60 protein-coding genes and 2 pseudogenes (1 of these 62 only partly in view) are annotated in these 55,095 nt (G+C 68.2%); 31 read left to right on the plus strand and 31 right to left on the minus strand.

The features are described 5' to 3' along the window. Positions 1–195 (plus strand): DUF305 domain-containing protein (locus ABZ863_RS29460; RefSeq protein ID WP_358542204.1); only part of this gene is annotated, 195 nt, incomplete at its 5' end. A 90-nt stretch (positions 196–285) separates the two neighbouring features. Here ABZ863_RS29460 and ABZ863_RS29465 read toward each other — a convergent pair. From ABZ863_RS29465 to ABZ863_RS29475, 3 genes and pseudogenes are all read right to left on the minus strand, one after another. Further along, positions 286–534 carry an SHOCT domain-containing protein gene (locus ABZ863_RS29465; RefSeq protein ID WP_358542207.1) on the minus strand — a complete coding sequence of 83 codons (249 nt, stop codon included), beginning with the start codon at positions 532–534 and terminating at the stop codon, positions 286–288. A 54-nt stretch (positions 535–588) separates the two neighbouring features. After that, positions 589–831: a hypothetical protein gene (locus ABZ863_RS29470; protein ID WP_358542210.1), complete on the minus strand. Its 243-nt coding sequence runs from the start codon at positions 829–831 to the stop codon at positions 589–591. A gap of 455 nt (positions 832–1,286) precedes the next feature. Then, positions 1,287–1,502 (minus strand): annotated as a pseudogene (locus ABZ863_RS29475) (hypothetical protein); the annotation flags it as partial. Between the two features lie 139 nt (positions 1,503–1,641). On the opposite strand from ABZ863_RS29475, the gene ABZ863_RS29480 reads away from it, so the two are divergent. Further along, the gene (locus ABZ863_RS29480) at positions 1,642–2,274 is read left to right on the plus strand and encodes a site-specific integrase (protein ID WP_358542213.1); all 633 of its coding nucleotides are present in this window, start codon (positions 1,642–1,644) and stop codon (positions 2,272–2,274) included. Positions 2,275–2,380: 106 nt separating this feature from the next. Here the strand turns inward: ABZ863_RS29480 and ABZ863_RS29485 are convergent, their stop codons facing one another. Further along, on the minus strand, positions 2,381–2,893 hold the full coding sequence (locus ABZ863_RS29485; RefSeq protein ID WP_358542216.1) for a hypothetical protein: 513 nt from the start codon (positions 2,891–2,893) through the stop codon (positions 2,381–2,383). A gap of 250 nt (positions 2,894–3,143) precedes the next feature. On the opposite strand from ABZ863_RS29485, the gene ABZ863_RS29490 reads away from it, so the two are divergent. The 6 genes from ABZ863_RS29490 (at position 3,144) to ABZ863_RS29515 (ending at position 7,312) form a co-directional block, all read left to right on the plus strand. Further along, on the plus strand, positions 3,144–3,611 hold the full coding sequence (locus ABZ863_RS29490) for a cupin domain-containing protein (protein ID WP_358542218.1): 468 nt from the start codon (positions 3,144–3,146) through the stop codon (positions 3,609–3,611). A gap of 69 nt (positions 3,612–3,680) precedes the next feature. Continuing rightward, positions 3,681–4,001 carry a DUF3870 domain-containing protein gene (locus ABZ863_RS29495; protein ID WP_358542221.1) on the plus strand — a complete coding sequence of 107 codons (321 nt, stop codon included), beginning with the start codon at positions 3,681–3,683 and terminating at the stop codon, positions 3,999–4,001. Between the two features lie 45 nt (positions 4,002–4,046). After that, positions 4,047–4,796, plus strand: a complete 750-nt coding sequence (locus ABZ863_RS29500) for an isocitrate lyase/phosphoenolpyruvate mutase family protein (protein ID WP_358542224.1) — start codon at positions 4,047–4,049, stop codon at positions 4,794–4,796. 38 nt (positions 4,797–4,834) lie between these two features. Further along, positions 4,835–6,166 carry an MFS transporter gene (locus tag ABZ863_RS29505; protein WP_358542227.1) on the plus strand — a complete coding sequence of 444 codons (1,332 nt, stop codon included), beginning with the start codon at positions 4,835–4,837 and terminating at the stop codon, positions 6,164–6,166. 172 nt (positions 6,167–6,338) lie between these two features. Next, the gene (locus tag ABZ863_RS29510; protein WP_358542230.1) at positions 6,339–6,554 is read left to right on the plus strand and encodes a hypothetical protein; all 216 of its coding nucleotides are present in this window, start codon (positions 6,339–6,341) and stop codon (positions 6,552–6,554) included. After that, a complete protein-coding gene (locus tag ABZ863_RS29515) occupies positions 6,551–7,312 on the plus strand; it encodes an SDR family NAD(P)-dependent oxidoreductase (RefSeq protein WP_358542233.1) in 762 nt (253 codons plus the stop codon). The genes ABZ863_RS29510 and ABZ863_RS29515 overlap by 4 nt, the downstream gene beginning before the upstream one ends. 210 nt (positions 7,313–7,522) lie before the next feature. Here ABZ863_RS29515 and ABZ863_RS29520 read toward each other — a convergent pair whose 3' ends face one another. The 8 genes from ABZ863_RS29520 to ABZ863_RS29555 all read right to left on the minus strand — a co-directional run bounded on the left by ABZ863_RS29520 (position 7,523) and on the right by ABZ863_RS29555 (position 15,920). Further along, a complete protein-coding gene (locus tag ABZ863_RS29520; RefSeq protein ID WP_358542236.1) occupies positions 7,523–7,810 on the minus strand; it encodes a hypothetical protein in 288 nt (95 codons plus the stop codon). A 246-nt stretch (positions 7,811–8,056) separates the two neighbouring features. Further along, a complete protein-coding gene (locus tag ABZ863_RS29525) occupies positions 8,057–8,737 on the minus strand; it encodes an ATP-binding cassette domain-containing protein (RefSeq protein ID WP_358542239.1) in 681 nt (226 codons plus the stop codon). Next, complete coding sequence (locus ABZ863_RS29530) at positions 8,737–9,678, minus strand: ABC transporter ATP-binding protein (protein ID WP_358542242.1); 942 nt, start codon at positions 9,676–9,678, stop codon at positions 8,737–8,739. Before ABZ863_RS29530 ends, ABZ863_RS29525 begins: the two co-directional genes overlap by 1 nt. After that, positions 9,675–10,610, minus strand: a complete 936-nt coding sequence (locus tag ABZ863_RS29535; protein WP_358542245.1) for an ABC transporter permease — start codon at positions 10,608–10,610, stop codon at positions 9,675–9,677. Before ABZ863_RS29535 ends, ABZ863_RS29530 begins: the two co-directional genes overlap by 4 nt. After that, on the minus strand, positions 10,603–11,535 hold the full coding sequence (locus ABZ863_RS29540; protein WP_358542247.1) for an ABC transporter permease: 933 nt from the start codon (positions 11,533–11,535) through the stop codon (positions 10,603–10,605). The genes ABZ863_RS29535 and ABZ863_RS29540 overlap by 8 nt, the downstream gene beginning before the upstream one ends. A 96-nt stretch (positions 11,536–11,631) precedes the next feature. Then, positions 11,632–13,257 (minus strand): ABC transporter substrate-binding protein, encoded by a 1,626-nt coding sequence (locus tag ABZ863_RS29545; RefSeq protein ID WP_358542250.1) that lies wholly within the window; start codon positions 13,255–13,257, stop codon positions 11,632–11,634. A 161-nt stretch (positions 13,258–13,418) separates the two neighbouring features. Further along, positions 13,419–14,051 carry a GAP family protein gene (locus ABZ863_RS29550; protein WP_358542252.1) on the minus strand — a complete coding sequence of 211 codons (633 nt, stop codon included), beginning with the start codon at positions 14,049–14,051 and terminating at the stop codon, positions 13,419–13,421. Positions 14,052–14,081: 30 nt separating this feature from the next. Continuing rightward, entirely contained in the window at positions 14,082–15,920 is a 1,839-nt protein-coding gene (locus ABZ863_RS29555; protein WP_358542254.1) for a glycoside hydrolase family 15 protein, read from the minus strand. Positions 15,921–16,052: 132 nt separating this feature from the next. On the opposite strand from ABZ863_RS29555, the gene ABZ863_RS29560 reads away from it, so the two are divergent. The 8 genes from ABZ863_RS29560 to ABZ863_RS29595 all read left to right on the plus strand — a co-directional run bounded on the left by ABZ863_RS29560 (position 16,053) and on the right by ABZ863_RS29595 (position 25,395). Further along, positions 16,053–16,775 (plus strand): DUF1269 domain-containing protein, encoded by a 723-nt coding sequence (locus ABZ863_RS29560; RefSeq protein WP_358542256.1) that lies wholly within the window; start codon positions 16,053–16,055, stop codon positions 16,773–16,775. A gap of 36 nt (positions 16,776–16,811) precedes the next feature. Next, a complete protein-coding gene (locus ABZ863_RS29565; RefSeq protein ID WP_358542258.1) occupies positions 16,812–18,158 on the plus strand; it encodes an NAD(P)/FAD-dependent oxidoreductase in 1,347 nt (448 codons plus the stop codon). A 200-nt stretch (positions 18,159–18,358) separates the two neighbouring features. Beyond that, the gene (locus ABZ863_RS29570; RefSeq protein ID WP_358542260.1) at positions 18,359–19,198 is read left to right on the plus strand and encodes an SDR family oxidoreductase; all 840 of its coding nucleotides are present in this window, start codon (positions 18,359–18,361) and stop codon (positions 19,196–19,198) included. Positions 19,199–19,235: 37 nt separating this feature from the next. After that, positions 19,236–20,720: a cytochrome ubiquinol oxidase subunit I gene (locus tag ABZ863_RS29575; protein WP_358542262.1), complete on the plus strand. Its 1,485-nt coding sequence runs from the start codon at positions 19,236–19,238 to the stop codon at positions 20,718–20,720. Continuing rightward, the gene (locus ABZ863_RS29580) at positions 20,717–21,769 is read left to right on the plus strand and encodes a cytochrome d ubiquinol oxidase subunit II (protein ID WP_358542265.1); all 1,053 of its coding nucleotides are present in this window, start codon (positions 20,717–20,719) and stop codon (positions 21,767–21,769) included. Before ABZ863_RS29575 ends, ABZ863_RS29580 begins: the two co-directional genes overlap by 4 nt. Continuing rightward, the gene (locus tag ABZ863_RS29585) at positions 21,766–22,692 is read left to right on the plus strand and encodes a cyclase family protein (protein ID WP_358542268.1); all 927 of its coding nucleotides are present in this window, start codon (positions 21,766–21,768) and stop codon (positions 22,690–22,692) included. Before ABZ863_RS29580 ends, ABZ863_RS29585 begins: the two co-directional genes overlap by 4 nt. 10 nt (positions 22,693–22,702) lie before the next feature. Next, complete coding sequence (locus ABZ863_RS29590; RefSeq protein ID WP_358542270.1) at positions 22,703–24,283, plus strand: GMC family oxidoreductase; 1,581 nt, start codon at positions 22,703–22,705, stop codon at positions 24,281–24,283. After that, positions 24,280–25,395, plus strand: a complete 1,116-nt coding sequence (locus ABZ863_RS29595) for an FUSC family protein (protein WP_358542273.1) — start codon at positions 24,280–24,282, stop codon at positions 25,393–25,395. Before ABZ863_RS29590 ends, ABZ863_RS29595 begins: the two co-directional genes overlap by 4 nt. Here the strand turns inward: ABZ863_RS29595 and ABZ863_RS29600 are convergent. Further along, a complete protein-coding gene (locus ABZ863_RS29600) occupies positions 25,385–26,407 on the minus strand; it encodes a hypothetical protein (protein WP_358542276.1) in 1,023 nt (340 codons plus the stop codon). The two genes, ABZ863_RS29595 and ABZ863_RS29600, sit on opposite strands and share 11 nt — an antisense overlap. A 267-nt stretch (positions 26,408–26,674) precedes the next feature. Here ABZ863_RS29600 and ABZ863_RS29605 point away from each other — a divergent pair. From ABZ863_RS29605 to ABZ863_RS29625, 5 genes and pseudogenes are all read left to right on the plus strand, one after another. Then, positions 26,675–26,973, plus strand: a pseudogene (locus ABZ863_RS29605) (RNA polymerase subunit sigma-70); the annotation flags it as partial. 32 nt (positions 26,974–27,005) lie between these two features. Continuing rightward, complete coding sequence (locus tag ABZ863_RS29610; protein ID WP_358542278.1) at positions 27,006–27,608, plus strand: CGNR zinc finger domain-containing protein; 603 nt, start codon at positions 27,006–27,008, stop codon at positions 27,606–27,608. Beyond that, positions 27,605–28,033 (plus strand): methyltransferase domain-containing protein, encoded by a 429-nt coding sequence (locus ABZ863_RS29615; RefSeq protein WP_358542280.1) that lies wholly within the window; start codon positions 27,605–27,607, stop codon positions 28,031–28,033. The genes ABZ863_RS29610 and ABZ863_RS29615 overlap by 4 nt, the downstream gene beginning before the upstream one ends. A gap of 33 nt (positions 28,034–28,066) precedes the next feature. Continuing rightward, positions 28,067–28,483, plus strand: coding sequence for a VOC family protein (locus ABZ863_RS29620; RefSeq protein WP_358542282.1), 417 nt, complete (start codon positions 28,067–28,069; stop codon positions 28,481–28,483). 2 nt (positions 28,484–28,485) lie between these two features. Beyond that, positions 28,486–29,598 (plus strand): DUF418 domain-containing protein, encoded by a 1,113-nt coding sequence (locus ABZ863_RS29625; protein WP_358542283.1) that lies wholly within the window; start codon positions 28,486–28,488, stop codon positions 29,596–29,598. Between the two features lie 10 nt (positions 29,599–29,608). On the opposite strand, the gene ABZ863_RS29630 is transcribed toward ABZ863_RS29625, so the two are convergent. From ABZ863_RS29630 to ABZ863_RS29700, 15 genes are read right to left on the minus strand one after another with little or no spacing between them, the layout of a single operon-like run. Beyond that, a complete protein-coding gene (locus ABZ863_RS29630) occupies positions 29,609–30,556 on the minus strand; it encodes a hypothetical protein (RefSeq protein WP_358542284.1) in 948 nt (315 codons plus the stop codon). After that, complete coding sequence (locus tag ABZ863_RS29635; protein WP_358542285.1) at positions 30,549–32,792, minus strand: xanthine dehydrogenase family protein molybdopterin-binding subunit; 2,244 nt, start codon at positions 32,790–32,792, stop codon at positions 30,549–30,551. The genes ABZ863_RS29630 and ABZ863_RS29635 overlap by 8 nt, the downstream gene beginning before the upstream one ends. Further along, positions 32,789–33,760, minus strand: a complete 972-nt coding sequence (locus tag ABZ863_RS29640) for a xanthine dehydrogenase family protein subunit M (protein ID WP_358542287.1) — start codon at positions 33,758–33,760, stop codon at positions 32,789–32,791. The genes ABZ863_RS29635 and ABZ863_RS29640 overlap by 4 nt, the downstream gene beginning before the upstream one ends. Further along, a complete protein-coding gene (locus tag ABZ863_RS29645; RefSeq protein ID WP_358542289.1) occupies positions 33,753–34,244 on the minus strand; it encodes a (2Fe-2S)-binding protein in 492 nt (163 codons plus the stop codon). Before ABZ863_RS29645 ends, ABZ863_RS29640 begins: the two co-directional genes overlap by 8 nt. After that, entirely contained in the window at positions 34,241–35,770 is a 1,530-nt protein-coding gene (locus ABZ863_RS29650) for an aldehyde dehydrogenase family protein (RefSeq protein WP_358542291.1), read from the minus strand. The genes ABZ863_RS29645 and ABZ863_RS29650 overlap by 4 nt, the downstream gene beginning before the upstream one ends. After that, positions 35,767–36,681, minus strand: coding sequence for an amidohydrolase family protein (locus tag ABZ863_RS29655; protein WP_358542293.1), 915 nt, complete (start codon positions 36,679–36,681; stop codon positions 35,767–35,769). The genes ABZ863_RS29650 and ABZ863_RS29655 overlap by 4 nt, the downstream gene beginning before the upstream one ends. After that, complete coding sequence (locus ABZ863_RS29660) at positions 36,678–37,457, minus strand: ABC transporter ATP-binding protein (RefSeq protein WP_358542296.1); 780 nt, start codon at positions 37,455–37,457, stop codon at positions 36,678–36,680. The genes ABZ863_RS29655 and ABZ863_RS29660 overlap by 4 nt, the downstream gene beginning before the upstream one ends. A 2-nt stretch (positions 37,458–37,459) precedes the next feature. Continuing rightward, the gene (locus ABZ863_RS29665; RefSeq protein ID WP_358542299.1) at positions 37,460–38,215 is read right to left on the minus strand and encodes an ABC transporter permease; all 756 of its coding nucleotides are present in this window, start codon (positions 38,213–38,215) and stop codon (positions 37,460–37,462) included. A gap of 10 nt (positions 38,216–38,225) precedes the next feature. Continuing rightward, on the minus strand, positions 38,226–38,990 hold the full coding sequence (locus ABZ863_RS29670) for an ABC transporter permease subunit (RefSeq protein WP_358542301.1): 765 nt from the start codon (positions 38,988–38,990) through the stop codon (positions 38,226–38,228). A gap of 4 nt (positions 38,991–38,994) precedes the next feature. Then, positions 38,995–40,041, minus strand: coding sequence for an ABC transporter substrate-binding protein (locus ABZ863_RS29675; RefSeq protein ID WP_358542304.1), 1,047 nt, complete (start codon positions 40,039–40,041; stop codon positions 38,995–38,997). Beyond that, positions 39,969–41,063, minus strand: a complete 1,095-nt coding sequence (locus ABZ863_RS29680; protein WP_358542306.1) for an amidohydrolase family protein — start codon at positions 41,061–41,063, stop codon at positions 39,969–39,971. The genes ABZ863_RS29675 and ABZ863_RS29680 overlap by 73 nt, the downstream gene beginning before the upstream one ends. Continuing rightward, positions 41,060–41,911, minus strand: coding sequence for an SMP-30/gluconolactonase/LRE family protein (locus tag ABZ863_RS29685; protein ID WP_358542308.1), 852 nt, complete (start codon positions 41,909–41,911; stop codon positions 41,060–41,062). Before ABZ863_RS29685 ends, ABZ863_RS29680 begins: the two co-directional genes overlap by 4 nt. Further along, positions 41,908–43,461 carry a bifunctional 3-(3-hydroxy-phenyl)propionate/3-hydroxycinnamic acid hydroxylase gene (locus ABZ863_RS29690; RefSeq protein WP_358542311.1) on the minus strand — a complete coding sequence of 518 codons (1,554 nt, stop codon included), beginning with the start codon at positions 43,459–43,461 and terminating at the stop codon, positions 41,908–41,910. Before ABZ863_RS29690 ends, ABZ863_RS29685 begins: the two co-directional genes overlap by 4 nt. Positions 43,462–43,499: 38 nt before the next feature. Further along, entirely contained in the window at positions 43,500–44,423 is a 924-nt protein-coding gene (locus tag ABZ863_RS29695) for a VOC family protein (RefSeq protein ID WP_358542314.1), read from the minus strand. Positions 44,424–44,425: 2 nt separating this feature from the next. Continuing rightward, positions 44,426–45,280, minus strand: coding sequence for a fumarylacetoacetate hydrolase family protein (locus ABZ863_RS29700; RefSeq protein WP_358542316.1), 855 nt, complete (start codon positions 45,278–45,280; stop codon positions 44,426–44,428). Positions 45,281–45,393: 113 nt separating this feature from the next. Here ABZ863_RS29700 and ABZ863_RS29705 point away from each other — a divergent pair, with 113 nt between their 5' ends. The 9 genes from ABZ863_RS29705 (at position 45,394) to ABZ863_RS29745 (ending at position 53,255) form a co-directional block, all read left to right on the plus strand. Then, positions 45,394–46,086 carry an FCD domain-containing protein gene (locus ABZ863_RS29705; protein ID WP_358542318.1) on the plus strand — a complete coding sequence of 231 codons (693 nt, stop codon included), beginning with the start codon at positions 45,394–45,396 and terminating at the stop codon, positions 46,084–46,086. Between the two features lie 153 nt (positions 46,087–46,239). Further along, the gene (locus tag ABZ863_RS29710; RefSeq protein WP_358542320.1) at positions 46,240–46,656 is read left to right on the plus strand and encodes a MarR family transcriptional regulator; all 417 of its coding nucleotides are present in this window, start codon (positions 46,240–46,242) and stop codon (positions 46,654–46,656) included. Positions 46,657–46,699: 43 nt separating this feature from the next. Then, complete coding sequence (locus tag ABZ863_RS29715) at positions 46,700–47,482, plus strand: IclR family transcriptional regulator (protein ID WP_358542323.1); 783 nt, start codon at positions 46,700–46,702, stop codon at positions 47,480–47,482. 222 nt (positions 47,483–47,704) lie between these two features. Next, complete coding sequence (locus ABZ863_RS29720; protein WP_358542326.1) at positions 47,705–48,577, plus strand: nitrate ABC transporter substrate-binding protein; 873 nt, start codon at positions 47,705–47,707, stop codon at positions 48,575–48,577. 28 nt (positions 48,578–48,605) lie between these two features. Beyond that, positions 48,606–49,619: an ABC transporter substrate-binding protein gene (locus ABZ863_RS29725; RefSeq protein WP_358542328.1), complete on the plus strand. Its 1,014-nt coding sequence runs from the start codon at positions 48,606–48,608 to the stop codon at positions 49,617–49,619. After that, complete coding sequence (locus tag ABZ863_RS29730; protein ID WP_358542331.1) at positions 49,616–50,449, plus strand: ABC transporter permease; 834 nt, start codon at positions 49,616–49,618, stop codon at positions 50,447–50,449. Before ABZ863_RS29725 ends, ABZ863_RS29730 begins: the two co-directional genes overlap by 4 nt. After that, the gene (locus tag ABZ863_RS29735; RefSeq protein WP_358542334.1) at positions 50,446–51,162 is read left to right on the plus strand and encodes an ABC transporter ATP-binding protein; all 717 of its coding nucleotides are present in this window, start codon (positions 50,446–50,448) and stop codon (positions 51,160–51,162) included. The genes ABZ863_RS29730 and ABZ863_RS29735 overlap by 4 nt, the downstream gene beginning before the upstream one ends. Positions 51,163–51,196: 34 nt before the next feature. Then, positions 51,197–52,087, plus strand: a complete 891-nt coding sequence (locus ABZ863_RS29740; protein ID WP_358542337.1) for an ABC transporter substrate-binding protein — start codon at positions 51,197–51,199, stop codon at positions 52,085–52,087. 4 nt (positions 52,088–52,091) lie between these two features. Continuing rightward, positions 52,092–53,255: an MFS transporter gene (locus tag ABZ863_RS29745; protein WP_358542339.1), complete on the plus strand. Its 1,164-nt coding sequence runs from the start codon at positions 52,092–52,094 to the stop codon at positions 53,253–53,255. A gap of 46 nt (positions 53,256–53,301) precedes the next feature. Here ABZ863_RS29745 and ABZ863_RS29750 read toward each other — a convergent pair whose 3' ends face one another. Both ABZ863_RS29750 and ABZ863_RS29755 read right to left on the minus strand, forming a co-directional pair. Next, positions 53,302–53,523 carry a ribbon-helix-helix protein, CopG family gene (locus ABZ863_RS29750; protein WP_358542342.1) on the minus strand — a complete coding sequence of 74 codons (222 nt, stop codon included), beginning with the start codon at positions 53,521–53,523 and terminating at the stop codon, positions 53,302–53,304. An 89-nt stretch (positions 53,524–53,612) separates the two neighbouring features. Beyond that, a complete protein-coding gene (locus ABZ863_RS29755) occupies positions 53,613–53,993 on the minus strand; it encodes a nuclear transport factor 2 family protein (protein ID WP_358542345.1) in 381 nt (126 codons plus the stop codon). 93 nt (positions 53,994–54,086) lie between these two features. Between ABZ863_RS29755 and ABZ863_RS29760 the strand changes: the two genes are divergently transcribed. After that, positions 54,087–54,425 carry a hypothetical protein gene (locus ABZ863_RS29760; RefSeq protein WP_358542348.1) on the plus strand — a complete coding sequence of 113 codons (339 nt, stop codon included), beginning with the start codon at positions 54,087–54,089 and terminating at the stop codon, positions 54,423–54,425. Between the two features lie 8 nt (positions 54,426–54,433). On the opposite strand, the gene ABZ863_RS29765 is transcribed toward ABZ863_RS29760, so the two are convergent. Then, positions 54,434–55,095: the 3' portion of a zinc-dependent alcohol dehydrogenase family protein gene (locus ABZ863_RS29765; RefSeq protein ID WP_358542351.1), read on the minus strand. The gene runs 331 nt beyond the window's last position; the window shows 662 of its 993 coding nt (coding positions 332–993); the start codon falls outside the window, past its right edge; it ends in the stop codon at positions 54,434–54,436.

The raw sequence follows: 55,095 nt of genomic DNA on the forward strand, positions 1-55,095 counted from the left end.
CTCGCACAGGCCACGGCCCGGGAGCTCGACGAGCTGTGGCTACGCGCGATGATCGAGCACCACCAAGGCGCCGTCGAGATGGCCGAGGCTCAACTCCGCAATGGGAGTTACTTCCTGGCCACGGCATCTGCCCAGGACATCATCGACCGGCAGGGCAAAGAGATCGACGAAATGACCACGCTGCTGGGACAGTAGAGAAAACGTGGGCAGCAGATCGCCCGCCGCCTAGCAGCGTCGTGGACGGCCTGGCCGTTGACACGGAATTGGGATCTCGCGGCGGGTCGTTCACGACGCTCTCGAATGCGTACTGCTGCGCAGCGTGGCCAGCCGGTTCTGGTATTCCTGCTCGTCGATCTCCCCGCGAGCGAATCGCTCGGCCAGTACCTGTTCAGGCGTTGGACGCGGCGTGTCCGCTCGTTCAGGGCCCTGCGCAGCGCGAGTCAGGTAGCGGATCAGGGCTACCACGCCAAGGATTACCAGGGCCCAGAACAGCACCAAACCCACGGTCATGAGCGCGTATCCCCATCCGCTCATCCCGTTGCCGTACCAAAACATCATCGTGGGGTTCCTCACCTGAAATATTGATTCTTACTGCCTATCGCCGTGGCCTATGCCGCGCATCATCAGCGCCATCATCACGGTGCACATCACGGCCGCGATCAAGAAGCCGCTGTTCACCACGCCAGTCGCGACCAACGTGATCGCGATGGCGAGCATCGGGATGCAGCAGGCGATCATCATCCAGCGGTGTCCGTTGTGTCCTTTGGGTTTGCCCGGTTGAGGCCGATGCTGGTTGTCGGCCCGGTTGCGCGGGTCGTGTGAGGTGGTCATCAGGACCTCCTCAGCGAGGCCGGCCGATTGCGTGCCCCACAAACGTGCATGTCGCACCTCGTGTGTGCGCAGGTCCTTGCACCAATCACGGTCGTCCTCACCACAGCTGCGAATAGGGACCTCCTGCCCCCTGTGGGGTGCCCGAGGTCCCTACCCGGGGTGGGTATGCGCGCGAACAGTTGATAGTCGAGAGAGGTGAGCACGGTGATGGCGACATTGGGCAGGTCATCACCGGCTGCTGGCGCTTGTTGATCCCTGAGCGTGGCGCCAAGGAGTTGCTTATGTCGACCGTTGACCTCGTCGTCGTGGTCGCCGTTGCAGCCATCGCCGCCGTGGGGCGGTACTTCTTCGCCCTGCGTCGCGCCCGCGCGGCCGCGGTGAGCGGCGGGGTGCAGCGGGTCCAGGTCACTGTCCGGGGCGGCTACAGCCCGAATGTCATGGAGGTCCGCCAGGGCGTGCCGGTGGAGATCGAGTTCGATGTTGCTGACCGTCCGCCGTTCGATGCCGAACCGGTCACCGAGTTCGTACACCGTCGCGCCGGACCGGTAGTCGGCGATCAGTTGCTCAACTTGCTCGGGGCCGAGTTGCCGGGCGCGGCCGGGGCGGTCGCGCTTGATCGACCGCGGCTCGGGCGCGTCGAGGCTGGGAAGCTTCTCACGGAGCTCTTCCAGGGCCCTGACCTGGTCTTTTGTGTTCGAGTAAGGTCCCCTAACCTCCACAAACACCGATCTACCTGCGGAAACGCAGACTCGAACCGTCTCGACCAGCTTGCACAGCGCTCGGTGACACCCTCATTGGAGTGTTTCGAGCATGGAGACGAACCACCGGTTCTACCCCCTCGTCCGCGAGTTCCGCAGAACCCTCCGCGCCCAGAACAAGGCGCACCGCACCATCGGCAACCACCTCGAGTCCGTCGAACTCTTCGTAGCGTGGCTCGATCAGCAGTCCGTCCCACCAGACGATTGGGACGAGGTCGACAGCACGCACGTCAAGATGTGGCTCGCAGAGCTTCTCGACAAGCACAAGCCGTCCACCGTCGCCACCCGCTACGCGCAACTGCGCCAGTGGTTCAACTTCCTGGTCGGCGAGGAGATCATTGACGTGCACCCGATGGCGGATATGAAACCGCCGCACGTCCCCGGGGTGTTACTCCTCGGCATCGGATTCGTCCTCGATCGGCCAGCCGTCATCACCCAGCTCGACCAGGTCGGCACCCTGCTGGCTGTCGACGCGTCCTGCCTGCAGGTTGGCCGCAACATCGTCCAGAAGCCATTTGCGTTCGCCGCAAAGCGACAGTACGGGTGCGGCTCGCTGCCCCACGTCGCGGGGTGGCCCCACCGGATCTTCGACTCGATGTCGGACAGGGGTTCCCACGCCCACTGGCCCTCGGCCTCGGTGGGGTTCCAGTGCTGCCCGGCGGAGCGCTCGAACATCCGAGTGTAGTCGGCATAGATGTCTACTGTGGACGGCATCGTGGCGACCTCCGATGTGTCGCCACGACCATCGAGTCAGCGTGTCACTCGCCCCATTGCCTTGCGCGGCAAGGAGATCAGCCGATCGGGACCATCATCGCCGTCACCCGCCCGAAGTAGAATGCAGGGTTGAGACCGTCGGTCGAGACCAGGCTCGACGCGTGCTCCGCGCGCACATGCACGGCGCCTGTCGGGGTTCCGGAGAACAGGTGGTGAGGCGACATCGACCAGCGCCGCCTGGACTGGCCCAGGTTGTTCGTGTTGCCGACCTGGTCACGGGATGGTTCTCCGTTGCTCCACGTGGTGCCCCCGTCGAGGGAGATCGAGACACGCATGCTGACGTAGGCGCCGGTGGCCGAGTCGTTGAGGCCAGTGCCCATTCCCCACCCGACGATCGCGGCGACACGCGCCCGAAGGTCGGCCAGCTGCGCCGACGCGGACCCCGTCGTCACGTTCGACCCGGTGCCCACGCCCGTGCCGAGCCGGTCGGCCAGCCGCTGATTGCCGATTCCCCCGACTGTGGTGCTGGTGCACGATGCACCTCTCGTCGGCTGCGGGGCAGGGTGTCCATTGTGGAGTGTCGTGGGCATCCAGAGCGCCCCGTCGCGTCACCCCGCGCCTGACGCACCAACAGCCTGATCCGAGCCTCCCACGATCGGCCTCTTGCGGCGTCCGGTGCGGCGTGCCTATCATGCCTTCCACCAATAGCGGAAGCCGACGATGTGGCGCTGGCGAGCAGGAGCTCGCTCCACACCCATCATGAGTGGCTTCCTCTCCCTTGGTCGCGTCGCAGCTCGCGCCGCGGTTGAGTTCGCGCTGACGCGACAAAGGGAGATTTTGGTGTCCATCTATGTTTCTGGTGATTCCGTTCCCGATGCCGTCGCGGCTGTCGGCGACTCGACGCTCCGTACGCGCGCCGTGTACGGGAACTCGTCGTCGCTGATGATCGCGACGCGTCCCGCCGGTTATCACTCCGAGCCACACACCCACGCCTGCGAGCAGCTGAACTGGCTCAAGGACGGGGAGCTCTGGATCTTCATCGGCGATCGCGCATTCCAGCTGAAGGCCGGAGACTTCCTGCGGATTCCCGCAGGAGAGGTGCACTGGGCCTGGAACAAGTCCGAACTGCCCTGCACCGTGGTCGAGGTGCACACGCCGGGCATGCAGCACGATCCGACCATCTCCGGTTTCGCTGTCGGCTTGCACGACAACGGGGAAACACCGGATTTCCTGGGCTCGCCCGTCAACGAGTTCCTTCCGCCGGACTCCGGCTTCGACCCGGGCATCGCGGAACAGAAAGCGGTGTGAGCCATGTCCATCACCGTCCTCACCGCGCCGCGGCTTGGAACAGGCCCAGTGCGATGCGAAACTACCGCAATGAACGCCTCCCGCAGTGTGATCGTCGTCGGCTACGCGAAGGCGCCGAAGGTCTCCGCTGTCAGGGCCATCAACGAATACGTCTCTGTCACCCTGCGGCTCGACAGCGACACCGGTGAGATCACCGAGGTGGACTCCAGCGCGGTCAGCCACCTCGTGCGCAACTGGCTCTCCGAGTTGCTGGTCGGCGTCGACTTCACCGGTGACATCTCAGCGGTGCTGGCTCAGATCGAGAGCAACTACCTCAGCAACGCCGCGGCCTCGGTCAAGCAGGCCGTCTGGGACGCGTGGTGCCGCTACGCGGCGTATCGGGCGAAGTAGCCCCGCCCTCAACGTCACGTCATCGACCCGGCGCACGGAGTCGCAATGCATGCTCACACTCGTTCTGTCCTGTCCGGCCCCAGCGCTCTGCGGGCCGCGCTGGAAACCGCCCCGGTCATCGTTCCTGGCTGTCACGATCCGCTCTCGGCGAGGCACGCCGCCAACGCCGGTGCACACGCCGTCTTCGTGTCCGGCGGGGCGGTGGGGCGCGGGCGGTTCAACGCGCCTGCGGTTCCGCGCGACGGTGCCGCCGTCTACACCGACTATGTGCGGCACATCTGTGCCAGCGTGTCGATACCGGTCATCGTGGACGGTGAAGACGGCTTCGGTGACCCGGTCGGCACGTGCTCCCGGCTGGCGGAGGCCGGAGCCGCCGCGGTGATCGTCGCCGACACGCCGGCGGACGGCGGCCCGCCCAGGGACATGACCGCCACGATCACCCGCGTCCGCGCCGAACTCGACGTGGCGCTCGTCGCTCGCGCCGACGGCCTCGAGCAGGACCCCGCCGGCTGCCGCGACCGGCTCCACCAGTACTGCGACGCGGGCGCCGATCTGGTCATGCCACTGCTGAACACGGTGCTGCGGCAACCACCGGAACAGCTGGCGGCCACGCTCACCGCACTCGCCGAGAACACCGCGCCGAAGCTGGTCCTGCACTCCCCACTCGGGCGCGAGCTGCCACCGCCGCACCAGCTTCCCAAAGGCATCGCCGCCGTGCTCGTCACGGCTGTGGCCTTGCCGCCCTCCCCCGAACATCTCGCCACCGTGCTGGAGCACGGACGGCTGCCGGGCTAGCCATAGCGGGCACGCCAGGTTGACAAGGAGGTCAACTGATGACGACAACCACGGACATCGGCACCAGAACCGTCCGCAAAGTCCTCCGTAGGTTCCTGCCGATCTTGATCCTCTGCTATTTCGCGCTCTACCTCGACCGACTCAACCTCTCGGTCGCCGCGTTGACCATGAACGACGAACTCGGCATCACCCCGGCCATCTACGGGCTCGTCGCCGGCGTCTTCTTTTGGACGTACTCGCTGTTCGAGATCCCGAGCAACTACATCGTCTCCCGGGTGGGCGTCAGGGTCTGGGTCGCCCGCATCATCGTCAGCTGGGGCCTGGTCACCATGATCACCGCCGCAGCCGCCGGCCCGGGCAGCCTCGTGGTGCTCAGGTTGCTACTCGGCGTGGCCGAGGCCGGGTTCTCGCCCGCGATGCTGTTCTTCCTCGCGTCGTGGATCCCGTCCTCCCGGCGTGCCGCGGCGATCTCGCTGATGATCGTGTCCGTCCCGCTCTCCGGCATCGGCACCCCCATCTCGATGCACATCATCGACGCGATGGAAGGCGTCGCGGGCATGTCCGGCTGGCGGTGGATGTTCCTCATCACCGGATTGCCACCGGTGATCCTGGGCTATTTCTTCTACCGCATCATCCGCAATCGGCCCGCCGACGCCCAGTTCCTCAACCCCGATGAGCGGGCCTGGCTCGAGAGCGAACTCGCCAAGGAGCGGACGTCGCTCGGCGGCGAAGCCAAACATTCCTTCTTTCGCGGTCTCGCCAATCCGCGCGTCGCGGCGCTCGTGGTGGTGTACATCCTGTACGCGTTCAGCCTTTTCGGCTACCAATTCTTCATCCCGCAGATCCTCAAACAGTTCGGGCTGTCGAATATCGCGGTCGGGTGGGTCGCCCTGATTCCACCGCTGCTGGCGGTCGGACCGATGCTGTGGTGGTGCCGTCACTCTGACCGGAAGCAGGAGCGGATCCGGCACTTCGCCATCACAGGTGTCCTCGCCGCCGTGGGGTTCTGCGTCGCCGGGCTGTTCCTGCACGAGCCGTTCGTGGCCTTCGTCGGGTTCTGCCTCGCGGGGATCGGGCTGTACTGCTGTATGCCGATCCAGCTGTCGATCCCGTCGACGTTCCTCTCCGGGGCGGCGCTGGCGGCGGGGCTGGCCACCATCAACGGGCTCGGCAATATCGGCGGCTACTTCGGTCCTCAGGTGACGGGCATCATCCGCGAGGCGACCGGCGGATTCCCCGTGGCTGTGCTGGTGCTGAGCGCGGCGATCCTGGCGTCAGCGCTGCTGGCGCTGCTTGTGGACCGCCGGATCCGGCGCGGCCGTGAGACCGAGTCCGCTGCCGGTGCACGCGATGTTGTCTCCACCTCATGAACGTGAATGAGCCGCTGATCGTCGTGACTCGCCGCTGGCCGGCGGTGGCGGAGGACGAGCTGTGCGCACGCTATCGGCACGTGGTGCTCAACGCCACAGATCAACCGCTCGGGATGGGCCGCATCGGCCAGGCGGCCGCCCACCGCGCGCATTTCGGCTTCGGCATGGGGTGGTGTATTTCAGCCGCTCCGAGATATCCGCGCACGGCATACCCACCGCCCGCCGGCTCGACACCATTGAGGATGTGCTCGCCGAAGCCGATTTCGTCACGCCGCACGTGCCCGGCGAGGGCAACAGGCGGGTGCTCGCCAACCTGGAAGCCTTCCTCGCCGGCGAAGATCCACCAGACTGGGCGTGTGGCCCGCTCAAGGAGGTTGTGACGACATGACCCGACCATCGCCTTCGGTGACCGTGGTAACCGGTGCGGCGAGCGGCATTGGTGCCGCCGTAGCCCGGCGCCTCGCTCGGCCGGACGGCACACTGCTGTTGTTCGACCGGGCCGAGTCCGTCACGGACCTCGCGGGCGAGCTGTCCGGCCAGGGCACCCCCGCCGAGTCGGTCGTATGCGACGTTGGCGACGCGCACGCGCTGCGTGACCGTCTCGCCGACATCGAAGAACGACACGGCCGGTGTGATGTGCTGGTCAACAACGCTGGTATCCACCCCAGAGCGGCCGACGGTTCGGCGTTCCCCATCACGGAAACCCCGGACGACGCCTGGCAAGCCGCCATGGCTGTCAACCTCACCGCCCCGTTCACATTGTGCCGCTGGGCATTGCGGTTGATGAGCCCGCACGGCTGGGGCCGCATCGTCAACATCTCGTCCATGGCAGCTCGCCGCTACGTTCCCGGGGTCGGTGCCTATTACGCCGCGACCAAGGCGGGGCTCATCGGGTTCACCCGGGTCCTCGCCGGGGAGGGCGGGCCGTGCGGTGTCACCGCGAACTGCATCGCGCCCGGCAAGATCAGCACCCCGTTCTACGCCGCCGCGAACCGGCCGAACCCACAGGACGAACTACGTGGGATTCCGTTGGGGCGCCTTGGTACCGCGGACGAAATAGCCGACGTCGCGGCGTTTCTCGTCACTCCGCAGGCGAGTTACCTCACCGGGGCGGTGCTGGACGTCACGGGCGGAATGATGGGCTGAGCCCAATGCCGGTCGTTTAGGTGGTCTTGGCTGGTCGGCGTCGGTGTCCGGTCTTGCCGGGTGCGGTGATGGCCACCGCTGAGCGGGATGGCCTGCTGTTCTGAGGGTGCTGGCGATGCCGTGCCCGATTCTTTCTAGGGCACCTAACCTTAGTCCTTTGTGGACCTTAGTCAAGTTGCTATTCAGTAGGTGGAGGAAATCTGGAGCAGTTCATGATCGCCTACGAAATGGGTCACGAGAGACGGTGAGCAGCAGGGCGGCCTGGGCAGGAGCCAGTCCTCGGTCGCTCATCATCGGGACAAGGTGGATCTGGATCCCGACCACCACGATGCCGACGAGGCCCAGGCCCAGGGTGATCAGCCAGAAGTGTCGGCTGCGGAGTGCTTCGGCGAAGGTGAGTCCGAGCACGATGTACGCGGGACGCCAGCCGAAGTTCCCGATGAGGGAGCTCGCCAGGATCGGCAAGAGGGAGGCGCCGAGACCGGTGACGCCTGCCATGATGCCGATCGCGAGCGCGCTTGTTGTCGAACCGGCTGACCAGCGCCTCCGTGAACGGGATCGCGGTCCCGGCTCCGAACAGGCCGAGGAAGGTGACGACACAACTCACGATCGCTTTCGCGCGTAGCCCCATGTCCGCACCGCTACCCAGGCGTCGTTCCACCTCGGGCACCAGGTTCTCACAGCAGCGAAGATGCTTCTCGATAGCGCGCGCTCGCAGGGAAGGAGTCCGGTACATCATCCACATCAGGGTGCGGCCGTCAGTAGCGCCGGCAACGCAGTCACAGTGGCGCAGGCGGCGTCGAGCAGGGCGCGGTCGTGCGAGGCGATCAGTGCCGCGGCGCCGTGTGCGACGCGGTCGGTGATGACCCGCATGATTACGGCGGTGGTGGGAGCGTCGAGCATGGCGGTGGGTTCGTCGCAGAGCAGGATCGACGGATCGATGGCGAGGGCTCTGGCGAGGCAGGCACGTTGTAGCTGTCCGTCGGACACTTGGTGCGGGAGGCGGTCGAGAAGGTCGTCGGTGAGTTGGACCAGCTCGGTGAGCTCCTTGATCTGGGCTGGATAGGCGGATGGCCGTGGGGTGCGGTGGCCGTCGCGGAATGAGAGCGGCTCGGCGATGATGTGACGCAATGTCAGCCGAGGGTTCGTTGACGTCCGCGGCGATTGCACGACGATGCCGATCTTCCGGCGCACGTGCGGGGGCACGGCAAAGCGGGTACCCGAGATGGGCTTGCCGTCGATCGTCACCGTCCCGGAGGCGGGCGGGAGCAGCAGCGCGGCGATGCGCAGCAACGTCGTCTTGCCCGATCCGGACGGGGCGACGAGCCCGACCGCGGTGCCGGCGGCGACGTCGAGACTCACCTCGTTCAGCACTGTGGCGTCGGTGCCGGGGTAGCGATAGGTCACCTCCTGCAAGGACAACATCAGGATTTCCCTCCCCGAGCGCAGGCAACGTAATGCCCTCGTGACCGACCTGACTCGGGCACCGGGACGCATGGCTCGCCGATGCGCTCATGCCACGCGCACACCCCCGCGTCAGCGTCCACAAGCGACGACGGTGCGCCGGCGGCGGGCTGGAGGCCGTTCTCGGGCAACGCCGCCAGGAGTGCTTGGGTGTAGTCGTGGCTCGGCGCGTTCAGCACCGTCGCGGCGGGGCCGACCTCGAGAAGCCGGCCCGCGTACATCACCGCGACGGTGTCCGCAGCTTCCCGTGCTGCCACCAGATCGTGGGTGATCAGGAGGACTGCGGCACCCCGTTCCGCGTGGTCACGTAGAGCCCGCAAGACCATCCGGGTCGTCTCCGGGTCCAGGGCCGACGTCGGCTCGTCGGCCACGACGACGGCTGGCCGCAACGCAAGAGTCATCGCCACCAGGACACGTTGAGCCATACCACCGGACAGCTCGTGGGGATACCGAGCGGACGTGCCGGCCGGAAGCCGAACCTGGTCCAGAATCGCGTCTACGTCCCCGGTTTCGGCGGGTAGCCCGTAGTGGCGCAGGGATTCCGTCACAGTGGCTCCCACCGTCCGGACCGGGTTCAGGTGAGTTGCGGCGGACTGTGGGATGAGCCCGATGCGATTGCCGCGAACCTGACGCAGGCCTGACTCGGGCAGCGCGAGCAGGTCCAGTCCCTCGAAGTAGATCGATCCTGCCGTGCTGGTGCCTGGTGGTAGCAGCCCCATGATGGCGAGCGCCAGTACGGACTTGCCGCATCCTGATTCGCCAACGATGGCTGTGACTCGTCCGGACTCCACCGGCAACGACAGTGCCTGGGATGCGTGGACCCAGCGGCGCGGCGTCCCTGGCAGCGGAATCCGGACCGACACGTCCTCCAGGGCGAGCGCTATGGACGGTGGAGGTGTCATCGGTTCACCTGCGCTTCCACTGCACGTTTGGGCATGGCGGCATCACGGAGGCGCCCGCCGATGCCCGCGATCGCCAGGCAGGTGGCGGTCAGCAAACCGGCCGGGAACACCAGCAACCACCAGCCGCCTGCCAAGATGCCCGACCTCGCGTCCTCCAGCAGGGTGCCCAACGACGGGTCGTTGGGCGCAAGCCCGACGCCGAGGAAGGACAGCGCGCTCTCATGCCACACGGCGTGGGGCAGGAGCAGGACCACAGCGATCAATGCCTGCGGCACGACGGCGGGAACGATGTGTGTCGCCCACACCTGCGTACGTGAAGCACCGGAGACCACCGCAGCGGCGACGTGCTCCCGGGTCCGGACGGACAGGATCTCCGAGCGGACGATCCGGGCGACCTGGGTCCAGTGAGTGAGCCCGATCGACACGATGATCGCCCACCACTGGCCACGCCACAGCGACGCGATGACGACTCCGAGCAGCAGGTGGGGCAGGGCGTTGGTCGCGTCGACCGCGCGCATGGTCACTTTGTCGACCCAGCCGCCGACCGAGGCGGCCACCGTCCCGATCAGCACACCGACGACCGTGGAGACGACGGCGGCTATCGCCGCGAGCAGCAGCGACACCTGGAGCGCCTGTGCACAGCGGACCAGAAGATCCCGGCCCAGCAGGTCGGTGCCCATCGGATGGTCGGGCGACGGCGCCGCGAGATAGCCGCCGAGATCGACGACCCGTGGGTCGACGTCGGTGAACAGCGGCACGACGACGGCGTACGTCACGACGACGCCGAGCACACCGACACAGAAAGCGATCGTGCGGCGGCTCCGCGGACGGCGCGGCTGCATCAACCGCCCGGATGGCCACGTGGGCACGGTCCGCCACTTCGCCGGCGACGTCATCGACCGGGGCGATGCGAGGACAGTTGGTTCAGACATCGACGACCCTCGGATCCACGTAGAGGTAGACAGAGTCTGCGATCAACGATCCGATCAGAACGGCCAGGCACGTCATCGTCGTCACGGCGGCAAGCAGCGGGAAGTCTCCACTCACCGCCGCGTCCACAGTGGCCGACGCCAGTCCTGGCCAGGAGAAGACCGCCTCGACCAGCAGAGCACCGGTCACGAGCTCGGGTAGCCGGGCACCGATCACTGTGACGAAGGGCAACAGCGCACCGGGGAGCGCGTGCCGCCACACCACGGTCCGGTCCGGCAACCCGCGACTGCGTGCCGCCGTCACGTGGTCTTCGGTCAATGCGGCCAGCACGGACGAACGCACGTTGAGCAGCAGCCACGGTACCTGGGAAAGGCCCAGTACCGACGCGGGAAGCACGATATGGCTGGCGATCGATCCTACGGTGGGATCGGCGCCGGCATCGGAGGCACCACCGACCGGCATACCCAGGCCCAGTGCGAAGATCGCGATGGCCACGAGCGCCACAACGAACGGCGGTATGCCCTGAAGCGCGTAACACAGGCCGGTGGCGAACCGGTCGGTCAGGGAGCCGGGGAACCTCGCCGCGCGGACACCCAGTGCGAGAGACAACACGATGGCGATCAGCAGCCCGGTCCCGGCCAAGAGCAAGGTGTAGGGGAGTCGATCGGTCAGGACCTCGGAGACCGGGAGGGCCAGCGATCGGGACTGGCCCCAATCCCAGTGCAGCACGACATCCCTCGCCCAGCTGGCCCAGATGGAGATCCACGAGTCATTGAGGCCCAGCTCTTCGGCGAGGATCTCTCGCTGCTCGACGCTGGTTTTCTCGTACCGTTCGCCGAGATAGGCGACAAGGGGGTTGAACGGGGAGATCGACGCGAGCCAGAAGGTCACCATGGAGACCGCCGTGGTGATCGGGACCGCGATCAACAGTCGTGTCGTGACGAGTCTCGCGACTCCGCGTCGTCGTCGGCGGCGCGGAACCGGGCGGCTCGTACCCGTTTCAGCGGGCGAGGTCATTTCCATTCAGGACGCACTCGTCCACTTGTCGATGTCGACCCACGGCCCCCAGGCCGTTCCGTGCTCATGCGGTTCGAGCAGGGTGGGCGTGCCGTTCCAGGCTTCGCCGACCGACTTCTTCTGTACGTAGGTGTGGTCGAGGAAGGCCAGCAGCACCATGGACGGGTCATCGAGGTAGAGGTCCTGGACCTTCTGGTAGGCCTCGACCCGCGCGTCGGTGTCCACCGAGATGCGGCCTTCGTGAAGGGCTGCGTCCATCTCCGGATCGGTGTATCGACTCGCGTTGTCGTAGAAGGCACCGGCCGCGGGGTAGGACGAGTGCAACGCCTTGTAGATCAGCGAGTCGACGTCGTACGGCGTGTCGCCACCACCGAGCAGGATCGCGTCCTGGCCTGCCCGCGGTTCGGCCTGGTCGAAGTCCACGCCTTCGATCGTGACGTCGAAGCCGAGCTTCAACGCCTCTGAGGCGAAGGCGGCGGAGAGGTCACGACGCAGCAAGTCGCTCGGCCGGTACATGAGCACGAACTCGGCGCGGACGCCGTCCTTGGCCCGGATGCCGTCTGCTCCTGCGAGCCAGCCGGCCTCGTCGAGCATGGCCTTCGCGTCCTCGGGCGCGTACGGGAAGACCGCATCGGGGTTGTAGTACTCGCCGTACTCCGGGGGAATGAAGGTGTGGGCCGGTCGGCCCTTACCGACCAGAACTCCCTCGATGATCGCTTCGCGGTCGATGCCGATGTTGAGCGCCTTGCGCACGGCCGGGTCGGACGTCACCGGGTTGTCCGCCGGCAGCGACAGCCCGCGCCAATCGGCCGACGTGGCCGAGATGACGTCGAAGTCGTCGTTGCTCTCGAAGATGGCCGCGAGCCGTGGAGGAAGCACCGATCCGTCGAACTCGCCGGCTGTCAAACGCTGCGCGCGGGTGTTGTCGTCGGCGGCCAGCACATAGGTGATCGTCTCGACCTCCGGAGCACCTGACCGGTACTCCTCATTCGCGACCAGGACAAGGCGATCCGTCGCGAACGACTCGACCAGATAGGGGCCGGTGCCGATCGGCTCCCGGTTGAGCGGCGAGTCCTCCACCTTCTGGCCTGCCATGATCGACTCCGACGGAGCGATGCCGATCAGCAGGGCGGTGCGAAACGATGTTTGCGGCTCCTCGAGCGTGAACTCGACGGTCATTTCGTCGACGGCTCTCACGCCTTCGAGGTTCACCAGGTCACCCGCGATCGGCGATGCGGTGGCCGGGTCGGCGATCGCCTCGTAGGTCGCCACCACGTCGCCGGCGTCGAGCGTGGAGCCGTCGGAGAACGTGACATCCGGGCGGATCGCCACGGTCCACGTCTTCGCGTCCCGGGAGATCGTCGGATCCTCGGCCGCGAGGTTCGGCACGAAATCGGGCAGCGTGTCGGCGCCGCCCTCGAGCGTGAGCAGCCCTTCGTTGGTTTTGCCCTTGCCAGTGTTGCCGAACCCGGCGATTGGGTTGAGCGACTCCGGGAGGGAGGCGGTCAGCAGAGAGATCCCCCTCGACGCGACGTCTCCGTCCGCCCCGTCTTCCGGCGCTCCACAGGCGGTCACCGCGAGCAAGCCGACGAAGCCGCCAGCAAGGAGGAGTCTTCGTTTCGTCCGAGACATCTGCGCCAACCTGGTGATCGGGAACAAGATGACCGGAGCATATATGTGTTCAGATGAACATATATAGGCGAGAGAGTGACGAGACGGCCAAATGCCACAGTCGTTGCAAAGCAGCCTGGGCGGTGATGCCGTGCGTCGTAGCCGCTCAGAGCTGATGTTCCTCACATGAGGTGGGCGATGCCCGAGCTGATGAGGTAGATGCCGAAGCCGGCCGCAACGATGATGATGATTGTGCGGCCGTGTTTTGCCAGCCAGGTGTTCACGGCGGTGACACCGCGAACCGTGCTGTCGGGCCAGACGAGGTGGGCGATGATCGGTATCTCGATCAGCAGCATGTAGATCGCGGCGACGAGGATGATGCTCAGCAAAGTCACCAGCAAGCTGGTGTGCGCCTTGGCGATGGAATGCAGCGAGGCCAAGTAAAGCGGTGACGGCGAGTACATGAAGATGCCGACAGCTAGTAGCCCGATCAGGCCGAGTTTGCGGTGCTTCTTGGCGGCTTTGGGTCCACGCGGCGGCCGGAAGTAGACCACCAGGGCGAAGGCCACCAGCAGGATGCCGATGGCGAGGTCGATCCAGGGTGGCACGGTGCGGTGTTTGGGGCTCTCGGCTCCGCTGCGTTGCAGCACCAGCACGAACGGAAAGCCAACGCCGAGGGTGATGAACACAGCGCCGATCAGGAAGGTCAGCGCCCGTCTTCTGGGGCGCGGGTTGGCCAGGAGGAACGCGATGAACAGCAGGGCAGGCGGGTAGATCGCCGCGCCGAACGCGGCGGGTACAGCTTCGGACAACATCGCTGCCACTACCGTCTGGGCCGTGGGCCGCTACGGCGTAGGGGCTGCCCGGCGGTTCAATGCCTCGTCCAGGGTGATGGCGGCGTCTATGAGGGCCAGGTGTGTGAAGGCTTGGGGGAAGTTGCCGATTTGTTCGCCGGTGAGGGCGATTTCTTCGGAGTACAGGCCGAGGTGGTTGGCGTAGGTGAGCATTTTCTCGAACGTCAGCCGGGCGTCGTCGAGTCGGCCTGCGCGGGCGAGCGCGTCGACGTACATGAACGTGCACAGGGAGAAGGTGCCCTCCGAGCCCCGCAGCCCGTCGGGTGAGGCGCTGGGGTTGTAGCGGTAGACCAGGCTGTCGGTGACCAGCTCGTCATCCATCGCGCGCAGGGTGGCGGTCCACATCGGGTCCTGCGGGGCGATGAGGCCGACCGTGGGCATCCGCAGCAGCGAAGAGTCCAGGACCTCGCTGCCGTAGTGCTGGACGAACGCCCGCCGGTGCGGGTTCCAGCCGGAGTCCATGATCTGGTCGTAGATGGCGTCTCGGGCTCGGGTCCAGTCGCCGAGGGCCGCAGGACGCCCGTTCGACGCGGCGAGCCGGATGCCGCGGTCGAAGGCCACCCAGCTCATCACGCGGCCGTAGGTGAAGGGCTCGCGGCCGCCGCGGGTCTCCCAGATGCCCTCTTCGGGCTGGTCCCAGTGATCGGCGAGCCAGTCCAGCATCTCGCGGATCGACAGCCAGCCTCGGTGTCCGATCTGCAGGCCCTCTCGGTCGGCGAAGAACAGGCTGTCCAGAGCCTCGCCGTAGATGTCGAGCTGGAGCTGGTCCGAGGCCCCGTTGCCGATCCGGACGGGGCGGGAGCCGCGGTAGCCGCCCCAATGCCCGATGGATTCCTCCTTCAGATCCGAGCTTCCGTCGACCCGGTACATGATGTTCAGCGGCCCTCCCTCACCGCCGACGTGCTCGTGGACCCGCTCACGCAGCCAGTTGCTGAACTGGGCCGACTCCTCGGTGAAGCCCAGCCGCAGCAGTGCGTAGATCGAGAACGACGCATCCCGGATCCAGGTGTAGCGGTAGTCCCAGTTGCGCTCGCCGCCGACCTGTTCGGGCAGCCCGGTGGTGGGGGCCGCGACCAGGCCACCGGTGGGGGCATACGTCATCAGTTTCAGCGTGATCGCCGAGCGCTGCAGGGTCTCCCGCCACCGACCCGTGTAGGTCGATTGGGCGACCCAGGAGCGCCAGAACGTCCCCGTGGTGTTCAACAATTCCTGGAATTCGGCGACCCGGATCTCCCGAGGGGGCCCGGCGGCGTCCGACTCCAGCACTATGCCCCGTACCTGGCCGGCCGCCAAGTCGATCGACACGTGCACGTCACCCTCGTGCACCCGCGCGTGTGCAAGTCGTGCGTCGTCGGGCTCGCGTACCGGGTGGAGGGTCAACGTCAGCGCGTCGGTGGCGAAGACCGCGCCGTGCTCGTCGAGGCGCAACTCGTGGGCCTGGCGCCCGTAGTCGAACCGCGGTGCGATGTCGATCTCGAAGCCCATCCGGCCGCGGGTGCAGCGCAGCATTCGGACGATGCGGTGGTTGCTGGTGGGTTCCCGCCCGGCTGGGGGCATGAAGTCGACGACCTCGCCCACGCCGGTCTCGGTGATGAAACGGGTGATGAGTATGGCGGTGTCCGGGAAGTACATCTGCTTGGACTCACTGGTCCGCCCCGTGGGCCGCACCCGGAGGTGGCCGCCGCGCTCGTCGTCCAGTAGCGCACCGAACACGCTCGGGGAGTCGAATCGTGGGCAGCAGAACCAGTCGATCGAGCCCGCGGTGCTGACCAGCGCTGCGGTCTGCAGATCTCCAATCAAGCCGTGGTCGGCGATGGCGGTCTCAGTCATGACTACCTCCAAGGCGGCTGTCGGTCGGCGGGCGTCGGCCATGTTCATAGGCACCACTTCCCGTCGCATCACCTGCCGCAGGTGAACCGCTGCGCACGGCGTTCGGCTTCGCCGAGGGCTTCGAGTGCCCCGATGCGCTGGCCGACGGAAATCAGCCGCGCCGCGCTGTCTCCGGTTCGTCGTGGCCAATGGTTTTCATCTTCGCTGGGTGATGAGTCACCGATGCGACGCGTTCGATACTGGCGCGGTCTGGTAGCCGATCGTCGAGTGAGGGACACGATGTCGAAACAGGGGAAGGACGTTCTTTACGTGATGGCAGCGGCGTATGACAACGTCGACGCCGCGGTGGCGGACTACGAGAGCGTCAAGCAGGTGTATCGCGCGATCAAGACTTCGCACAGTTTCGACGCCACGGTCATCGCCAAGGACGCCGACGGCACAGTGAAGATCGTGAAGAAGCACGAACAGCCCACCCGGCACGGTGGCGCGGTCGGGCTTGCCTGGGGCCTCGGCGTCGGGGTCGTCTCGGCGCTGTTCCCGCCGGTCGGCATTGGTCTCGCGACGGCAGGGGCCGGTGGCGCCGCGATCGGCGCGATAGCCGGCCACGTCAGTGGCGGCCTGTCCCGTCATGACCTGAAGGAACTGGGTGAAGCACTCGATGCCGGCACCGCTGGTCTGATCGTCGTCTACGAGACCAATCTGGCCGACCAGGTGGCGGCCAACATCAAGGCAGCCAACCGGATCGTGTCCAAGGCCACCGACATGGAGGCCGACCGGCTCGCGGCGGATATCAAGAAGGCTGAGACGGCTGCTGCACCCGAGCGGGCTGCAACTGTGTCTCCGAGCGGGGAGTGAGCCGGGCCGGCTGCGCTGATGGTCAGGAGCCAGGTCATGGAGGACCACATCACGCCACGCCGCGTCGTCATCGTGGGCGGTGGATTCGCCGGGCTGTTCGCTGTCCGGTCGCTGCGTAAGTACCCGGTCGAGATCATCCTTGTCGATCGTGCCGGCCACCACCTGTTCCAGCCTCTGCTGTATCAGTGCGCCACGGGGATCCTGTCCGAGGGGCAGATCGCGGTCCCGTTGCGGGACTTCTTCAAGCGGCAACGGAACGTGCGGTGCGTTCTGGCGGAGGTGACCGGCTTCGACCCGTCGCAGCGCCAGGTTCTGGCCCGGCGGCCGGGCGGGGAGCGCATCGAGCTCAGCTATGACGATCTCATCGTGGCTGCCGGCGTCGGCCAGTCCTATTTCGGGCATGACGAGTTCGCGCGGTGGGCGCCAGGCATGAAGTCGGTGGCCGATGCGCTGACGATCCGTCGCCGGATCTTCGGCGCGTTCGAGCTCGCCGAGACCGCGACCACGGTCGCCGATCGCCGGAGGTGGCTCACATTCGCTTTGGTCGGTGCGGGGCCCACCGGGGTGGAGCTCGCAGGCCAGCTGCGGGAGCTCGCCACTCGGACCCTCGACGCCGAGTTCCGCAGCGTCAGGTCGGAGGATGCCCGGGTGCTGTTATTCGACGGCGGCGACGCTCCGCTCGCCACCTTCGGGCCGAAGCTGTCCGCCAGAGCCACGCGGTCCCTCCAACACCTGGGCGTCGAGCTCCATATGGGAGCCCGCGTCACCAAGGTCGACCAGGATGGACTCGTGGCGGTCGATGCCTCGGGGGATGAGACCCGGCACGACGCAGGGACCGTTTTGTGGACTGCCGGAGTGCAGGCTCCTTCGGTGGCCGACGCTCTGGCCTCGGCCACGGGCGCCGAGCGTGATCGCGCGGGCCGCATTCTGGTCGCTCCAGACCTCACGGTCCCCGGTCATCCGGACATCTGCGTCGTCGGGGATCTGATGAGTCTTGACCGGCTGCCAGGCGTCGCCGAGGTCGCCATGCAGTCAGGCCTCTACGCCGCGCGGCGCATCAAGCGTCGGCTGAGGGGCGACCCGTTGAAAAAGCCGTTCCGCTATCACGATCTGGGCTCCGCCGCCTATATCTCCCGCGGGCGTGCCGTGGTGTCGGTCGGGCGGCTGCGGTTCGGGGGCTTTCCCGGCTGGGTGGCCTGGCTTTTCATCCACATCGCCTTCCTGACGGGGTTCCGCAACCGCGTTGGTGCGATTCTGACCTGGTCCGTCGCCTTCACCCGCGACAGCCGGCGCGAGCGGGTGTTCACGACGCGGCAGATCGAGGCGGACCACGACGCCTACTCGGCTTTGGCAACAGGAACAAATCGAGCCACGCGCCCATGAGAACCGCAAACGGTTTTTCTGGCATTTCGCTCATTTCCTTTTGTTTCGGACGCGGCTTTGGTGAAGGAAGAATTTGCCGGTCAACGACTCTCATGGCACGCTGGTACTTGCGCACTAGCCGATGATTTTCGGCGGCGCGATACTCACGCTCCGGTGTTGTGATCCGAAATCCCTTATCGGCATATCCCCGGGAGAGATCAGTGGAAGCCAGCGGCAGTGACGGTCGTCAATCTATTACCTTCCCTTTGCTCAGGGGCCAGAAGGCGTTGGTGACGGGCGCGAATTCGGGCATCGGTAAGGCCACCGCGATCGGTTTGGGGCAGGTGGGCGCCGACGTCGTGGTGAACTACGTCGCCGGGAAGGATGCCGCCGAAGAGGTGGTTCGCGAAATCGAGGACCTCGGTGTGCACGCCTATGCACACGAGGCGGACGTATCGAAAGAGGACCAGGTCGTCGACATGGTCGCCCGCATGGTCGAGGAGTTCGGGACGATCGATGTGATGGTGGCGAACGCGGGTCTCCAGCGGGACGCCCCGATCAGCGACATGACCCTGGACCAGTGGCACAAAGTGCTGGACGTCAATCTCAGTGGCCAGTTCCTGTGCGCTCGCGAAGCGGCCAAGGAATTCCTGCGACGCGGCGTCGTCCCGGAGGTGTCCCGCTCCGCCGGGAAGATCATCTGCATGAGTTCGGTCCACCAGATCATCCCCTGGTCCGGGCATGTGAACTATGCGGCGTCCAAGGGTGGTGTGGAGATGCTCATGGCGACTCTCGCGCAGGAGCTCGGGCCGCACCGGATCCGGGTGAACGCCGTCGCTCCGGGAGCGATCCGCACGCCCATCAACCGCAGCGCGTGGGACACCCCCGAAGCCGAGGCCGCGCTGCTTCGGCTCATCCCGTACCAACGCGTGGGCGACCCGGTCGACATCGCGAACGCGGTGGCCGTGCTGGCTTCCGACCTTCTCGACTACGTCGTGGGCACCACGGTCTACGTCGACGGCGGCATGACGCTGTTCCCCGGTTTCGCCACCGGTGGCTGAGGCCCCCAAGCCGTGCCGACGAGCCTCGGAGCTCCCCATGAACGTTGCGATCGGCTATCTGGCGGACACGCCGCCACAACTGCTGCCGGCCCGCGAGCTCATGGCCTTCACCCTGGGCTCGCACATCCTGCTTGTGCCCTTCGGCGTCGCCCTGCCCGCCATCACGCTCGTGATGCACTACCGCGGGCTGCGCAAGCGCGACGCCGTTGCCCTGCAGCTCGCGCGGCGCTGGTCAGCGGTCATGGCTGTCCAGTTCGCCATCGGCATCGTGACCGGCACCGTGCTCTCCTTCGAATTCGGCCTGCTGTGGCCGGGCATGATGGGCCGCTGGGGCGACGTCTTCGGCCTCGGCTTCGGCGTCGAGGCATGGGCGTTCTTCCTCGAAGCGATCCTCATCGCCATCTACCTTTACGGCTGGCGCAGGCTCAAGCCGTGGACGCATTTCTGGCTTGCGGTGCCCCTGCCACTGGCGGCCCTGATGGGGGCGTTCGGCATCCTCGCCGCGAATTCCTGGATGAACACCCCGGCCGGCTTCACGCTCGACGCGGCCGGTAACCCTGTGCACGTCACCGTGCGGCAGGCCATCTTCACACCGATGTTCGGCCCCGAGTACTGGCACTTCGTCGTCGGCATGATCCTGACCGCGGCGTTCGTGGTGGCCGGGGTGTACGCGGTCGGCTGGCTACGCGGCCGCCGGGACCGCTACCACCGGCTCGGCTTCACGGTGCCGTTCACCGTCGCCGCGATCCTCGCCCCGGTGCAGTTCATCCTCGGGGATTCCATCGCCCGCTCCGTCTTCCACGCGCAGCCGGTGAAGTTCGCGGCTCTCGAAATCGTCTGGAACACCGACACCCACGTACCGGAGTACCTGTTCGGGCGTCTGCAACCCGATGGGACGATCTCCGGTGGTATCAAGATCCCCGGGCTGGACTCGTTTCTCGCCGGATTCAGTACGGATACCCAGGTGACGGGCTTGACGTCGGTGCCGGCCAGCGACCGCCCGACGGCGATCGAGGCCACCATCGCCCACTGGGCGTTCGACATCATGGTGACCATCGGCAGCCTGCTCATCCTGCTCGCCCTCTGGTACGGCTGGTGCTGGCTCCGCCGCCGCGATATGCCGAGGTCGCGGTGGTTCTTCCGCTGCGCCGCCGTCGCCGGCGCCGCCTGCCTGCTGACCGTGGAGTGCGGCTGGATCGCCACCGAAGTGGGCCGCCAGCCGTGGATCGTCTACCAGAACATGCGGGTCGCCGAGGCGGTGACGGGCACGTCCGCCCCGTCGCTGTGGGCGATGTTCGGCATCGTCATCGTGGTCTACGTACTGGTCTTCGGTAGCTTCTTGGCGGTTGTCCTCAAGATGCGCACCCGCTGGCGGATCGCCGACGAACAGTTGCCCGACGCCTCGCTAGCCGGCCCGCCGGAAGGCGACATCCCCTACGGGCCCCGTTCGACGGCCGCGGCCGGAGCCACGGGCGCCGTGCCTGATCACGGCACGGGACGCACGGACGGAGAAGGGCAATGATCGCCGACGTCATCGCCGGTGTGCTGCTCGCCGCGGTGGCGGGCTACGCATGCGGCGGGGGCGTCGATTTCGGGGCCGGGTTCTGGGACCTCGTCGCGGGTGGCAGCGAGCGTGGCGAGCGCCCCCGGTGGCTCATCGACCACGCCATGGAGCCGGTCTGGGAGACCAACAACGTCTGGCTGATCTTCGTCCTGGTGATCATGTGGACTGGTTTTCCGGTCCTGTTCCAGACGCTCTTCTCGGCGATGTGGCTGCCCCTGGTGCTCGCGGCCGTGGGGCTCGTCCTGCGTGGCGCGGGGTTCGCCCTGCGCAAGCAAATGCGCCGCCTTGCCCGGCGCAGGGCCTACGGCGCTCTCTTCGCCGTGTCCTCGCTGCTGACCCCCTTCTTCCTCGGCGCTGCCGTCGGAGGGCTGGCCACCGGCCGGGTGGCTCCGGGAACGACGGCATCCGCCGATGCGTGGTCGAACGGGACGTCCGTGATCACCGGGCTGCTCACCATCGCCGCGACAGCCTTCCTCGGTGCGGTGTTCCTCACCGCCGACGCCCGCCGCTTCGACGCCCCCGACCTCGCCGGCTACTTCCGGCGGCGTGCCTGGTACAGCCTCGCCGTCATCCTTGTGCTGGCGGTCATCGGTCTCGCCGTCACCCGGGACGACGCCCGCTACGTCTACAACGGACTCACCAGCGGAATCGGCCTGGCCCTGGTCCTCGTGGCCGTTGTCAGCGCACTGGCCACCGCAGGGCTGTTGTACCGGATGGAGACGGCCTGGGCGAGGTTCACGGCGGTCGGCAGCGTCGCCCTCGTCGTCGTCGCGTGGGGGCTGGCCCAGCGGCCGTATCTCATCCCGACCTCACTGACCGTGGACCAGGCAGCCGGTGCGTCGACGACGCTGAACTGGCTGGTCCTCGTCACGATCATCGCGGTCGTGCTCGTTGTACCGCCCCTCGTCCTGCTCTACCGCCTGGACACCCGCGGCGCACTCCAGCCGCTGACCGACGCGGACCTGCGCGAGAACGGCGAGGGGGCCAGACGAGGAGGCGATCGGTGACGGCATCGGGGACGGGACCGGACGAGATGAGCGAGGCCGACTTCCAGTCGCTCTACGACGATCTGCGCAGTACGGCCCTCGGCGCGCTGGCCACCATCGGGCACGAACAGGTGCTGGCAGCCATCCGCGAAATCCACTCCGGCCGTACGGTTTCGCTCGCCGCCCCCGTGAACACCCAACCCGCGGCGGACGACGCCGAACCGGCCGAGCACTGGCTCACGGCCCCTGCCGACGGTAACCCGGACCCGAGCGGCCTTCAGTTCGCCCGGGACCGCATCGCCATGAACATTCACGGCGACGTCGACAGCCATATCGATGCCCTCTGTCATGTCATCTACAACGGCACGATGCATGACGGCGTACCGGCGGGGGAAGCCCTCTCCCCGGGCGGAGCCAGCGAGGAGTCCATCGACCTGGTCGGCGACGGCATCGTCGGACGCGGCGTGCTCCTGGACATCCCGCGACTGCACGGTGTGCCCTGGCTCGAACCGGGAACCCACGTCACCCTCGCGGACCTTGCCGCAGCGGAGGCACGGCAGGGGGTGCAGGTCGGCCGCGGCGACATCCTCTTCGTGCGGGTCGGGCACCGACGGCGCCGCGACGAGCTCGGCCCCTGGGACGTGGCCGACGCGCGGGCCGGACTTCACCCGACCGCCTTGGGTTTTATGGCGAACCGGCAGGTGGCGGTGCTGGGCAGCGACGGCAACAACGACACCGCCCCCAGTGCTACGCGGGGCGTCGCGTTCCCTGTGCATGTGCTCGCCATTCACGCAATGGGACTGCACCTGCTCGATTACCTGCAGTTCGAGGACCTCGCGCCCCTCTGCGCGCGGGAAGGACAGTGGTCATTCCTGTGCGTAATCGCGCCACTGCGGTTGCCCGGCGCCACCGGTTCCCCCGTCAATCCAATCGCGATTCTGTGAGGTGACTAGCATGACGGAGACACAGCACTACGACGTCATCGTTATCGGCACCGGTGCGGGCGGCGGCACGCTTGCGCATCGACTGGCACCTACAGGAAAACGGATCGTTGTTCTCGAACGTGGCGACTATCTGCCCCGTGAACGCGACAACTGGGATTCGACCGCGGTCTTCGTCAAAGCGAAATACCGTGCTCCGGAATTCTGGTACGACAAGCACGGAAACCAGTTTCCTCCCGAAACCAACTATTACGTCGGCGGAAACACCAAGTTCTACGGCGCCGCACTTTTTCGTCTGCGCCCCGAGGACTTCGGCGAAGTCCACCACCATGACGGCGTCTCGCCCGCGTGGCCGCTGAGCTACGAGGACTTCGAGTCGTACTACACGCAGGCAGAGCGCCTCTACCTCGTCCACGGTCGGCACGGCGAGGACCCCACCGAGGGGCCGACCAGTGCCCAGTACGCCTATTCGCCCGTCCAGCACGAACCACGCATCCAGCAGCTCAGCGATGATCTGGAGAAGCAGGGGCTGCACCCCTTCCACCTCCCGATCGGGGTGAACCTCACCCAGGACGAGAAGGGCGGAGCCACGCTCCGCAGCGCCTGCATCCGCTGCGACCGCGTCGACGGCTTCCCTTGCCTTCTCGGCGCCAAGTCCGACGCCCAGGTCATCTGCGTCGACCCCGCCCTCGAACACGACAACGTCGAACTCGTCACCAACGCCGACGTGCGACGCCTCGAAACCGACCCGGCCGGCCGCAGTATCACCTCGGTCGTCACGGAGCTGGCGGACGGCTCAACCGCCCGGTTCAGCGCGGACATCGTCGTCGTCGCCTGCGGGGCCGTCAACTCCGCCGTCCTGCTGCTGCGTTCGGCCAACGACCGGCATCCGAACGGCCTGGCCAACAGCTCGGACGTGGTGGGCCGGCATTACATGCGGCACAACAACCTTGCCCTGATGGCCGTGTCCAAGGAACCGAACGACACCAAGTTCCAGAAAACCCTGGCGCTGAACGACTGGTACTTGAGGTCCGACGACTGGGACTACCCCCTCGGCGGCATCCAGATGCTCGGCAAATCCGACACCGAGCAGATCCACGGCGAAGCGCCCCGCTGGGCCGGCGACGTCACCCCGGACATGCCCTTCGAGGTGCTCGCCCACCACGCCGTCGACTTCTGGCTGTGCGGGGAGGACCTGCCCACCGCCGACAACCGCGTCACCCTCGACCGCGACGGCGCCATCCACCTGGCCCTCGACGAGAAGAACAACGTCGCCGCGCTGAACCGGCTGCGGCACAAACTGCAGGGCATGCTCGGCCACCTGGGCATGCACGAGCACCACCTGCTGCCACACAGCATCTACCTGCACAAGGGCATGCCCATCGGCGCCACCGCGCACCAGGCTGGCACCGTCCGTTTTGGACGGGACCCGGGGACTTCCGCTCTCGACATCAACTGCAAGGCACACGACCTCGACAACCTGTATGTCGTCGACACGAGCTTCTTTCCGAGCATCGGAGCGGTCAATCCGTCGCTGACCGCGATCGCCAACGCCCTGCGGGTGGGCGACCATCTCGCGGAGCGGCTGCGATGACCCGCAACTGGAGCGCGGGGAAGGTGACAAGTCGGCTGTCGGGGGTGTTCGCGCTCAATCCTGCCGGGATCAACTGGCCGCGAGCTGTGCTGTTCCTGGACGTCGTACTGGTGCCACTGGTCGTCTTCTGGGCGCTCGGGCACGAGGAGTATCTTCTGAGCGCGCTGTTCGGCGCGTTGTTCGCAGCGCTGACCGACCCGGGCGGCAGCTACAGGAACCGCGCATCGCGCGTCGCCGTCTTTGCGCTGTCCGGCGCAGCTTTGACCGCGCTGGGGTTCGGTATCGGCGGGAGCGGCTGGGGCTGGCTGGCGCTTGCGGCGTTCGCGGTGACGCTGGTGGCGAGCCTGGCGGTCGCGTTCGGGGTGCACAGGTTCGTTGCGTCCTTGCTGCTCAACGTTTGGTTCATCGTCACCCTCGGGATCGCGTTCAGCTTTCAGCAGGCCCACATCACCAGCTACACCTGGGCTCAGGTGCTCGCCTGGGCAGGGGGGGCGGCGTTGTGGATCGCGGTGACATTCACCGGCTGGCTGATCCGTGGGCGCCGGGACCGGCCCCAGCTGGTTGCGGAGTTGCCGGGTGACACCTCACGGCGCGCGCTGACCCGGCCGCTGATCATGTTCGCGGTCATTCGCGCAGTGGTCATCGGCGGTACCGTCGCGATCGCGTTCGGGTTGGATCTGGCGCACGGTGTGTGGATGCCGATCGCGGCTATTGTGGCGATGAAGCCGAGCCCGGAGCAGAGCATGCTCTTTGCCATGCAGCGCCTTGCCGGCGCGCTGATCGGCGCCGCAGCGGCCGCGCTACTGCTACTGATACCCGCCAATGAACAGGGACTCAGACTGTTCGAGATCACCCATGGACTCGAAGTGGTCGCCTTGATCGTCCTGATGCACGGCCTTGCGATCCGCTTCTGGAACTACGCGCTGTACTGTGCGGCCATCGCCGCGGGAGTGCTGATCCTGCTGGACCTCCCGCAGCCCTCCAACTACGCCGCCGAGGGCTACCGAGTGCTCTGGACGTTGTGCGGCGTGGGAATCGCGGTGCTCGTCATGCTCGTCGCTGACGTGCTCGCCAAGCGCACCGCCAAACCGGCGAACCCGCTCAGCGTGTGACGCCGGTGTGTCCGAGGGAGTAGCGGCCGGGTTGGGGCCAGACAGACAGGCCGTGTGGCCCGTCGCCCACGGGGATGGACTTGATGAGGGATCCGTCGCGTGTGGATATGACGTACACGACCCCGTTGTAGCGGCCGGACAGCCACAGTTGCGTTCCGTCGGCGGTGAGGTTGCCCATGTCGGGGCTGCCGCCGCCGGGGAGGTGCCAGGTGGTGATCGTGGCACCGGTGTAGGCGTCGAGTACGGACACGGTGCCGTTCATGCGGTTGGTGACGTAGAGCTGCCGGGCGTCGCGGGAGAGGTAGAGGCCGTGTGCGCCGTTGCCGGTGCGGATGAACCGCTGCACCTTCGTGGCGGCGCCGTCGAGGACCCACACACCGCCGGCCTCGGAGTCGGCGACGTAGTACGCCGAGCCGTCCGGTGCCAGCTTGATGTCCTGTGGCCCCATGCGGGTGTGCCGCACCGGGAAGTCGAGCACGCGCAGCACCGCGTGGGTGGGCACGTCGACCACGGCGGCCCGCCCGGCGAACTCGCAGGTGAACACGGCGGTGCGGCCGTCAGGGGAGAAGTCGGCGTGATCGATGCCGGCGCAGGCGGGGATCGGGGTCCGGTCGCGTACTTGCCAGGTGTGCGGGTCGTACCACACGAGGGTGCGTAGTGCTTCGGCGACCGAGATCGCGTAGCGGCCATCGGGGGTGAAGTACATGTTGTAGGGGTCGATGACGTTGATCGGTGCCCGGGGCTGCCCGGTGCGGGCATCGAAGGGCAGGATCTGGCTGCCGACGTCGTCGGTGGCGTAGAGGGTGCGCATGTCCCAGGAGGGCACCACGTGCTGGTTTTCGCGTCCGAACGGGTACCGCGCGACCACGGTATAGGTGGCCGGGTCGATTACCCAGACGCCGCCGGAGTTGCGGGGCACGTAGACCAGCGGGCGGTCGGTGGGTACCGGGTCGGTGAGCATCCCGGCGCCCGCGTCGGCGTAGATGTTGTGCGGATCGGGCACCGGAGGCATCCCGGGCAACGGCGATGACGCCACCGGGGCGGGTGGGGCTGTGGAGCTCGGTGGCGCACTCGGCGGCATCGAGGTGGGTGCCCCCGAGCACCCCGCCGACACAGCCAGCACCATCAGCGCCGCGAGCACCGACAGTCGCTCACGTGCCGCCCCGTGACCGGCGCGGCATGCCCGAACCACCCACATAGTCAGCGAGTAACCGCCACCGCCCGCCGCGAACCGGCACGAGGCCTGCGAATTCAGCCAAGGGACGCCGCTACTTGTCACGCCTGGTTGCGGTTGAGCCGATCCGACGCGGACCAGATCGACAATCTCGGGGGCTGGCTGACCACTGTTGTCGCGCGGGAGTGTCTGCACATGATGCGCTCCCGCCGACACCGGCGGGAGGATTCGTTCGCCGCGCCGCTGCCTGACCCGGTTGTCGTTCCGGACACCGACCTCGACCCCGAGCAGGAGGCGTTGCTGGCCGACTCGGTGGGGTTGGCGGCGCGGAAATCCCGCTGCCCGATCCGGATCTGACGCGGCAGCGGCAGGTGGTCCACGCCTTCTACGCGGCCGCGGGCGGTTTCGTGCGTCACGTGTTAGCCTGTAGCTACGCGTGACGGTACTGGAGGCGCTGATGGGCAGCCGGACATCGGCAGAGGTTCATCCCCTGCCGATCCCGTTGCTCGTCTACATCGTCAACGAGTGGGGAGATGCGCCCCGGATCGAGGCGCACGAAGGTACCGAGCCCTATCCGTCAGTGGAGAATCTCCGGTCGGAGAGCCCCGCGTTCTGGGCGCACTTCCCGGCTGTCGAAGAGGCGACACTGATCGAGACGGCCAATCTCGTCCACCCGGTGTTCGCGTCGGCGTCCGGTGCTGAGTGCGCTGAGCGTCTCAATGCTCTGATCGCTAAGGCGAAAATGAGCCCGGCGCTGGCCTCCGACACCTGGTCGGTGCATGAGGTCTGGCACACCGCCCGGCCCGGCCGCGCGATCCTCGCCGGCGCGACGCTCGCGCTCATCGACCACCTGCGCCACGAACCCGACGCCAGTCGGCTGGGGACCTGCGAAGGCGACGCGTGCGTCGATGTGTACGTGGATCAGTCGCCGGCCGGGCGCCGGCAGTACTGTTCGCTCACCTGCCAGAACCGCGCCCGAACCCGCGCCTATCGCGCGAGCAGGCGTGCCCGTCGCGCGCGTGATGGGACGTCGCCGTGAGCGCGCTGTCCCCACGGCTTGCCGCCATCGTCGACGCTCTGCCGTTGTGGCCCGGACTGCGCGTGCTGGAGATCGGCGGTGCGCCCGGTTCCGCGGCGAGGGCGATCGCGCAACGCATCGGGGACGGTCACATCCTTGTGATCGACCGATCCGCCAAAGGGATCGACCAGATTCAGCGCAACGCAGCCGACGAGATCGTGGCAGGCCGGCTCAGCGTCCGGCAGGTCGCCGCCGAAGAACTCGAGCTGCTCCCCGGCGAGGAACCGTTCGATCTTGCCTTCGCGGTAAGGGTCGGTGCCCTCGACGGGCGGCACCCCCAGGCCGGAATCGCGGCGATACAGCGCATCGCCGCCGCGCTGACCCCTTCGGGGCGGCTCTTCATCGACGGAGGCGACCCGCTGCGCGAGCTCGACCTGAAGTGCTGACATCCGATGTCACGCCATTGTAGAGTTCTATGCGTGACAGCTGAGATAGCAGGCGCTCCAACCGACAAGGAACCCCGTTTCCGTAGTGTGCTTGCCGGGCTCGCCGTGTCCGACATCGCGGAGTCGGTTGCGTGGTACTCACGGTTCTTCGGACGCGTGCCGGATATGCGGCCGATGCCTGATGTCGCCGAGTGGGTGCTGACGACGGGAGCGACTCTTCAGCTCATGTGCAGCCCTGACGTGGCCGGTACTGGTTTCACGCGCCTGGAGGTCGATGACCTTGATGCTGCAATGCGGGTGCTCGATGGCCGGGGATTCACGCCGGCCCAGACGGGACAGTTTTCCGGTGTCATACGTTTCGCCGACTACACCGATCCTTCTGGCAACGAGGTTTCGGTGGTCGAAGCACTGTTCGATGTCGTGCGGTTCACTCCGCCGTCGGCTGTTTGATCATGCGCACGCGTCAGCTGGCACCCGACGTTGCCCGTGGGGTTGCGCTGTGCTTCATCGCGATCGCCAACGTCATGCTCTATCTGCACGATCGGCCCTACGGGTTGCGCCAGCACCTGGTCGAGGATGGCACGCTTGACCGCGCCGTCACCTTCGCCACCGTGTCAGTCGTCGACGCGCGGGTATATCCACTCTTCGCGCTGCTTCTCGGATACGGCATCGCCCGTCTCCACGAGCAAGATCCCGGAGCCGCGGGTGTACGACGGCTGCGGCGACGGGGAACAGGTCTCGTGTTATTCGGCGCTGCACATGGGATTCTGCTTTTCTCCGGCGACATCCTCGGCCTCTACGGTCTCCTCACTCTCGCGCTGATCCCGGTGTTGCGCTGGCCCGACCGTCGTCTGCTCGTCGTGGCCGCGCTCCTGGCGCTGCCGTGCGCGCTCGTCCAGGGCATCGCGCTGGCCGACCCTGGACCGACGTTGCAGAGGTCGATCCTGTGGTCCATCGGCATCGCCGATCCGCTGGAAGCCCTGGCATGGCGTCCTCTGGAGTGGGGCATGGGGATGTTCGGCATGCTCGGAGTTCTCCCAGCCGTGCTGCTCGGTGTCTGGGCCGGGCGGCGCGATCTACTGGCGAGCCCGGCAGTCCATCGCCGCCTGCTGGTGAGGTGCGGCCTCGTCGGCTCGGCTGTCGGTGTCGTCGGGGGATTGCCCGCAGCCCTGGTGGCAAGCGGAGTCGTCACGCTGGACGCGGGGCTCACGGCTGCCGCGATCTCGACGCTGCATGTGGTCACCGGCATCGCAGGCGGAATCGGATACGCCGCACTCGTCAGCATGGTCTGCACCGCGCGGGGGTTTGCTTCCTCCCGCCTGGCGCATGCGTTCGCAGCGGTGGGCCAACGCTCCCTCACGTGCTATCTCCTCCAGACGGCCCTCATGACGCCCCTGCTGGCGGCGTGGACATTGGCCTGGGGTGGCGTCCTCGGCTCGGCCGGGGCGCTGTTCGTCGCGCTCGCCGTGTACGCGTTCACCGTCTGCGCCGCGCTCTGGATGAGGCGTCAGCACGACATCCGCCCCGCGGAGCGGTTGCTGCGGAACTTCGCGACCGTCCCATAGGCCCACGGGTTCAGGACAGGTGCGCGGCGAACCAGTCGAGCATCGGTTCGGGACGGCGTTGGAACTCCAGGTATCCGTCCCACCGCGCGGTGGACCCCTCGATCCACTGGAGCTTCTTCTCGACGACGGGGATGTTGTCGAACATGGTCTGGACATCGCTGGGGTGGGTGAGGATGTCGTCGCGCACCTGGTACAGGAACGTCGGGATACGGACGTTCTTCGCCCACTCCCGGGGGCTGCGCGCGGCGAAGTCGATGCCCGTACGCAGGACTATCCGCCGCTCCAGGTCGTCGATCCGGTCCGGGATGCCCATGGTCGTCAGCCGGCGTCCCATGATGGTCCGTGCGGTCACCGGCTGAGGACCGACGAGGCACCGCACCCCGTCGAACGCCTCGGGGAACTGCGTCATCGCAGCGAACGTGGAGCTGCAGCCGAGGCACCGGCTGAACAACCCGACCGCCAGGCCGCGGGTGTCCGGCCGCCGGCGCACGTAGTCGATCGCGCCGACGACGTCGCGGGCCTCGAAGATGCCGCTCGAGCTGATGCCGCCGTTGGCCGCGCCGCTGAAGCCGTGGTTGCGCAGGTCGTAGGCGAGCACGTGGTATCCGGCTCGGTGCAGGATGGCGTAGTCCGGGACGAAGTTCACCTCGAACCCGTTGCCGCTGCCCGCCCAGATCGAGTGCCACGGTTCGAGGTGCGTGGGCAGGCCGGCGCGGGTGAAGCCCATTGGATGGTTCGCGATGATCACCTTGGCGGAGCCGGGCGCGGGGATGAACCAACCCTCCAGCGGCACCCCGTCGTGGGACGGGAACGTGACGTTCTCGAAGTCAAGGCCGTGCTCGACGGGCGAGCGCAGCACCGGGGAACGGGCCTGAATGCTGAACCCGTCCGCGATCTGGTCCAGCAGCTGCCGGATCCGGTCCTCGCTCAGTGCGGGCGCCTCGTGCACGTCAGTCATGGTCGTGAGTTCCTCTCCACATCCGGTCGATGGTCATCGGTATGTCCCGCAACCTGGTTCCGGTCGCGTTGTGAATCGCGTTCCCGATGGCGGCGCTGATTCCGCCGGCGCCGATCTCGCCGGCGCCGCGGACACCGAGCTCGTTGTGCGCGTCGTCCGGCAGGTCCAGCAGGACGACGTCGATGTCGGGGATGTCGGCGTTGACGGGGACGAGGTAGTCGGCCAGGTTGCCGTTGGTCATCGCGGCCCGCGCGTCGAACTCGAGTCCCTCCAGCAAGGCGGTGGACAGTCCCCAGACCATGCCACCGAGGATCTGGCTGCGTGCCGCCTTGGCATTGATGACCCGGCCGACGTCCATCACCCCGAGCATCCGGGTGACCCGCGGCTCCCTGGTCCAGCGGTTGACCCTGACCTCGCAGAACTGCGCTCCGAAGGACCAGTGCGCGCGGCCGCCCTCGAAAACCCCGCGGGGCGTGGTCGTCCCGGTGCCGGTGACGGCGGCCTGGTGGGCGCTGGACAGGACCTCGGTGAACGGGATCGACTCGCCCCCGCACCGGAGGACCTCACCCCGTGCGCTCACCTCGCCCGCCCGGGCGTACATCGGAGACCGCCGGTCCGCGATCGCGCAGGCCAGCACCTTGTCCATCGCGGCCCGGACCGCCGCGGCGACGGCAGGGGTGACCGAGGCCGCTCCCGCCGACCCGAAGGAGCCACCCCCGGGTGGGAGGGCGGCGTCGCCGAGGCGCACCTGGACCCGGTCGATAGGGATGTCCAGCGCGTCCGCCGCGGTGACGGCGATGGCGGTCGTCATGCCCGTGCCGAGGTCCACGGCCGATGTGGCGACCTGCACGCGACCGTCGGCGTGCAGGGTCGTCGCCACGGTCACCGGCAGGATCTGGACGGCTCGGTAGGTCGTCACCGCCATGCCGAACCCGACGTACTGGTCGCCGTCCCGGCGGGAGCCGGGCACGCGGGGTCGCTGGTCCCAGCCGAAGCGCTCGGCGCCTACCCGCAGGCACTCGGCCAGGTGTTTGCCGCTCCACGGCAGGTCGGTACCCGGGTACACCTCAGTGTCGTTGCGCAGCCGGAGCTCCACCGGGTCGACGCCGAGCCGACCGGCGAGCTCGTCCATGGCGGTCTCCAGCGCGAACAGGCCCGGCACCTCGGACGGCCCGCGCATGAACCCGGTGCGCGGCAGGTTCACGGTGACGCGGCGCTGACTGATCTCCATCGCGTCCGCGCCGTAGAGCATGCGCGTCACCGTGTGCCCCGGCGCCACCAGCAGGTCGGAGAGCACGGCGGCCTCGGCCGACCGCGAGCGATGCCGGATCGCGGTGAGCCTGCCGTCGCGATGGGCGCCGAGTGTGACTTCCTGGTCGGTCATGCCGCGGACCGTCGTGGCGGTGAACACCTGCGAGCGGGTGAGCACGACCTTCACCGGGCGGCCGAGGACCCGGCTGGCGGCGCAGGCGAGCTTGACGTCCACCCCCGCCCGGCCCTTGCCGCCGAAGCCGCCGCCGACGTGAGGCACGACCACGTCGAGGCTGGCGGGCTCCACGCCGAACGTCGCGGCGAGTTCGCCCACCAGCCACGGGATCGCCTGGTGTCCGGTGCGGACGTGCAGGCGGTCGCCGGTCCACCAGGCGAGCGTGCTGTGCGGCTCCATCGCCACGTGGTTCTGCGCGGCGGTGTGGTAGCGGCCGGAGACGACGATGTCGCTGCCTGCCAGCACGTCATCGACGGTCCGGCCGTCGAGTGAGTAGCCGATGTCGGCGTCTTGGCCGTGGTCGACCTGGTCCGGGACCGACTCGCGCCCGCTGTCCAGGTCGGCCGCGGCCGGCGTGCCGTCGTAGGTCGCGCTGACCAGCGACGCGGCAAGGTGGGCCTGTTCCTGTGTCTCGGCGACGACGAGGGCCACCGGCTGCCCGTGGTGGTGCACGACGGGGTCCGCGAGTGGTGCGTGGCGTGTGCCGGACGGGTTGCTGATCGACGGCAGCGGCGGGATCGGCAACGGCGCGAACGGCGAGAAGACGGCGACGACGCCCGCCGACCGAGCGGCGGCCTCGGTGTCGAGTGCCGTGAGCCTGCCCGCGGCCACCCGGCTGGTGACGAGATGCCCCCACAGCATGCCGGACACCGTCATGTCGAGGGCGTACCGCGCGGTTCCGGTGACCTTCTCCGGTCCGTCGACGCGGTCGACCGCCGTGCCGAGAAGCCTCGTCCGGACGCTGGTCATCGTGCGAACACCTCCTCGATCGCCCGCAGGACGGTGTGCTCGAGAAGCGGGATCTTGTAGCCGTTCTGGGTCAGTGCGCTGGCGCCATCCGCCGCCCGTGCCACAACGTCGCCGAACCCACCGGGGGTGGCCGGAAGGCCGATGAGCGCCGCCTCGACCGCGGGCAGTCGCCAGGGGACGGTGGCGACTCCGCCGACCGCGATCCGCGCACCAGCGATGACATTGTCGCGTGCCTCGATGACGACGGCGGCCGAGGACAGCGCGAACTCGTAGGACGCGCGGTCGCGCACCTTCACGTAGGTGGTACGCGCCTCGGCGGGCGGGTGTGGCACGTGGACGGCGATGATCAGTTCGCCCGCGCCGAGCACGTTCTCGATGCGTGGCGTGTCGCCTGGCACGCGGTAGAACTCGCGGAGCGGTACCTCCCGCTCTCCGCCGTGGCCGGTCACCCGCACCGTCGCGTCCAGAGCCGTCAGCGCGACGGCCAGGTCGCTGGGATGGGTCGCCACACAGGACGGGCTCGTGCCGAGAACGGCGTGGGTGCGGTTGGCGCCATCGATCGCGGCGCACCCGCTGCCCGGAGCCCGCCGGTTGCAGGCCGAGCAGACATCGCGGAAGTAGCCGCATCGGGTGCGCTGCAACAGGTTGCCACCGATGCTGGCCATGTTCCGGATCTGCTGGGACGCGCCGGCCAGCAGCGCCTCCACCACGAGCGGGAAGGCGCGGACGACCTCGGCATGGGTGGCGAGGTCGCCCATCCGCACCCCGGAGGCGACGGTCAGCCCGGTCCCGTCGACCGTGATCTCGCGTAGCGGCAGGGCGTTGATGTCGACGACCACGCGTGGGCGCAGCACATCCAGCTTCATCAGGTCGACCACGGTCGTCCCACCAGCGAGGAACACGGCGCCGCGGGGCGCGTCGAGGGCGTCCTCGACGGTGGCCGCGCGCGCGAACGTGAACTCACGCATCGCGGCCGTCCTGGCCATCGCGGCTGTTTCGAACCGAGCGGATCGCGGCGACGATGTTCGGGTAGGCGCCGCAGCGGCAGATGTTGCCCGACATGAACTCGCGGATCGACGCCGGGGCGTCGAGGTCGGCACGGGAGAGCGCCGCGACCGCCGACATCAGCTGGCCCGGCGTGCAGAACCCGCACTGGGAGGCGTCATGCGTGACGAACGCCTTCTGCAACCGGGCCCCGCACGGGTCCGCCGCCAGCGAGTGCACGGTGGTGACGTCGGTGCCGTCGGCTGCGGCCAGCAGGGTGAGGCAGGACAGAGCCGGCCTGCCGTCGACGTGCACCGTGCAGGCCCCGCACTGACCGTGGTCGCAGCCCTTCTTCGGGCCGGTGCCGCCGAGCCGGTCCCGCAGCGCGTCCAGCAGCGTCACCCTGGCGTCGACGGTGAGCGCCACCGGCTCACCGTCGACGCGCAGGCAGGTGCGTGCCGTGCTCACCGCTGGCCGTCCTCGGCGAGGAGGCGGTCGCGGAGCGCGCCGAGAGCCGCCGCCATGGCGCCGGGTGGGCGGTCGAAGGTGGTGGTGGGTACGGGCGCGGGGCCGGTGCGCACGGTGATCGCATGTGGGTAGACGAACTCCAGCAGCCCTTCGTCGCCGTGTTTGCGGCCGTAGCCGCTGTCACCGCGGCCACCGAAGGGCAGGCCGCTGACCTGTGAGTAGGCGAGGGCGTCGTTCACGCTCGTCATGCCGACGCGGAGCCGACGGGCGATGTCCTCGCCGTGCTCCCGGCTGAACACAGCACTGCCCAGCCCGTACGGGCCGGCGTTGATACGGGAGATCGCCTCCTCGGTGTCGCGGACCCGCACGATCGACAGGACCGGGCCGAACGTCTCCTCGGTCGCGGCCACCGCGTCGGCGGGCACGTCGACGAGGATGGTGGGCTGGACGTAGCGGTCGTCGATGGCAGGCGGACCGCCCACGACCGCGGTGGCGCCGCGGTCGACGGCGTCGGCGACGTGGTGGCGGATCACCGGGATCTGGGTGGCCAGCGGCACCGGTCCAATGAGGTCACTCTCGTCGCTGCCTGCCCGCACCTGTCCCGCGAGCCCGGCGATCCGCGCCACCAGTGCGTCGTGCACCGAGTCGACGACGTAGGCCACCTCGAGGCTGATGCAGCCAAGGCCTGCGTTCTGCAGTGCGCCCCAGGTGATGTGGGCGGCGGCCTGGTCGAGGTCGGCGTCGTCGGCGACGATGACGCCGTCGTTGCCGCCCAGCTCCAGCAGCAGCGGGGTCAGCCGCGGAGCGCAGTCCGCCGCGACGGCCCGGCCCGACCGGACACTTCCGGTGAAGGCGACCTTGTCCACCCCGGTAGTGGTGAGGGCCCGGCCGGTGGCGGCGAAACCGACGAGGTTCTGGAAGACCTCGGGCAGGTCCGGCACCGCCCGTGCCCAGGAGCGCGCCAGCCACTCGCCGACGCCGGGGGTGAGCTCACTCGGCTTGAGGATGACGGCGTTGCCTGCGGCCAAAGCGTGGACGACGATCGCGCCCGGCGTGCCGAGCGGGAAGTTCCACGGCCCGATGACCCCGACGACGCCGTAGGGCAGATACTCCACCCGGGCCCGCTGGTGCGTCATCGTGGGCGGGACGGCGACGTCCCTGCGGCCGAGCACTCGTTCGGCGTTGTCGAGCACGAACGACAGGTGCCCCAGAATGGCGAGCACCTCCGCACGACCGTCCTCTATGGACTTGCCGTTCTCGGCGTGGATGAGGGCGGCCAGTTCCTCCCCGCCCAGCGCGATGTCCCGGCGCCACGCCCGCAACCTGTCCGCGCGCCCCTCGAACCCGAGGTCCCACCATGCCCCGGCGACCGAGCGGGCGGACGCGACCGCGGCCGCCACTCGTGCGGGGTCGGCAACGGGGTAACGAGCGAACTCCTCGCCGGTGGCCTGGTCGATGGTGACCACCTCGCTGCCGGTGGTGGCCGAGTCACCGTCCCGGGTGATCGCCGCTTTCGTGGTGTTCATGGTCGTACGTCTCCAAGTTCTTGGTGCATAGACAGCTGTAGGTGTGCTGTGAGGTCGTCGAGGAGCCGGGTGACGCGGTCGCCGTGGATGAACGGCGCGTCGGAACCGAACACCACGTGATCGGGGCCGGCGAACTCCGTCAGCGCGGCCAGCGCGGGCCTGCCGAGCAGAGCCGAGTCGAAGTGGCTGGCACGCAACAGATCCTCGATCCGGTCCCCGCCGTCGATCGTTCCCGGCGGATCGTCCAGCCGCCCGATCACGTAGGGCAGGGTGCCGCCCCCGTGCGCGAAAACCCAGCGAATCCCCGGGTACCTGGTGAAGACCCGGCGTTTGGCCAGCAGCACCGCCACCCTGGTCGTGTCGAAGGTGTACTCGACGAGGTGCGGTCCGAGGTGATCACGCAGCGGGGCGCCGGCCGGCGCGGTCGGGTGGACGTGCACGAGGGCGCGCTGCCGGTCCAGCAACTCCAGCAGGTCGTCCCAGACGGGCTCGCCGACATAGCGACCGGCGTACTGGGTCAGCAGCGCGATCCCGTCCACCGCGTCATGGCGCAGGGCCCGCTCCGCGTGCTCGACGGCGTGGTCCAACGACGGCAGTGGTAACGGCGCGAGCACCCCGAACCGGTCGGGACGCCGGTCACGCAGGCCGAGCAGTTCGTCGTGGGCCGCGCGGGCGAAGGCGACGACCTCGTCCGTCCCGCCGGCACCGAATCCCCGCGCCGGCGCGGAAAGCAGCGCGCGGTGCACGCCGGAAGCATCCATCCAGCACAGTGACTTCTCGACAGTCCACTCGGGAATCTCCGGTACACGGGCGGCGCTGTGCCGCGTGGCCCGTAAGCGCAGGCGTTCCCGGTACTTCTCGGTGACCGCGTGGTGATGAACGTCGAGGTGGGCGTCCCGCTCTGTCTTCATGCGGCCTCGACCGACTGCGGGCGGTGCCGGATCAGCCGCAGCACGTGCGCGCGCAGCTCGGCGAAGCGGGCCAGGCTCTTGGTGTCCACCTGGTCGCGTGGCCGGGGCAGGTCGACGTCCACCGTCTCGACCACGACGCTCGGCCGCGCGGACATGACCACGACCCGGTCGGCCAGGTAGACGGCCTCGTCGATGTCGTGCGTGACGAGCAGCATGGTGACTCCGGTCGTTTCGCGGACCCGCAGCGTCAGGTCCTCGAGATCGGCTCGCGTCTGCGCGTCCACGGAGGCGAACGGCTCGTCGAGCAGCAGGATCTCCGGCTCGTAGGCAAGGCCCCGTGCGATCGCCACGCGCTGCTGCATGCCGCCGGACAGTTCCCACGGGTACCGCGAGCCGAACGAGTCGAGGCCGACGGCGGCCAGCGCGCTGGACACCCGCGCCCGGCGGTCGGCCGCCGACCGGTACTTGTTCCGCAGCGGCAGGCCGACGTTGCGCTCGACCGAGAACCAGGGCATCAGCGACCGGCTGTAGTCCTGGAACACCGCGGCCATCGCGGCAGGCGGCCCGTTCACCGGCTCGCCATCGAGGGTCACCGCGCCGCCCGATGGGGCGAGCAGGCCGCACAGGCACTTCAACAGCGTCGTCTTCCCGGCGCCGGACGGCCCGACGATGCAGACGAACTCGCCCTTCTCAACGGTCAGCGTCAGGTCGCGGATCGCCGCCACGGCCGACTCGCCCGAGCCGTAGGTCTTGTGCAGGTTCGTGACCGACAGCATTCTCAGTTCCTCCCTGTCATGCCGATGTGCCAACGCAGGACTCGTCGCTGCAGCGCGAGGAACAGGGCGCTCACCGCCACCCCGAGCAGGCCGAGCAGGACCGTGCTCGCCCACATCTGCGGAACGTCGAACGAGTTCCGCGCGCTGACCGTGACGAACCCGACGCCGTTGGTCGCCGCGTACAGCTCGGTGACGACCATCATGATGAAAGCCATGGCCAGCGCGGTGCGGATGCCGGCGAGGATCTGCGGGGCCGCCGCGGGCAGCAACACCGAGGTGAGTCGTTGAGCGCGGGTGAGCCGGTAGGAGCGCGCCACATCCTCCAGTTGCGGGTCGATCCCGCGCACCGCGTCGATCGTGTTCAGCAGTACCGGGAACGTGCACACGAACGCGATCACGCCGATCTTCGCGCCGTCGCCGATCCCGAGCAGGACGACGCTGACCGGAATGAGCGCGGCCCCCGGCATGGACCGGCAGAACTGGACTGCCGGGTTCATCGCCAGGGAGAGGACGCGCACGCGGCCGAGCGCGACGCCGGCGGCGATGCCGACGACGCACGCGATCAGCAGACCTGCGAGCAGGCGGCCGAGGCTCGGCACGACGTCCGAGCCCACCCGCGCGAACAGCCATGTCTCCTGGAAGGAGGCCAGTACCTCGGAAAGCGGCGGATAGAAGGGCGACGCGCTCCCGGCGGAGGTCGTCCACCACAGCACCAGGAGCAGTACGGGCACAACAAGCCGGAGTCCGATTCTCGTCATGGTTCGCTCCTCAGGTCATCCGGTGCCGGTGGGACGCGTGCCAGCGCAACGCCCGCCGTTCCAGCCGTTCGAACACGGCATTGAGCCCGACACCGAGCAGCCCGGTCAGGACCACGACCCCGTACATCGCCTCGTAGACGCCGTTGGTCGCGTAGGTCCCCAATGTGTTGCCCAGCCCGGGGACGGCGCCGATGAGCTCCAACGCGATCGCCACCAGAAGCGTGATCGTCGACGCGATCCGCACACCGGTGGAGAAGTAGGGCAGGATGCTCGGCGCCGTCACCCAGATCCACCGCTGGGGGGTGGTCAGCCCGAACACCCGCGCGGTGTCGCGGGCGACCGGGTCGACGTCGCGGACGCCGTAGAACGTCTGCAGCAGCATCGGCCACAACGCGGCCGTCGCGGCGAGCGAGACGACCACGCCGGAGGTGGCGCCCAGCAGCAGGAGCATGATCGGCAGGTAGACCACGACGGGGATGGGCCGGAAGAACTCGACCGTGCCCAGCAGTAGTTCGTTGACGATGGGGATCGCTGCCATGGCGGCGCCGACGACCGCGCCGATCGCCACTCCGGCCAGCAGCGCGACGGCCCAGTGCCCCAGCGTCTGCCCGATGGAAGTCCACAGGTTCGCGCTGTCGAGGTTGGTGACCAGCCACCTGCCGATTTCGGAGATCGGTGGGATCTCGGGAGGCAGGGTGCCAGAGGCCGACAGTGCCTCCCAGACCGCGAGCAGCGCGGCGCTGGTGAGCACCGGTAGCAGGATGATCGGTTTCATGGAGTCAGCCCGTGACCGTGAGGCCGCGTGGCGGCGTGACGAGATCCGTCGCGTCGGGCGCCGCGGGCCAGGTGAACTCCTCCAGCGGCGGCGCTGTCTGCAGCCGGCCCTGGTCGACCATCAACTCGGCGATGAGCTCCGCGGAACGGCGGTCGATGCCGCTGACGTACCACGGCAGCGGCAGGTCGGCCACCACCTCAGCGGGTGCACCGGTCGTCGACGCGATCGTCTGGCGCACCTCGTCCGGGTGGTCGTTCGCGTACCGGGTCGCCTCCTCCCACGCCTGCTGGAAGCGGCGCATGACGTCCTCGTTCTCCGCCACGAACTGCCGCGACGCCATCAGCACGGCCGCGACGCTGCGCGGGCCGAGGGCTGCGGCCGAGGGGTTGCCGATGGACCGGAAGCCGTCGGCCAGCAGTTGACCTGCGAACGGTTCTATGGTGCTGATCGCGTCGACCCGGCCCTGCCGCAGTGCCGCGAGCTGGTCCTCGAACGGCACGGCGATGATCTCCACCGCGCCGGGGTCGCCGCCCGCCTGGCGGACCGCCTCGCGCAACGTCAGGTCGAAGATGCTCTCCAGGCCGTTGACGGCGACGGTCCGGCCTGCCAGGTCGGCGAAGGAGCGGACAGGGCTGTCGCCGGGCACGACGAGGGAGAACGCGTCACCCTCCGGTGATTCGTAGTCGGCGGCCAGCGAGGTGACGACCTGCACCGGGAAGCCGGCGGCAACGGCGGCAGGCACCGCGGTGATCTCGGAGACGGCCAGCTGGATCTGTCCGTTGATCAGCAGCGCGACGCTGTTGGAGCTGGCTCCGGAGCCAGGCACCTGCTCGATTTCGATGCCGTGGCGTTCGAACACCCCGCGTTCGATGCCCAGCGCCAGCTGCGCGTTGTTCGCGGTCGCGTTGTAGTCGATGACCAGCCGGGTCGGTCCCGATTCGGTCGACTCGGTCTGGCCGCCGTCCGCTCCGCAAGCGGTCAGGGTGAGTCCGGCGACGAGGCCGATGGCGATCCGGGCCTTCCGCGTTGCCAGTCGCGATTCTCCGCGCATCGATGGTCACTCTCCTTGTCTCTCGTGCTGGCTGGGGAAGTCGCCGCGGGCTCGGGGTTCGGCAGCCCCAGCACCCGTCGTGCGGTGCGGTGGGCCACCTTGTCCTTGACCTCGTTGGTCAGCTCGGCCCGCTCGACCGCGGCGACGGCGGCGGCGGTGTCCTCGTACGGGTAGTCGACGGAGAACATCACCGCGTCCTCACCGGTGGTGAGGACCGCGGCCTCGATCGCGTCGGGGGAGAGGACACCGCTGGTGGTGATGAGGATGTTCGTGCCGATGTAGGCCGACGGCGCCCGGCGCAGGGGCCTGTCGACCAGCAGAGTCCGGTACCGGCTGTCCAAACGCGACTTCTGGAACGGCAGGAACTCCCCGAGGTGGCCGAGAATCACGGTGGCCGCCGGGTGCCGGTCGAACACCCCGGCGTAGACCAGCCGCAGTGCGTGGCCGCCGGTCTCCGCCTGCCAGCTCCACGTCGCTCCGTACAGCTCCGGCCTGCCGGTGAGCACGTGCCAGTCGTCCGCGGGCACCGACCCGGGGTGCAGGTACAGCGGCACGCCGAGCTCCTCGAACGCGCTCCACAGCTCGTCGTAGTCCGGGTCGTCGAGGTAACGGCCGTGGGTGTGGTCGTTGACCAGCGCGCCGCGGAAACCGAGGTCGGCCACCGCCCGTTCCAGTTCGGCGACCGCGGCGCCGGGGTCCTGCGTGGGGAGTGCGGCGAACCCCTGGAACCGGGTGGGGTGGCGGGCGATCACCTCGGCGAGGAAGTCGTTGGCCAGGCGCGCGTTGGCCCGTGCGGCGACGGGGTCGGTGTCGGCCTGGATGCCGGGCACGGTCAGCGACAGCACCTGGACGTCGATCCCGTGCGCGTCCATTTCGGGCAGGCGGTGGTGTTCGAAGTCGACGAGCTTGCGCCCGCACATCCGCGCGTAGGAGTCGGTGACCCGGATGCGCATCTCGGTGACCGGTTGCCGGGCGGCGAGCTCGGGGACGGCGAAGGCCTCTTCGATGGCGACGTAGGTCATGGCGCCCGCCCGTCCAGATCGACGATCGCGACCCTCGTGGTGACCGCCCGGCGTGCCAGGGCCGCCATCAACGGCTCGCCGTCGGTGGCTGCCAGAGTGACGAACAGGTTGCCCTCGTCGTCGGCACAGCACGCGATGGGGAACTCGGGTGTGGTGGTGATCGCGGCGACCAGCTCGCCGTCGCGGACGTGCACGACGGTCTGGCCGGTGGTGGTCGCCACCCACACCCCGCCGCCGCGGGCAGGACAGATCCCGTCCGGGCGGGCGGCCTGGCCGACGAGTGCCGCGAGGTCGGCGTAGTGGCGCGGGGCCCGCAGTGTCCGGTCGTCGGCGACGGTGAACGCGGTCAGCCGCTGCCGGGAGGTCTCCGCGAGAACCAGGGTGGCGCCGTCGTCGAGCAACGCCATGCCATTGGGGAACTCCACCCCCTCGGCGGCGACCTCGGCGGTTCCGTCCGGCCGCACGAGGATGATCCGGCCGGGTGACGGCGGCTCACCCACCGCGGCGTTGAACCCCACATCGTCGACGTAGAGGTTTCCTGCCGCGTCACCGACGACATCGCCGAGTGGGCCCGCAGCCGGACCGGAGAGGTCGGCGTAGGTGTCCCAGCCCGTGCCGGACCAGACGCCCACCCGCAGTTCGTGCATGAGCGCGGCGACGAGCCGGCCGTCGGGCAGGAACCACAGGCCGTTGGGCACCTGCTCGACCGCCGTGGCGGTCCACGGTCCTGAAGCGTCGGTCCACAGCCTGCGACCCTGCGTGTCGGAGAGCCACAGCGCGCCGTCGTGCCAACGCGGACCCTCGCCCCACACCATGCCGTCCGCATAGTGGGTCAGCCGGGCGGTCATGCCGGCACCGCACTCGACCCGAGCCGCTCGGCAAGCTCCCCGGTGTGGCCAGCCAGCCCGGCCGCGTCGGCCGCGAGGCCGTAGACGTAGCGGTCGGGCCGGACGACGGCGACCCTGGCGCCCCGCTCCGCCAGCCACTCCTGGACCCGTGGACCGCCCCCGGCGACGGTGACCAGGCCGAGGCGGCGCCAGTGGGCCCGGGTCACGTCGTCGACGCCGTCGATCACCTCGGGCGCACCGACGACCACGAACCGGTAGCCCGTGACGTCGTCGAGTCGTTCACCGCCGGGCCCGCGCGGCTGCGGGGCCAACTGTCCGACCGGACCGGCGGGTCGCGCGACGAGGCCGGGCCCGAGCGGCGGGCGGAAGCGCTCGACGACCTGGGGACCGGCCGAGGGCGGTGGCAGCTCGCCACGGCCGAAGGCCTCGATCATGTTCGACTGCCGGGCGGACTCGACGATGTAGGGCCGCACGTGGGCGGCGCGCTCGGTCTCGTAGGTGTCCAGCAGCGCCTCGTCGGCCTGTCCGCGCACCACCAGCACCAGCTTCCAGGCGAGGTTGGCCGCGTCGCGCAGGCCGGAGCACATGCCCTGCCCCAGCATCGGGGGCATCTCGTGCGCGGCGTCACCGGCGAGCAGAAGCCGTCCGCTGCGCCAGCTGCGCACGAGCTGGGCGTGCCACTCGTAGGCGTCGACGCGGGTGATGCGGTAGCTCTCCGGGGCGAGCCAGCGCGACAGGAGCGGGTACACGTGGTCCGGCCGCTCGGCCTCCACGGGGTCGGTGCCCGGCTCGAGCATGAACTCGAAACGCAGCAGCGGCGGGAAGATCGGGACGTAGGTGACCGGCCGCGGCGCCCCGCAGCGGATGAACCCCGTGGTGCGTGGCAGGGAGTCCGGGTGCTGGAACGGGTGGACGTCGACGATGAGGGATGTCTGGGTCCCGTGCAGGTCCTCGACCTCCGCGCCCATCGCCCGACGGACGAAGGAACCGGCTCCGTCCGCGCCGACGACGTAGGCCGCGTGGAGCTCGCGCATTCGTTCTGAGCGCGGCTCCCGCACCGTGATCTGGACACGGTCGTAGTGGTCGCCGTCCTGCGCCAGCGCGACGACCTCCCAGCCCAGCCACAGCCCCGCGCCCGCACGGCAGGCGAGCAGGCCCCGCAGGCGCGACTCGAAGTCCGGCTGGTGGAACTGGTAGTCGGTGTACCAGCCCTGGTCGGACTCGGTGTCCGGCATGGACAGTTCGAGGAACGGGACCTCGTCGGCGCCGGTGAGGACCCAGCCGGACTGTCGCAGGAAACGGGGTTCGAGATCGCTCGCACCCAGGGTCTGGAGGATCCGCATGGTCTCGTCGTCGAGGTGGGTGGCTCTCGGGTGCTGGCACACAACGCGGTTGGGGTCGATCACGGCCACGGTCATCCCTTCGGCCGTGAGCAGTGCCGCCAGCGCGAGCCCGACCGGACCGGCGCCAACGACCGCGACGTCGTAGGTATCTGCGCGTTCCGGTGTGGACAGTGGTGCTACGGGTGGTCGCGGACTTGGTGCGGACATCGAATGGTCCTCCCGTGTCAACGGTGAAACAGGTGGCGTCAGCTCGGTTGGTGCGAGCCGCTCATCAGCGCGGCGAGGTCCTCGGGGTGGACGAAGGACGGCGGGGGCGGTGGCCCCCAGGAGTACAGGCTCTTCGCCTCGTCCCAGACCTCCGGCCGCCACAGCGCGTCGTCCACGACGCAGTCCATATCGGAGTAGTACTCGGAGAAACAGCCCGCCGGATCACGCAGATACCAGAAGAAGTTCGAGCCGATGTGGTGGCGGCCAAGACCCCACACATGTCGTTCGGGGTGGTCCTCCAGCATCCGCATGGCACCGCGCCCGATCTCGTCGACATCGTCGACCTGCCAGGAGGTGTGGTGCAGGAAGTTGACCGGGGCGCTGGTGACGAGCACGTTGTGGTGGTCGGTCGAGCAGCGCATGAACGAAGCAAGGCCGGGCACCTCGTCGCTGATCTTCAAACCGATCCCGTCCGCGAAGAATCGTTGTGTGGCGGCCTGGTCCACCGAGCCGAGCACCACGTGGCCGAGCTTGCGCGGCAGCACCGGCCCCTCACGCAGCACGCCAGGCGCGCGGCTGGTGCCGCGGTCCGGCCTGCCGGGGCCGTTGTCCGGGGCGGGTGCGACCACGGGGCTCACGGCCCGGGTGCACACCTCGACGTCGACACGAGTCCCGGTGACCGGCTCCACCGCGCTGAGCCGCTGTTCCTCCATTGTGGATGAATAGCCGAGCACGTCGAGTGCTCGCGCGATCCGGCCGAGGTCGTCCTCGTCGTCCGCGCCGATCGACATACTGACCAGCCTGCGACTCGGGGCCGTCACCAACTGGAGTTGGCGTCCACCGTCCTGAGTGGACAGCCAGTTGCCGGCATGCCGGGTCAGTCCGAACTCCTTGTAGTACGCCAGCACGGACGCGATGTCGGGAACGCCGATCGTGACCGAGTTCAGTCGGTGCAGTCCCATGATCAGGCCCTCCCGCCGGCCGCCACGAACGTCTGCCGGAGCCGGCCGACCCCGTGGACGTAGGAGACCAGCTCGTCGCCGGGGGTGAGGTAGCGCGCGGGCGTGCGCACGGCGCCGACGCCGGACGGCGTCCCTGTGAAGATCAGGTCGCCGGGGTGCAGGGTGGTCACCGCCGACAGGTGGACGATCAGTTCCTCGATGCCGAAGATCAGGCGTGAGGTCCTGCTTTTCTGGACCTCCTCGCCGTTGACGCTGCACCCGATCTCCAGGTCCCCCGGCTCATCGAGCTCGTCGGGAGTCACCAGGTATGGCCCGGTCGGGCCGAAGCCTGCGTGGGACTTGGCCAGGCTGAACTGCGGGGCGGGCCCGCTGCGTTGTAGCCGCCGCTCGGAGAGGTCCTGACCGGCCGTCAGACCGGCGACGGCGCGCCAGGCGTCGGAGATCTCGGCGTTGCGGGTCATTCGACCGATGACAACGACCAGCTCGACCTCCCAGTCGACGTCCCCATCGGGCAGCACGACCTCGGTGTCGGGACCGCTGAGGGAGGACGCGAACTTGGTGAAGACCGTGGGGCGCTCTGGAATGGCGAAGCCTGCCTCTTCCGCGTGGTCGCGGTAGTTGAGGCCGATCGCGAAGATCTGCGACGGCGTCGGCGACGGCGGCCCGAGTTCGGTCGGGGAGAACTCCACGACCGGACCGGTCGGACCGTCGGCGGCCCAGGCCAGGAACTCGTCCCAGGCGACGTAGAGGTCGGCAGGCGCGGGGCCGAACCTGCCCTTGCTGGCGTTCGCGATGTCGACACCGGTTGCCTCTCCGGTGACGAGGACCGCCCGGCCGTGGACGTTGGCGATATGCACGATCCCTCCTGACGACTTGGTGACGCAAATCCCAGGATGATGTCCCAAACTTTCGAATGTCAATGGATATTCGAAAGTTGGGTCGAACTTCGAATGGTGGGTAGTCTCAGTCCATGACGACCGCGAGCCAGCCGCGACGGACGCGCACCGACGAGGTCTACGAACGCCTGCGCGCCGACATCTTCGCTGCCCGCCTGCGGCCGGGGCAGCGCCTGAAGTTCCCTGATCTGTGCGGTGCCTACAACACCAGCGTCGGGGTGGCGAGGGAGGCGCTGGCGCGCCTGGCTGCGGAGCGTCTGGTGCGCCCGCACGCACACCAGGGGTACACGGTCATCTCGCTGTCGAAGGAGGAACTGGTCGACCTCACCGCTGCCAGGGTCGAACTGGAGTCGATCGCGTTCCGCCTGGCGATCCGCGATGGCGACGAGCGTTGGGAGACCGCTGTGGTGGCCGCGCACCACCTGCTGACCCGGCGAGATGAGGCCGTGGCCAGGACGGGCGAACGCGACCCCGACTGGTACGAGGCGCACGAGGAGTTCCACGCGGCGCTGCTGTCGGGTTGTGGCAGCCGTCGTCTCGTCGAGGCCGCGCAGGCACTGCGTGCGGAAGCGGAGTTGTACCGGCACTGGGCCGCGCCCCTCGGCTCCGGGGCGCCGCGCGACATCGCGGGCGAGCACAAGGCGCTTGCCGATGCGGCCTTGGTCCGTGACGCCGACCGCGGCGCCGACCTGTTGCGGGCGCATATCGCCCGCACGACCACGGTTCTGCTGGACGGCGCCATCGAGGAGGCGGTATCCGATAAGTGAAGAAGAGGCGTATCTCGTACGGCCATGCCGACAGGCTATCAAGAACTTGATAGATAGCAAGCTCTATATGCGTATGAAGTTATTGTAAGCTCAGTGATCGTGATCGAGGAAATACCTGAGACAGACCGCAGTGCAGAGGTGCTCGGCCGCGTCGTGGCTCTTCTGAGGCGGGCGGACCTGGCCCTGCAGAGCGCCAAGGAGCCGCCTCTGCGCAAGCTCGGCGTTTCCGGCTCGTTGTACTCGGTGTTGATCAACCTCGAGGTGTCGCCGGGCCTGACCGGCGCGGAGCTTGCGCGGGTCGTCGGCGTGACTCCCCAGGCGATCGCGCCGTTGGTGGGCAAGCTCGTCGACCGCGGCTGGATCGAGCGCCGCCCACATCTGAGGCATACCAACGTGCAGGAACTACACCTCACCGAGGACGGCAGGCGGGAACTCGCCGACGCCGACAAGCTACTGGTCCACCTCGAGGGCCACCTGCGGAAGTCCCTCGGCGAGCAGAACTATCGCTCGCTTCGCACGTTGCTCGGTGAGGTCATCGAGCACCTCCCCACCTGGACCCCGCCGAACTGACCCGCGGCCCACGTTTCGCCGAACACCGTGGTATGCCTAGCGGGTGACACGAGCGAGCTCGGGTACCGGTTCCCGCGAGCGCGGCGGCTTCGAGGTGCAGTCCGTGGCGAGGGCGGCGGCGTTGCTCGACGCCGTCGTCGGCAGCGGATCCGGGCTCACGCTCAGCGAGCTCGCCAAGCGCACGGAGCTCACCGTGAGCACAGCTCACCGGCTGATCCGAACATTGTGCTCGACCAATCTCCTCTGCCGCGACGCGGCCGGCGACCGCTTTGTCCCCGGGCCGCTGCTCCTCCGGCTCGGGCGCCAGTCACTCGCATCGGCCGGGTTGCCTGAGGTCGCGGACGTGTTGGCCGATCTGGTGGAACGCACCGGTGAGACGGCCAGTGTCGGCCTGCGCCGGGGGAGCAGGGTGCTGGTGTTGCTCGCGGTTCAGTCCGCCAGCGCGTTGCGTTTCACCGGTGAGGCCGGCCGTCAGGTGCCGCTGCTCGAATCGGGCCTTGGGCGGGCCATGCTCGCCCTCGACGAACGTCCCGTCGGCGATGTGGTCGGCGGCTTCGAGCTGACGCAGGACCGGGTTGCGGAGCTGCAGTCCGACCTGCTCACCACCCAGTTCCGTGGGTTCTGCGTCCTCGACGACACCCAGGGGCTGCGCTCCATTGCGGCGCCGGTGCTCGGCCCGCAACAGGCGCCGCGGGTGGCCGTGGAGATCACCGGTCCAGCGTCGCGGATGTCCGACGGCCGTGTCGACGAACTGGGCGAGGCCGTGCGCGCGGCGGCGATCATGCTGCAGGACCGGCCGGTCTCGATCGCCTTCGGCGGGCTGTGACCGCCGCATTCGCGGCATTCCACAGTTTAATTTCATTGCTTTGAAAAATTCGGGATCGATTGTTTAGCGTCCGCTTTTGCGGCACCACTGTCAACGCATACCGTGATGTGGGAATGAATTCCGCATCACGCAAACCCGCTGTTGACGGGCTTGATATCGCCGACTTACCGTGACTGTGCTGCCCGGATTTCGAGGCGGCGGCCCAGGGTGAGGAGAGCTCTCGTGGTGGATGACGTGCGTGCGAACGAGGTTGTGATCGCCCCCAATCAGCCGTTGTTCGACCTGCCCGAGATCGTCGCGATCGAGCGGGGACTGTTCGCCGATGCGGGCCTGTCGGTGCGCTTCGCGCAGGGGCCGGCTGATCGCACCTCGACCGAGCGCGACCCGCTCGCGCGGGTCAAGGAGTCGCTGTACGAGTCCGAGTCCGCCGACGTCTACAACCTGTGCGAATGGGGCGGGATCGACCGGCTGGAGCGCAACCGTCGCGGTGGCCGGATCGCCTACCTGCGTCCCGCGGTCGTCGCGCAAGCCCTGGTCAGCTTCGACCCCGAGCTCAACGAACCGCACGATCTCGCTGGCGTGCCGGTGGGCGTCAACGAGTTCACCGGCTCGCACTACACGGCGCTGCACCTGCTCGAAGGCACGCTGCCGCGGCCGGAGATCACGCTGGAGCACATCGGATCCCCCGCGGTACGCCTGGAGCGGGCTCGTCGTGGTGAGGCGCGAGCGGTGATGCTGATGGAGCCCTACATCAGCCTGGCCCGCAAACACGGCGGCCACATCATCGGCAGCTACTTCTACCGCGGGTCCGAGGTGATCGCGTCGAATCTGGACGATCAGCGCCGCGGGGCATTCATCGACGTGGTCAACGCCGCGGTGAAGCTGATCAACGCCGATCCCGCGGCCTATCGCCGGTACCTGACGGCGGACACGAACGGTGAGCTCGCCGACGACGAGCTCAGTGACGACTACTACCGCTATGCGACGGTGAGTCCCTTCTCCGAGAAGCGATTCGCCGAAAGCTACTCGTGGATGAAGTCCTGGCGCCTCACCGAAGGCAAGAACAGTTACGAGAACCTGCTCGTCGGCCGTTGAGACCGGCGGGAGAACATGGAGGTTGAGCGTGGCGCTCACGGATGCGGTACTCGGGCGGCGCGCACTGCTGCGTGCGGGAGCGGCAGGGGTCGCCGGAGTGGGGTTCGGCGCGCTGCTGTCGGCCTGCGGCGCCGGGGGCGCGGCGGGCGGCAGGCAGGCGAAGGTCGAGGACACCCAGAAGGGTACGGCCGGCGCGGTCGTACGGCCGATTTCCGAGCAGGAGAACCTGCTCGGTGGGCTGGAATTGTCCTATGTGGCCGGTACGGGCCCAGGTGACGTGCAGAACAAGTTGTTGTCGGGCGCGCTGGACATGGCCAGCATGGGGCCGATCGGTGCGGTGATAGCCAACGACGCGGGTGCGGCGCTGACCGTGTTCAGTGCCAGCCTCAACAACCATGTGCGGTGGCTGGTGCCGGAGAACAGTCCATATCGGACTCCCGCGGACCTGCGCGGCAAGAGGATCGCTACCCCGCCCAGCAACAGCGACGCCTACCGCTCGACCCAGCTCGCCGCCGCGGTCACCGGCATCGAGTTCGAGAACGAGTACGAGATCCACCAGGGTGCCGTGCTCGCGGGCCTGGCCCTCTTCGACCGCGGCGATGTCGAGGCGATCGTCACCATCGAACCCAACGCCACCCGGCTGGTGGGCAAGGGCGCGCGCCAGATCGCGACGATCGACGAGCTCTGGCGCCAGGGCACCGGCCGCGCCGAACCGTTGCTGCTCAACGGTCAGGGCGCGCGTGCGGACTGGGTCGCTCAGCACCAGGATGTGGCCGCCGCGCTCGCGAAGCTCCGCCTCGACGTGCACCACCGGATCCACGAACGGCCGCAGATCCTTGCCGAGTTGGCGGAATACTACGGAATTCCGGCCACCGAGAAACAAGCCATCGCGTTGTTACCGGAACGTCTCGTGGACATCTATCCCACCGAGTGGGGGCAGGCTGCCGCGGCCAGCATGGACACCCAGATCCAAGTCGCCGTGCGACACGGGTTGCTCGCCAAGCCTCCCGCTGCAGCCGTCTACTCCAACCTGACGTCATGACCGTCCAGAGTGAACAAAGGCCGGACATCACGGCGAAGGCGGTGGACAACCCGCCCGCACCACGGCGGTCCGCCTGGGCGCAGGCGGCCTGGCCACCGATCGCGTTCGTCGTCCTCGTTGCCGGATGCTGGCAGATCATGGCGAGCCAGGTCGGCAGCGTGCTGGTGCCCGGGCTACCGGACATCGTTCGCGCGATCACCGACACCGTCTCCAGCGGGATTTTCCTGCCGGAGCTAGGTGTGACGCTGCTGCGCGTCGCGCTCGGGTTCGCGCTCGCGTTCGCCGTGTCGCTGGCCGCCGGCATCGGCATGGGACGCAACCGGTTCCTGCGCCGCTTCCTGGAACCAGCGGTCCTGCTCGGTCTCACCGTCCCGAGTCTGGTGTGGGCGCTGCTGTGCGTGATCTGGTTCGGCGTCGGTCTGGCGAACCCGGTGGTCGCGATTGCGTTGTCGGCCGCGCCCGCCCTGACGCTGAACATCTATCAGAGCATCGCCTCGATCGACGCGCAGCTGGTCGAGATGACGCACGTGTACCGGTTCCCGCTGCGGCGCCGGCTGCGCTACCTGTGGTTGCCCGCCGTGCAGCCCGCGTTGTTCTCCGGCGCGCGGATCGGGCTTTCCCTGTCCTGGAAGGTGATCGTGCTCGTCGAGGTGTTCGGCATGTCGAGCGGAGTCGGCTACCAGCTCAACAACGAGTTCGGTGCGCAGAACGTCGCCGGGGTGCTCGCCTGGACGCTGCTGTTCGGTGTCGTCATGGCGATTCTGGAGTACGGCGTGCTGCAGGGGCTGGAACGCTATTTCACCCGTTGGCGGAAGGCGAGTTCGGTATGAGCGCCGCGGTTTCCCTCGAAGGCGTCGCGAAGCGGTTCGACCGCGGCGAGACGATCTTCCGGGACTTCTCCATCACTGTGCGGACGGGCGAACTGGTCGCCGTCGTCGGCGCATCGGGTACCGGCAAGACCACCCTGCTGCACCTGGTCGCCGGTCTGGAGAAACCCGACGCAGGCACGATCCGGGTCGCACCCGGGCAGGACGGCCCCGCGCGCCTCGGCGTCGTTTTCCAGCAGCCCCGGCTACTGGACTGGGTGCCGGTGCGGCGCAACGTCGAGCTGGCGATCGAGGCGGCCGGGCTCGACCCGGCCGGTGCGGTGCCGATCCTGGAGGCCGTTGGGCTCGCGGAGTACGCGGACAAGTTCCCCTCGGTGCTGTCCGGCGGTCAGCGACAACGCGTTGCGGTGGCCAGGGCCTTCGCCGTGCGGCCCGACCTGATGCTGCTGGACGAACCGTTCAGCGCGCTCGACGAGATCACCGGGCGACGTCTGCGCCTGCTGCTGCAGGAGCTGTGGCTGCGACGCCCGCTGTCGGGATTGCTGGTCACACACAATCCGCAGGAGGCGGCTCTGCTCGCCGACCGGGTGGTGGTGCTGTCCGGACGCCCCGCATCCATCAGCCAGGAGTACCTCATCGACCTGCCACGCCCTCGTTCACCCGAAGATCCCGCGCTGTTCGACCTGCACCGCCGCATTGTCGCCGACCTGATCTGAGTACTGACAACGAAAATCGAAAGGTGGTCCCACCGTGCTCACTCCCGTCACCATGGAGCTGCTGTCGCTGGTGTTCTCCCTGCCGCAGCTGGTCGCCAAGGACGAAGGCTACTTCGCCGAGGAAGGGCTCGACGTCACTTTCGTGCCCAAGGAGTACGCCTCGGTGACCTATTTGGACAACCACGAGCTGCTGAGCGCGTTCGGCAGTACCAAGTCCCACTTCGAAAGCGGTGAGGCGACGCTGTACCGCGCCTGCGAATGGGGGCAGATCCGGCGTTCCCACGACAGCGGCATCGGTGGCCGGGTTGTCAGCAAGCGATCGGCCGTGGGCAGCCAGGCCATCCTCGTCCGGCCCGACGCGCCGGAAGTGCACCCGTCCGACCTGGCGAACAAAGAGGTCGCCGTCAACTTCCACCACGGCTCGCACTACGTCGCTTTGCAGATGCTGGAAGGCTTCCTCCCACGTGGGGAGATCAAGGTCGTCCATCTGGGCGGACCGCAGCAGCGATACGAGGCACTGCGAGACGGCCGGATCCCCGCCGCGGCGCTCATGGAACCGTGGATCACACTCGCGGAGAAGCAGGGCTACAAGAACCTGAGCGAGGCGTTCTACGTCGGCTCCGAGGTCGCCAGTCCCGACCTCGACCCGGAGACCTACGCGGCGGTCGGCCGGGCCGTGAACCGGGCGGTGGTGAAGCTGAACGAGGATCCGCGTCCCTATCTGCACCACCTGATCGCTGAGGTGCCGCCGGAACTCGGCGAGTTGGAGCCGGAGGACTTTCCGCTGGGCAGGCTGCGGTTCGTTCAGCAGGAGCCCTACCCGCAGGAGGAGTTCCAGCGCACCTACGACTGGATGGTCGGCTGGGGTCTGATCGAGGCCGACTCCGGGTACGAGAAGGTCGTCCACAACCTGGTGAACGCGTGATCCGGTGACCAGGGCAACCGCCACACCCGCGTCGGCTTCGGCGCGGGTGTGGCCGCTCTACGCCGGCGGTTTCCTCGGTCCCTACGGCAGCACGATGGTCACCCCGATGCTGCACGAGGTCGCGCGCGGCCTGGACAGCACCGAATCCGCCGTGGCCGCGGCGGTCACCGCCTACATGCTTCCCTTCGCCGGGTTGATGCTGGTCTCCGGCACCCTCGCCGAACGGTGGGGGCGCCGGCGCACGATGCAGATCTCCCTGGTGGTGTTCGTGCTGGCGAGCGCATGGTGCGCCCTGGCGCCGGATCTGCTGTGGTTCCTTGCCGGGCGCGCGGTGCAGGGCGCGACCAATGCCTTCACCACACCGTTGCTGGTGGCCGCTATCGGAGACCTCGTTCCGCGCGAGCGGCTCGGGCGGGCTCTGGGCTGGTTCGGCGCGATGCAGGCCGCGGGGCAGGCGTTCAGCCCTTTGGTCAGCGGTCTGTCGGCCACAGTGGACTGGCGGCTGGCGTTCGCATTCCCCGCTCTGGTGGCCCTCGTGCTGGCGGCTCTGCCACCCGGTGAGGAGGCCGCCGCGCGCCGCGCGAGCGGGAAACCGTCCTGGCGGGCGTTGCTGTCGGGGCAGCTGGCGCTCGCGTGCGCGTTGTCGTTCCTGTGTTATCTCGCCGCGGTCGGCCTGACCGTGCTCGGCACCCTGCGCGCCCAGGAGGTGTTCGGTCTCGGCCCCGCAGAGCGAGGGCTGGTCAGCGCCTCGTTCGGGGTCGCCGGCATCCTCGCCGCGGGATCTCTGGGCCGGTGGCTGGACCGGCTCGGGCCGCAAGCCGTTGGGCTGGTCATGAACGTCCTACTGGCGGCGGGGGTCCTGCTGGCCGCGTTCGCCGGGTTCGCCGGACTGCTCGTGACCGGGATCGTGCTCGCGGGCGCCGCGGTCACCGGTCTGCGGTCGACGGTGAACTCGCTGGCTGTGACGAGTGCTCCGGACAATCGTGGGGGAGCGAGTTCGGTGGCCCTGTCGTTCCAGTTCTTCGGCGGCGCACTGGCCCCCGCGGTGTGGGTCCCGCTGTACCAGTCGGCCGACAGCTGGGGCTTCGCCGCCGGCGCGCTGGCCCCGGTTCTGGCGATCATCCTGCTGGCCGCTCGGCGAGATCCTCTGGGTGCTGGACCGCGGTAATGCCGCGGAATCGGTACCCGAACGTCCAGGCCAGACGTTCTCGTGGTCACGTCCAGGCCTGATCCATCACGTCGGGGTCGGTGAGGTCAGCGAAGGTATGGGCGAAGCGCTGGAGATCGTCGGCGGTCACACTGGATGCCGATCGTTGTGCGACGTTGCGCAGTTCGCGGCGGATGTACTCGTTGCGGGACAGACCGAGCCGGGCTGCCTGGGTGTCGATGGCGGCGAGCACGTCGTCGGGGACGTCTCGAATCAGGACATCGGACATGGCCACCTCCTCGATATCGGATGATCTCGCATTGCGCAGGGCGGTGCCAACTGGCGTGCTGGGAGCCAGATGGGTAACTCAGCACCGGCTCAGTCCGGGTGGTACGACGTCCCCGGCCAGAAGGGCCACTCCTCGAAGGCCCGGCAACGGCCGTCCTCGGCGAAACGGATGATCCACAGGTCCCGGTACTCCTGCCGCACCGGGTCACCGTAGGACACCTCGACCCGCACGACAGCGGTGTCACCGTCGACGGCCACCGGTTCGCTGGTCATCCGGAAGACCTCGTCCGGGCCGACGCGTTCCGCCTCCCACATTCTCGCGATGGCGGGCAGTCCCCTTATTGGTTCCCGGTAAGGGGATTGCTGATATGTCGCGTCCGTTGTGAACAGTTGCTCCAGGATGTCCGTGCCCGGCGTACGCCACGCGCGTTCATAGGCGGCGACCCACGCACGCAGTGGTTGTTCGTCCATGGCTGGAAGTCTGGCACCGCGTGCGACGGCGCGCTTGCCGCCCGAGGTTGTCCACTGACATGGCCGTTCCATGCGGACCCAGCTGTCTATCCCATGTTCGATGTCTTCCTCGACGCCGTGCGCGCGGAACGCCCCGACCTCGAACTGTCCATTCCCTGGCAGCGCACGGAAAACCCCGACACTCTGCGCACCATGCTGCTCGATTCCGGCGTCCCCGGCCCGGCTGTCACCGACGAGGTCACCCCCATGGACCTGCCCAACCCGCAAGCCTGGTGGAGCATCGTCCGTGGCACCGGAATCCGGCGTATCGAAATGGAACTCGACGAGGACACCTCCGCCCGAGTCCGACGCGCCAACGAACAGTGGATCATCGACCAGAAGTTGACCGGCCTCCTCCTCGGTGTCAACTACGCCACCGCCGTCAAGAAGTAGACCCACCGTTACGGGACAGTGACGATGATCTTCCCGAACTGATCGTTGGATTCCAGGTAGTGATGGGCTTTGCCGATGGCGGCCAGATCGAAGGTCCGGGACACGACAGGAGCAAGCGAACCAGCACGCAGCCCCGCCTGGATGAAGTGCTTGGCGCGGTGCAACCGGGCCTCGTTGAGAGTCACCTCGGAGAAGATGAACGTGCGGGTGTTGCGTCCGGCGAAGTCGGGAGCGACGGGCAGGGGAATCGGGTTGGGGTCGAGGAAGCCGTAGACGATGAGCCCGCCGTCCGGTGCCACGGCCTGGACGAGGGTGCTCAGGCTGGGGCCGGCAATCGGATCGACGGCCAGGTCGACGCCACGGCCGCCCGTTAGAGACCGGACCCGGTCGACGAGGTCCTCGTCATCGGTCGTGATGACGTGAGAAGCACCGGCGTCGAGCAGCCGCTGCTTCTTGGCGGCCGTTCGGGTGGTGGCGATCGGGACGGCACCAAGGTGGTTCGCGATCTGGATTGCCGCCAGGCCGACACTGCTCGAAGCGGCCGTGACAAGAACGGTGTCGCCGGGCCGGATTCCGCCGATCTCCACCAAGAGGCCGTAGCCAGTGGTGTAGGCCATCCACAATGCCGCGCCGGTGACCGCGTCGACCGTCTCGGGTCGGTGCACAACGG

Origin of the sequence: Saccharomonospora sp. NPDC046836, from assembly GCF_040645195.1 — a bacterium.
Classification (GTDB): domain Bacteria; phylum Actinomycetota; class Actinomycetes; order Mycobacteriales; family Pseudonocardiaceae; genus Prauserella_A.

Excerpts from the sequence above, each read along its gene's own strand:
- ABZ863_RS29465 (WP_358542207.1), bottom strand. The coding sequence starts at position 534 with ATGAGCGGATGGGGATACGCGCTCATGACCGTGGGTTTGGTGCTGTTC.
- ABZ863_RS29635 (WP_358542285.1), bottom strand. The coding sequence starts at position 32,792 with ATGACCAGCGTCCGGACGAGGCTTCTCGGCACGGCGGTCGACCGCGTC.
- ABZ863_RS29525 (WP_358542239.1), bottom strand. The coding sequence starts at position 8,737 with ATGTTGTCCTTGCAGGAGGTGACCTATCGCTACCCCGGCACCGACGCC.
- ABZ863_RS29690 (WP_358542311.1), bottom strand. The coding sequence starts at position 43,461 with ATGTCCGCACCAAGTCCGCGACCACCCGTAGCACCACTGTCCACACCG.
- ABZ863_RS29480 (WP_358542213.1), top strand. The coding sequence starts at position 1,642 with ATGGAGACGAACCACCGGTTCTACCCCCTCGTCCGCGAGTTCCGCAGA.
- ABZ863_RS29520 (WP_358542236.1), bottom strand. The coding sequence starts at position 7,810 with ATGGCAGGCGTCACCGGTCTCGGCGCCTCCCTCTTGCCGATCCTGGCG.
- ABZ863_RS29500 (WP_358542224.1), top strand. The coding sequence starts at position 4,047 with ATGCATGCTCACACTCGTTCTGTCCTGTCCGGCCCCAGCGCTCTGCGG.
- ABZ863_RS29755 (WP_358542345.1), bottom strand. The coding sequence starts at position 53,993 with ATGGACGAACAACCACTGCGTGCGTGGGTCGCCGCCTATGAACGCGCG.
- ABZ863_RS29495 (WP_358542221.1), top strand. The coding sequence starts at position 3,681 with ATGAACGCCTCCCGCAGTGTGATCGTCGTCGGCTACGCGAAGGCGCCG.
- ABZ863_RS29675 (WP_358542304.1), bottom strand. The coding sequence starts at position 40,041 with ATGCGCGGAGAATCGCGACTGGCAACGCGGAAGGCCCGGATCGCCATC.
- ABZ863_RS29560 (WP_358542256.1), top strand. The coding sequence starts at position 16,053 with ATGCGCTGGCCGACGGAAATCAGCCGCGCCGCGCTGTCTCCGGTTCGT.
- ABZ863_RS29670 (WP_358542301.1), bottom strand. The coding sequence starts at position 38,990 with ATGAAACCGATCATCCTGCTACCGGTGCTCACCAGCGCCGCGCTGCTC.
- ABZ863_RS29535 (WP_358542245.1), bottom strand. The coding sequence starts at position 10,610 with ATGTCTGAACCAACTGTCCTCGCATCGCCCCGGTCGATGACGTCGCCG.
- ABZ863_RS29550 (WP_358542252.1), bottom strand. The coding sequence starts at position 14,051 with ATGTTGTCCGAAGCTGTACCCGCCGCGTTCGGCGCGGCGATCTACCCG.
- ABZ863_RS29640 (WP_358542287.1), bottom strand. The coding sequence starts at position 33,760 with ATGCGTGAGTTCACGTTCGCGCGCGCGGCCACCGTCGAGGACGCCCTC.
- ABZ863_RS29600 (WP_358542276.1), bottom strand. The coding sequence starts at position 26,407 with ATGCCTCCGGTGCCCGATCCGCACAACATCTACGCCGACGCGGGCGCC.
- ABZ863_RS29595 (WP_358542273.1), top strand. The coding sequence starts at position 24,280 with ATGACCCGCAACTGGAGCGCGGGGAAGGTGACAAGTCGGCTGTCGGGG.
- ABZ863_RS29565 (WP_358542258.1), top strand. The coding sequence starts at position 16,812 with ATGGAGGACCACATCACGCCACGCCGCGTCGTCATCGTGGGCGGTGGA.
- ABZ863_RS29545 (WP_358542250.1), bottom strand. The coding sequence starts at position 13,257 with ATGTCTCGGACGAAACGAAGACTCCTCCTTGCTGGCGGCTTCGTCGGC.
- ABZ863_RS29630 (WP_358542284.1), bottom strand. The coding sequence starts at position 30,556 with ATGACTGACGTGCACGAGGCGCCCGCACTGAGCGAGGACCGGATCCGG.
- ABZ863_RS29660 (WP_358542296.1), bottom strand. The coding sequence starts at position 37,457 with ATGCTGTCGGTCACGAACCTGCACAAGACCTACGGCTCGGGCGAGTCG.
- ABZ863_RS29470 (WP_358542210.1), bottom strand. The coding sequence starts at position 831 with ATGACCACCTCACACGACCCGCGCAACCGGGCCGACAACCAGCATCGG.
- ABZ863_RS29590 (WP_358542270.1), top strand. The coding sequence starts at position 22,703 with ATGACGGAGACACAGCACTACGACGTCATCGTTATCGGCACCGGTGCG.
- ABZ863_RS29735 (WP_358542334.1), top strand. The coding sequence starts at position 50,446 with ATGAGCGCCGCGGTTTCCCTCGAAGGCGTCGCGAAGCGGTTCGACCGC.
- ABZ863_RS29530 (WP_358542242.1), bottom strand. The coding sequence starts at position 9,678 with ATGACACCTCCACCGTCCATAGCGCTCGCCCTGGAGGACGTGTCGGTC.
- ABZ863_RS29730 (WP_358542331.1), top strand. The coding sequence starts at position 49,616 with ATGACCGTCCAGAGTGAACAAAGGCCGGACATCACGGCGAAGGCGGTG.
- ABZ863_RS29655 (WP_358542293.1), bottom strand. The coding sequence starts at position 36,681 with ATGAAGACAGAGCGGGACGCCCACCTCGACGTTCATCACCACGCGGTC.
- ABZ863_RS29760 (WP_358542348.1), top strand. The coding sequence starts at position 54,087 with ATGTTCGATGTCTTCCTCGACGCCGTGCGCGCGGAACGCCCCGACCTC.
- ABZ863_RS29625 (WP_358542283.1), top strand. The coding sequence starts at position 28,486 with ATGCGCACGCGTCAGCTGGCACCCGACGTTGCCCGTGGGGTTGCGCTG.
- ABZ863_RS29580 (WP_358542265.1), top strand. The coding sequence starts at position 20,717 with ATGATCGCCGACGTCATCGCCGGTGTGCTGCTCGCCGCGGTGGCGGGC.
- ABZ863_RS29555 (WP_358542254.1), bottom strand. The coding sequence starts at position 15,920 with ATGACTGAGACCGCCATCGCCGACCACGGCTTGATTGGAGATCTGCAG.
- ABZ863_RS29650 (WP_358542291.1), bottom strand. The coding sequence starts at position 35,770 with ATGAACACCACGAAAGCGGCGATCACCCGGGACGGTGACTCGGCCACC.
- ABZ863_RS29515 (WP_358542233.1), top strand. The coding sequence starts at position 6,551 with ATGACCCGACCATCGCCTTCGGTGACCGTGGTAACCGGTGCGGCGAGC.
- ABZ863_RS29705 (WP_358542318.1), top strand. The coding sequence starts at position 45,394 with ATGACGACCGCGAGCCAGCCGCGACGGACGCGCACCGACGAGGTCTAC.
- ABZ863_RS29575 (WP_358542262.1), top strand. The coding sequence starts at position 19,236 with ATGAACGTTGCGATCGGCTATCTGGCGGACACGCCGCCACAACTGCTG.
- ABZ863_RS29485 (WP_358542216.1), bottom strand. The coding sequence starts at position 2,893 with ATGCCCACGACACTCCACAATGGACACCCTGCCCCGCAGCCGACGAGA.
- ABZ863_RS29665 (WP_358542299.1), bottom strand. The coding sequence starts at position 38,215 with ATGACGAGAATCGGACTCCGGCTTGTTGTGCCCGTACTGCTCCTGGTG.
- ABZ863_RS29750 (WP_358542342.1), bottom strand. The coding sequence starts at position 53,523 with ATGTCCGATGTCCTGATTCGAGACGTCCCCGACGACGTGCTCGCCGCC.
- ABZ863_RS29680 (WP_358542306.1), bottom strand. The coding sequence starts at position 41,063 with ATGACCTACGTCGCCATCGAAGAGGCCTTCGCCGTCCCCGAGCTCGCC.
- ABZ863_RS29695 (WP_358542314.1), bottom strand. The coding sequence starts at position 44,423 with ATGGGACTGCACCGACTGAACTCGGTCACGATCGGCGTTCCCGACATC.
- ABZ863_RS29505 (WP_358542227.1), top strand. The coding sequence starts at position 4,835 with ATGACGACAACCACGGACATCGGCACCAGAACCGTCCGCAAAGTCCTC.
- ABZ863_RS29685 (WP_358542308.1), bottom strand. The coding sequence starts at position 41,911 with ATGACCGCCCGGCTGACCCACTATGCGGACGGCATGGTGTGGGGCGAG.